This is a genomic window from Pseudomonas sp. FSL R10-1350 (assembly GCF_009600525.1).
In the GTDB taxonomy this organism is placed as follows: Bacteria; Pseudomonadota; Gammaproteobacteria; order Pseudomonadales; family Pseudomonadaceae; genus Aquipseudomonas; species Aquipseudomonas helleri.
Map to the genome: position 1 here is coordinate 1 of NZ_WIVR01000028.1, position 56,427 is coordinate 56,427.

The following is a 56,427-nucleotide window of genomic DNA, read 5'->3' on the forward strand; positions in this document are numbered from 1 at the left end:
ATTGAACTGCTCGCACAATGCAGTGATGTTAGCGCCCTCAGCCAAAGCCAAGGCAACGAATTCGAGACGAAGATCCACGGCGGACACCTCTTTCCAGGACACATCACACCTCCTAAGGGGTCAATGTGTCCTATTAAAAGTGTTCGCGATGTCTCCGAACATTGTGTTCGCTATGTCCCCGGTCCATACAGGGAGAGGGTTAGGGTGAGGGGCTTTTAACGTTTGCGCCCCACCGGATCTATATCCGCCAGTTCCGCTTCATCCAGCCCTCTGCCAGCGCCGATGTCGTCTTCATCGACCACGCTTAGCTCCCAATCCGCCGCGTCATCGTTGCCTTCAGCGGCCTCTTTTGCATCGCGGGCGCCGTCTTCACGGATAAGCATCTCCTGCTCCAGATCATCGTCGTCAAACCCGGCGTCCAGGTCTTCATCGGGCAATGCGCCGCCGCTCAGCCCGGCCTTGCGCGCAGGTTTACCGGCCACGTGCAAGGCGCGCTCTTCGTCGGTAAACAGATCGCTGATGCTCTCGTGATCATCATCATCCTCAAAGTTCAACGGCTCAACCGAGCCCGAACGGTCTTCGAGGTCATCAATCTCTGCGGGTTCTTCTGCTCCATACGGGCGACGTGAATCAGACATGGTCATTCCTCATACTGTGGCTGCTTACTACGATGGACTGTAGCCACGGTTTAAGATTCCACCCAACGGACCGGCGGATTAAAGCGCAGATTAACGTGACCCCGACCAGCGGTCCGCAGTCATAGTTTGCGCATCAACTCTCGAGGGTTTCCCGCATGAACGAACTACAAGATCTGATTGATAACAACGAGCGCTGGGCCGATGCGATCAAGCAGGAGGATCCTGATTTCTTCGCCAAGTTGGCCCGCCAGCAAACGCCGGAATACCTGTGGATTGGCTGTTCGGATGCCCGCGTACCCGCCAACGAGATCGTCGGCATGCTGCCCGGTGACCTGTTTGTGCACCGTAACGTGGCCAACGTCGTGCTGCACACCGACCTTAATTGCCTGTCAGTAATCCAGTACGCAGTGGATGTATTGAAGGTCAAACACATTCTGGTCACCGGCCACTACGGCTGTGGCGGGGTGCGTGCATCGATGCAGAACCAGCAATATGGCCTGATTGACGGCTGGTTGCGCTCGATTCGCGACCTGTACTACGAAAACCGCGAAGTGCTGGCAAAACTGCCCACTGAAGAAGAGCGTGTTGACCGTCTGTGCGAGTTGAACGTCATCCAGCAAGTGGCCAACGTCGGGCACACCAACATTGTGCAAAACGCCTGGCATCGCGGGCAAAAGCTCTCGGTTCACGGTTGCATCTACGGCATTAAAGACGGCCGCTGGAAAAGCCTCGACACCACCATCAGCGGCCTGGACCAACTGCCACCGCAATACCGCCTGCGCCCGCTAACCCCGATCTGACACCGCTCCCCTGTAGGAGCGAGCTTGCCTCGCGATCTTTTGACTTTTCTCTAAAAGATCGCGAGACAAGCTCGCGTCTACCGCTAAGGCATCACGGGCGCGACATACACCAACGTCGTGCCCAGCGCCCACAGCAGAAACAGCACCAGCGGCGTGTGCACCAGCAACTGCACAAACGAAAAGCCGATCAAGTCACGCGCCTTCAGCCCCAGCACGCCCAACAGCGGCAGCATGTAGAACGGGTTGATCAGGTTCGGCAAGGCTTCGGCCGCGTTGTAGATCTTTACCGCCCAGCCCAGGTGGTATTGCAGGTCATTGGCGACTTGCATCACGTAGGGCGCCTCAATAATCCATTTGCCGCCGCCCGACGGAATAAAGAAGCCCAAGATCGCCGAGTACACGCCCATCAGCACTGCATAGGTGTCATGGGAGGCGATTTGCACGAAGAAGGTCGAGATGTGATGCGCCAGGGTTTGCCCGTCCACGCCTTTGACCACGGTCATCAGCGCCGCAATCGAGCCATACAGCGGAAACTGGATCATCACCCCGGTGGTGGTCGGCACGGCGCTGGCCACGGCATTCAGAAAGCTGCGCGGGCGCCAGTGCAGCAAGGCGCCGAGCATCAGGAATAAAAAGTTGTAGGTGTTCAGGCCCGAAATGGCGCTGATCGCAGGTTTGGTCGAAAACTCGTGATACAACCAGCCGGCGGCCAGCAGCACCAGCAAGATCGTCAGCAGTGGGCTGTATTCCAGCCATTCGCCAGGCCGCGTACGCGGCGGCAGTTTTGGCGTGTTGAAACTTGGGTCAACCCCACACGCCGCGGCATCGCGGGCCGAGTCCGGGCCGGGCGCCGTGGCGTACGCCACGATCAACGACACCACCACCAGCGCTGCCAGCAACACGCCGGACTGCCACAAAAAGATGGTCTCCGTGAACGGGATCACCCCGGTGATCGCCAGAATCGACGGCGGCAAGCTGGCCGGATTGGCCTGCAACTGCGCCGCCGACGATGACAAGCCCAGCGCCCACACCGCGCCCAGCCCCAAGTAGGCAGCAGCCCCGGCTGCGCGATAGTCCATGCGCAAGTTGGTGCGCCGGGCCAGGGCGCGCACCAGCAGCCCGCCAAACACCAGCGACAAGCCCCAGTTGAGCAACGAGGCAACCATTGAAATCAACGCCACCCAACACACCGCCTGGCGACCGTTTTTCGGCACCTTGGCGAGTTTGTCGATCAGCTTCACCGCGGGTGGCGAGCTGGCGACCACGTAACCACCAATCACCACGAAGGCCATTTGCATGGTAAAGGGGATCAGGCTCCAGAACCCGTCACCAAACGCCATCGCGGCATCCGTGGGTTTGGCGCCCATTATCAGAGTGGCGAGCGCCACGACGATCACCGCAACGGCGGCAAACACCCAGGAGTCTGGGAACCAGCGTTCGGCAAAGTTGGAGCAGCGCAGGGCAAAGCGGGCAGAGCGACTGTCGGTCATCTCAGCGGCCATGGGGGAAACCTCGACTTTCTTATGATTATTGGGTGCCCAATCTCACTGCGAGCCCTCAGGCTCGCGGTTTACAGCTGGGCTGGTGGGTACAGTAAATGAATTTCGGCGGCTTTCCGATAGGCTGACCTTTGAACTCTGCCCCAGCGTCTACAGTCATTGCTTGTAAGCGGCACGCCTGTCGCTTGATAACGACCTGACAACATGGAGTTGAAAATGAAAGAACACACGTGTGATTGTCCGAGTTGTAACTGCAAAGTCGGTAGCCACGGCATCGAGCGCGATGGCAAGCACTACTGCTGCCAGGCGTGTGCCGACCATCACCCCAAAGGCCAGGCGTGCAGCACCTCCAGCGGCTGCCACTGCGGCGATAAAGCCAAGTAACGTGTAAAGCCTGCGCGCGCAGCCACGCGCTGCGCGCTCTTATGACAAGCGCTTGCCATCCTATGGCGGAGTAAGTGCGCGTAAGAAAAGTGCTCGCTGTGCGAGTTGAACGTCATCCAGCAAGTGGCCAACGTCGGGCACACCAACATTGTGCAAAACGCCTGGCATCGCGGGCAAAAGCTCTCGGTTCACGGTTGCATCTACGGCATTAAAGACGGCCGCTGGAAAAGCCTCGATACCACCATCAGTGGTCTGGACCAACTGCCACCGCAATACCGCCTGCTCCCGGTAAAACCTGTTTAAACCGTTACACATGCAAGTGGGAGCCGGCTTGCCAGCGATAGTATCAACTCGGTTTTTCTGAGCGATCGAGTCGCCTGAATCGCTGGTAAACCAGCTCCCACAATCGCGTTACAGTACCCATGGCAAGCAGCCGGTTTGTTCAGCTTTTTCAGCACATGACCGCTCGTCAGGAAGCCTTTAGAAACGCAGGCGAAAGCCGATGCTTCTATCACGCGCTTCCTATCCCTTGGTATCCCCCATGTTTAACAAACGCTTGAAACAGGAGCTGTCAGCTCTTCGCGAAGAACTGTCCTCAATTCAGCAAATCAAAGACAGCCTGGAGAGCGAAATGCTCTGCATGAGCCTGGACCCTGATGGTCGGGTCGAGTCGGTCAATGGCAACTTCACTCACGACATGAACTACTCGGGCAGCCAGCTCCTGGGGCGGCATATTGATGAGTTGGTGCCGGCTCATTTAAAGCATGACGAGCATCATCTGCGTTTTAAAAATGCCATGAACCGTGGTGAGCATTACAGCGGTACCGTGCGTTTGCTCCGGGGCAATGGGCAGGAAGCCTGGCTGCGCTCAATCATGCAGCCGGTGCGCAACTCCAGCGGTCAGATTATGCGCATCTCGATTTTTTCCAGCGACCTGACTCGCACCATAGAAGCCTCGCGTGACCACGAAAACCTGATGGACGCGCTGATGCGTTCAACCGCCGTTATCGAGTTCAATCTCAAGGGTGAAGTGCTCACGGCCAACGACCGTTTCCTGCGGGGCATGGGTTACTCGCTGGCGCAGATTCAGGGTCGGCATCATCGTATGTTCTGTACCTCCCAAGAGCAGAGCAGCGCTGAATATGAAGTCTTCTGGAAGCGCTTGAACGCGGGGGAGTTTGTTGCCGATCGTTTTAAGCGTATTGATAGCCAGGGGCGTGAAGTCTGGCTTGAGGCTTCCTACAACCCGGTGCGCGACGCCAATGACAACCTTTATAAAGTGGTGAAATTCGCCACCGTCATCACCGACCAAGTGCAGCAGGAACAAGCCGTGTCCGAGGCGGCGGGGATTGCCTACAGCACCTCGTTGCACACCGACAACAGCGCTCAACGCGGGACCATCGTCGTGACACAAGCGGTCGATGTGATGCGTGAGCTGGCCAAGCACATGCAGCAAGCAGGCGATGGCATCGAAGCACTGAACGATCAGTCGCAGGTCATTGGCAGCATCGTCAAAACCATCAGCGCGATTGCCGAGCAAACCAACTTGCTGGCGCTTAACGCCGCGATTGAAGCCGCCCGCGCGGGTGAGCAAGGGCGCGGCTTTGCCGTGGTGGCCGATGAAGTGCGCCAACTGGCTTCGCGCACCAGCAATGCCACCGAAGAAATCATCTCTGTGGTGCGTAAGAACCAAGACATGGCAAGCCATGCCGTGGCGTTGATTGCCGACGGCAAACGGCAAGCCGAAGAGGGCCTGTCTCTGGCCGCGGAAGCCGGCACGGTGATTGTCGAAATTCAGGATGGCGCGAAAAAGGTGGTAGATGTCGTAGGGCGATTTGCTAATCAGCTATCAGCCTAAGACTTCATCTACGTAGGGCATGGGCCAACAAAAATAACCCTTTGGTGTCCGAAAAGTCGCTGGTGAGGCGTAAACTCCAGGCTTTCCTGAAGGAGTTTCTATGAGTCTTTACCAGCCCGGCATCCTCGCCAAACCCGTGCCGCCGCAGGCGCGCTATATGTTTTTCGCCCTCAAGTCTGTAGAAGCACTGCCGGCTGCACTCGACACCTTGTCGCAGTGGGTAGACGGCAAAAGCGTGGTAGCAGGCTTGGGTTCACCGCTGGTACTGGCCTTGGGCGCAAAAGTGCCGGGGCTGCGCGTCTTCCCCGCACTCAATGCCGTGGTTGAAAACCCGTCGACCCAACACGCCCTGTGGCTGTGGTTGTGGGGTGATGATCGTGGTGAGCTGTTGCACCGCAGCCAGGCCATTGAAACGGCGCTGGCGCCTGCGTTCAACCTGTTGCAAGTGACCGAAGGCTTCCTCTACAACACCGACCGCGACCTGACCGGCTATGAAGACGGCACCGAGAACCCGGTGGACGAAGCGGCCGTAGACGCGGCCATCGTCACCAATGCAGGTCCGGGGCTGGACGGCGGCGTGTTTGTTGCCGTGCAACAGTGGCAACACGACCTCAATGGCTTTGCCGCCCGCCCGCAGGCCGAACAGGACAACATGATTGGCCGCCGTAAAAGCGACAACGAAGAACTGGACGACGCGCCGGAATCGGCCCACGTCAAACGCACTGCCCAAGAAAGCTTCTCGCCTGAGGCCTTCACCGTACGCCGCTCCATGCCCTGGATTGAAAACGGCAAATCGGGGCTGATGTTCGTCTCGTTCAGCCGCACCTTGAACGCCTTTGAAGTTCAACTGCGCCGCATGAGCGGCATGGAAGACGGCATTGTAGACGCCCTCTACAGCTTCAGCCGCCCGTTGAACGGTGGTTACTACTGGTGCCCGCCGCTTAAAGACGGCCGCCTGGACCTGAGCGCGCTTCGCCCCGCTTAAGCGAGGTATCGCTGGCGAGGGACGCAGCCCTGGGTCACTCGCCAGCGACTTGATTTTGCCGTTTCAGGAATTGTCTGATTATTTTTAACATTTTCGCGGCTTAGGCTCGCGGGATGAAATCGACTCCTCAAGCTGCCCGAAAACTACTCCACTTATTTGCCTCTGGCCTGATCATTGCGGTGATTGCTGGCTCGTTGATCTATTTGCGCGCGGTGTTTAACCAAGAGGTCTCTCAGCGCCGCAGTGTCATGAACGAAGCGGTGTTCAATGCCCAGGATTTTTTCGTCAGCCGCCAGACTTTGCTCAAGAGTCTGGTGCTGGCGGCTGTGCCTGATAAACCCGGCCACGCGCCCTTCATCAGTGTTGATCCTGAAGAAGAGACAAGCATTAGTCTGGGCAGCGAAAATGATCGTTGGAACCTATGGCTGACCCAGCGGATGGTAGAGCACCTGTCCGAGAGTAAAGTCAGTCTGTTGTATGTGTCGCAAGCGCAAGACCCAGAGGTGGTTCGCTTGTTTAACACCACAAGTCACTTGAGGCCCGTGCCCAAGGAGATCCTGCAACGTCTGGAGGATGAAGCCAGCAAATGGTATTCACTACGCGATGATCTATGGCTGACTGATAAAAAAGCCCTGGATTCGCCCTTTTATCTATTTGCCCGACTGGATAACCGCAACCTGGCATCAGGGTGGTTGGGCATTGAGGTCGAAGGCGCGGATCTTATAGACGCCTTGAGCAGTGAAAGCGCTGGCGATTTCATGCTGCTGGACGGCAATGGGCAAATTATTTTCACCAATGCGGTGCAATCCACGTTAGTGGACTCTTTGCACACGCTGGCGCCTAACAACTCTTTCGGCTTTATTGGGCGTGGATGGTTTCCAGACAGTCTGGCGATCAGAAAAAAACTTGGTTATTCGAATTGGCAAATCGTCTATGCCGTAGATATTCGTACCCTGTTGCCTGTTTTGATGTGGCCTTTACTGGGCTGTGTGTTCTTGTTGATCGCATCGTGCATCGGATTGCGCCTGCTCATTGCGCGCATCGACAAGCGGCTGATCACCCCGGGTGAAAAACGTATTCAAGCACTGATTGAAAGTGAGGCGTTCAACCGCGCCGTATTGCAAATTGCTCCGGTTGCGCTGTGCGTAATTCGCCGTACAGATGGCACGGTGGTGCTGGAAAACTCCCTGTCGCAACAGTGGCTGGGTAGCGGCCGTGAGCGAAGCAAATTGTGCCATGGTTGGATTTCTCGTGCGTTTGACCAACGTGATGCGAGCACCAGCGATGAAGTAGAGATGGAAGATGGCCGGCTTCTCTACCTCGCATTCGCGCCGACTCGTTATAACGGCCAGGACGTGCTGATTTGCGCCTTCAGCGACATCACAGCACGTAAGCAAATTGAAGTGACGCTGGAGCGCGCCCGGCAATTGGCTGATCGTGCCAATGAGGCCAAGACTCTATTTTTGGCGACCATGAGCCATGAAATTCGAACCCCGCTGTATGGCGTTTTAGGCACGCTCGAACTGCTGGCACGCACTGAGCTTAATGACCAGCAAAACAACTACCTGAAAGCCATCGAGCGCTCATCTGGCAATTTGCTGCAATTGATTTGCGACGTGCTGGATGTGTCACGCATTGAAGCGGGCCAGTTGCAGCTGGAATTGAACACCTTCAGCCCCATGGAGCTGATCGAAGAAGTTGTTCAAGGCTATAGCGGGGCTGCGCAAGCAAAGGGCTTGCAACTGTTTGCCTTGATTGATTCGACTGTGCCCGAGTGGCTCAGCGGGGATGTCACCCGTATCCGCCAGATCCTCAATAACCTGCTCAACAATGCGTTGAAATTCACCGACAACGGCAAAATTGTCCTGCGGCTCAAAATGGACAGCCGTGATGATGAGCGCGTCTTGCTGCATTGGCAGGTGTCGGACACCGGAAAAGGCATCGCCATTGAAGAACAAGCGCGGTTGTTCGAGCCTTTTTACCAAGTGGAGTCGGCAAAAAATGTGGTTGCCGGAACCGGCTTGGGTCTCTCCATCTGCAAGCGCCTTATGCACCTGATGAACGGCAGCATGCGGCTGGTGAGTGAACCCGGTTTAGGCAGTAGTTTTACCCTGTATTTGCCTTTGGAGCAGGTGCGAGACAAAGAGCACCCAAGCCCCATGGGCGATTTGGCGCCCAGTGTGGTGTACGTGGTATCACCCCTGCGTGAGCTGGCCGAGTGTTACTGCGGCTGGTTACGTCGCTGGGGCGCGCGTGCCCATATAGGCCTGCCCAAGCCTGGCGACGTACTAAAGGGCGACGTGTTACTGGAGCTGCACCCTGGGGCTTTTGCGCAACGATTGGAGCCCGAGTGGACCGGCCCTGCCGTAGTGGCCGCCAGTGATCTGTCGTCACCGATCAATCCGGGCACTCTGTGTTGGCAGGCTAATCTGAATAGCTTGCAAGACGTCTACCGTGCCTTGTCCAAGGCACAAGGCACCAGCGCTGATACGCTCCTTGACCCGGAAGCTGAAAAGCACGAGTTCAAACTTGATCTGAGAATCCTGGTCGCTGAAGACAACGTGATCAATCAGTTGATTTTGCGTGATCAATTGGAGGAACTTGGCTGTTCAGTGACCTTGGCCAGTGATGGGCTGGAGGCCTTGGGCATGTGGCAAGACGCCAAGTTCGATCTGGTACTGACTGACGTCAATATGCCGAGAATGAACGGTTATGAATTGGCAGCCCAATTGCGCTCCATGAACGTGACCCAGCCCATTATCGGTGCCACCGCCAATGCGATGCGCGATGAGGGTGAGCGCTGCCTGCGTGCGGGGATGAACCACTGTTTGATCAAGCCTTTTACGCTGCACACCTTGTACAACTGTCTTCAGCACTTCTAAAGGAGGGTCCAGTGAAACCATATCGTGTTTTGGTCGTTGAGGATCATCCTTTTCAGCATGAGTACTTGCTGAATGTGTTCAGTGAGGTGGGCGGCTTTAAGGTTGACACAGTATGGGATGGCGATGAGGCGTTGGAGCACCTGGCGCGCCATAACTATGACTTGCTCCTCACCGATTTACTGATGCCCGTCATGGATGGTGTGCAGTTGATCCAAAAAATTGCCGCATTGAAAAAGCGTCCGGCGCTGGCGCTGATGAGTGCGTCATCACGGCGTATGTTGATCAGCGCGGGGCTGGTGGCAAAAAACCTGGGTATATCGGTAGTTGGTTTAATCTCCAAGCCGGTTGAGCTCAATGCCGTCATGCGCTTAAAGGAGCAGATGGCTGCTTACTGCCTGAACGGTCTGACAGACCCTGCGCTGACCATTGAAGTCGACCCGTTCAGCATTGTGCGAGCGATGGACAACGCCGAGATCCAGGCCTGGTTCCAGCCTAAGAAGTCCTTGCTCAACGGCAATATTCTCAGTGCCGAGGCATTGGTGCGCTGGGTCCACCCGGAAGCCGGAACATTACTCCCCAAAGATTTTTTATCATTGTTGATAAAACAGGGGCTGGAAGAGCGTCTATTGTGGTTGATGATGGAGCAAACCCTGCAAGCGCAAAGAAAATGGCGCGACCAAGGGTGGGATATTCCCGTCTCCATCAACCTGCCCACGCATTTGCTGGATAACCACCAATTGGCGGACCGCTTGCGTGATTACGTGGTGGCTGAGGGCGGGGAGCCGCGCAGCATCGTGTTTGAGCTTATGGAAAGCTCAACCACCAAAGAGCTCAGTAATTATTACGCAGGGGCTTGCCGCTTAAGAATGATGGGGTTCGGCTTGGCCCAGGATGACTTCGGTCAGGGGTTTAGTTCTTATTTCAATCTGGTGTCCACGCCTTTCAGTGAACTCAAAATTGATCGTTCGCTGGTGCATGGCTGTGTCGAAAATGAAAATCTGGCTTCTGCCTTGCGCAGCCTGGTTGAGTTGAGTCGAAAGCTTGGCCTGACGGTGGTCGCCGAAGGCGTAGAAACTCAGGCAGAGCTAGCGTTTCTGCGTCGTATTGGCTGTGATCAAGCGCAGGGTTTTCTGATTTGCGGGGCTGTTTCACCGGCTGATTTTGGAACTCTTTTGTTGGAGGATAGCTCCAAGCCATCATGGGGGTAACGTTGCACAAAAAATGATGGGCAGGCCGCTCGGCCAACTTTTTTATTCTTTCAGCACAACGTATCAGCGGTTCAAGGAAGCAAGGAGTGCTGCCTTTTGCAGTCCTGCGAGGGGGATTTCAAGCAGGCTGACCTTGCCGTCCATGCACTCCAGATTGGTGATGTGTACGTCTGTGTACGCCCTGATCATTGTTCGCTCGATTGACCGGGCGAACACTGGCCTAACCTCGAATTCACTCAGCGATAAAGAGCGATGCGTCATTAATTTGGAGTCAGGGCAATGCACGAAATAAAGGCAGTAATTGCCGATGACCACCCGGTGGTTTTAGTAGGCCTGCGGGAGATGATCCAGCGCGACACGCGTTTTGAGTTGGTCGGGGAGGCCGTCAGCTCATCGCAGTTGATCAAACTGTTGGTGTCGAATCAGCTCGATCTGGTCATAACCGACTTCAACATGCCCGGTGATGACCTTTACGGTGATGGCCTGCAGTTGATCGAATACATCATTGAACAGTTTCCGGCGGTGAAAATTCTGGTGCTGACCATGGTCAGCAATCAACTGATCATCTCCCGATTATTGGAAATGGGCGTGGCGGGGGTGATTGCCAAAAACCACATCCACGAAGAAATCGGCAAGGCGCTGAACGCCTTGGCCAATGATCGGCCTTATGTCGCGCCGAGTGTCCAGCCAATGTCTGTTCTGGCCAACGCTAAAGTGATCGATGAGCGTTTCTCCAACCTTTCGCCGCGCGAGGTTGAGGTGCTACGGCTGTTTGTAACTGGAAGCACCGTGAGCGAGATTGCCAAGCTGTTAAACCGCAGCGTAAAAACCGTCAGCACACAAAAAATTTCTGCGATGCACAAGCTGGAAGTGCTCACGGATCACGCGCTGCTCACTTACTGTATCAAGGCCGATCCTTTCGAGTCATAAGCCTTCTATCCCGGCCGTTCACAGCAACCTGTCTTTCAGGACTGGAGTCATAAACGTCATGCCCAAAATGAGAGTATTACTGGCCGACGATCATCCGATTGTGTTGATGGGCGTGCGCGAAATCATAGAGCGTGATCCGCGTTTCAAGGTCGTGGGTGAAGCCATGAATTCGTCTGAGTTGATCAGCAAGGTGTCGCAACTGCGACCTGACGTGATCATTACCGACTACAACATGCCGGGCGATGAACAATATGGCGACGGCACGCGCCTGGTCGAGTATTTGCGCCGGCATTTCCCTGAGCCCCGGGTGTTGATCCTGACGGTGATTTCCAACCCGCAGATTCTGGCCTGGCTGTATGAGTTAGGGATTAGCGGTGTGATTTCCAAGAACGCCGGTCTGGAGCAGATTCTGGTGGCGCTGGATGCGTTCTATCGTGAAGGGCATTACCAGCACAACTCGCATGAGGGCGCGTCGAGCGAAGAAATGGACGGCATTTCGCACAAGCTCAGCCAGCTCTCGGTCAAGGAGTTTGAAGTCTTGCGTCTGTTTGCCTCAGGCATGAGCGTGAGTGATGTAGCGCAGAGCTTGAATCGCAGTATCAAAACCATCAGTACGCTGAAAATATCAGGCATGCGCAAGCTTGATGTCGACAGTGATCAGGCGCTGTTGATTCTGTGCATCAAGGCCAATCTGTTTGCCTGACTGGCTTGAGTTACAGGTAGATCATTTCCAGCAACAGGGTTGAGCTGTAATTGCCTATCTCGGGCAGTTCTTGCCCGGTTTTCACCGGTCTGACCGACAGTTTGAGCTTTAGCTGCGTGTCTTGAATGGGGAAGATCAGTTGGTCGCCCAGCTTCAAATCCATCACTTTCTCGGTAAGGGTCATGTTGCTCAGGCGGGTTTTTAGCCCCAGCTTGTCGAGCGAGGTGCGCAGCGTCGTACTGTCAAAAGAACCGCTGCCGGCGCTTAAGCGCAGGTGCACAAGGCTGCCTTTGGTGCACGTGAAATCGAGGTCCACATCGGTCCATTCACTGATGTCAGTGCGCAGTGAATTAAGGTTCACCTTCGGGATGTTAATACTTTGCGAGGCCGGGAAACTGGCCGTGCACGGCGGTTTTATCAGCGTGCCCTTGATATCCAGTGAAGGGGCGTCTGCGGCGCAGCTGACAGTACTCAAACCCAGCACGAGTACGACCAATAGCGCGAACCATAGAGTTATTCGAGCAATCATGGGCATATCACAAGTAGTCGATATTAATTACAGCGGAGGCCGTGAACGTGCCTTCGGACAGTGCACCTTGCGCAATCAATTTAGCCTTCATGCTCAGATCAACCGCACCATTGAGGTTGGTGACGTTGCGCTTGGTGCCTTTGATGTTGATGACTGTGCTGTCACTTTTCCAGAACAGTGAATAACCCAGGTTTGTCCTGCCTGCCGAAGCCACGGTGTCCGACAGCGCCGAAGACGCCGTGACACTGATATTCAACACTGAGTTTGGCGGGCACGTCATGATCACCGGGACATCGATTTGTGCAGCAGTGCTCACCTGGTCATAACGCAGGGTGCCGAAATCGGCGGTCAGCACCTTATTGCTGGTCAATGTGCAAGGTGGACGAATCAACGTGCCTTTAACGGTAAGTGTGCTGCTGTCGCTGTCAGCATAGGCGTTGCCACACATGACCATGCCCAGCAGTGAAAGGGCTATAAGGTGTTTATTCATGATGCGTTCCTGTTGTTGGCTATGAGGTCGGATGGATAAGCGAAGATCCATCACAAGTACTCAATGCTAAGCACTGCTGACGTGCTGAAAGCACCTTCGTTTACCGCACCGAATGTGACCAGTTTAATTTTCATGCTCAGGTCAACGGTACCGCTTTGGTTGGTCAAATTACGCTTTACGCCGCTTAGATTGAGCAAGCTGTTATCGCTTTTTAAGTACATGGAGTAGCCCAAATAATCTTTGCCTGCCCATCCTTGGGTGGTAGACCCCGAAACAAGGGCGCTGGCCTTGAGGCTGACGCTCAGTGAGGAGTTCGCGGGGCACGTCAGGGTGACCGGCAGATCAATCATGTCAGCCGCGGCAATCTGGTCGTAGCGCAAGGTGCCAAAGTTGGCGGTCAGGGTCTTGCTGCTGGTCATGGTGCAGGGCGGGCGGGTCAACGTGCCGCTGACGTTGATGGTCACGCTATCTGTTACTGCATGGGCCGATGTGCAAGCCAGCCCCCCCATCAGTGCTGCGGCCAGCGCTAAGCGTAATTTCATGGTCGAGCTCCTGTGGTTGATCAGAGATAGGTGATGTTGAGGGTGTATTGGCTACTGAAGTTGCCGGTCGGCGATACGCTGGTATTCAGGCGCGGCCGAAAGCCCACGCCGATGGTATTGGCGCCAGTTCTCAGGGTTAACGAGCGCGGGCTGTTAAAGGTTACGGCGGTATCGTTATCGGCCCAGGTAGCGGCCATCGACAGCCCGGCCAGCGTGGTGGCCGAAACGCCCGTGCTGCCGCTGATGGCGGCTTGGGTCGGCACCAGAGTGGCAGTCACTTGCGTGCCTTTGGTGCAGTTCATCGTGACATTGGCCACTTGCTGACTGGTGGCGAAATCGCTGCTGTTGAGCGTGCCAAAAGACAGGTTCATGGTTTTAGCAGAACCCAGCGAACAGGCAGGTTGAGACACGGTGTATTTGATAAGGATGGTTTGAAGATAGTCTGAGTACAGCTCCCACCCCCCAGTGGACGTAACAAAAAGACTCACGCCCACCTGATAAGAGCCCGGTGTAGACGGCGCACTAGCGGCAAAAAGCACGTCATATGAAAATGTGGTGCCTACCGCCAAGGGCACACAACTGCTTGGCACGCAGGTCGTACCGGTTGTACCCATCCCACCGTTTGTCAGGAATCGAGTGCTGTTCTTGTGAAACGCTACGAAGTCATTACTTTTACCTACTGCGTTGAGCTGCGTGAAAGAGAGATTCGCTCCCACCGGGAACCATCGCGTGACTCGGCAGTTTGCGGTCATGTTTACTTGGATAACTGCGGATGGCGCCAGGGTTCCCAAATCGACCATGCCCTGGTTACCCGTAGCCGTGCAGGTCATGTTGTTTTCGTAAAAAGCAAAAGCCTGCTGACTGGCCAGACTGAACAGCAAGCCGAGTGCTAGCACCACCAGGGTTGGCCACTTCATACGACGGGGTTTAGCGGTGGAATCATGCATCGGGAGTCCCCTTTGTGTCTGTCGGCGTGGCCAGTTGGGCATTGCAACGCAGTTGCACTTGCCCAATGCCCGCGTCAGACAGGTTATAGGTGTTCAGGTCCAGGTCTTGGGTGCACCACGGCTGGCCGCTAACGTTAATCTGCAGGCGCGCCTTTTCAGGTACGCCGGTCATAAATACCCGGCCTTTATCCGCGACCATGGCGCTGCTCAGTAGCGTGCCATCGAGGTCGAACAGTTGAGCTTCAGCAGCGAAGGGCGCCGGTTTGCCATTGCTGGAGGTAATGCTGAGCAACAGGCGGCGACCGTTGTGGGTTTCAAAATTAGCCATCACAAAAGCGCCTCGATTAGGGGTGACTTCCTGCACCAAGTTCGCGATATCCGTGTTGTCCGAGAGCGAGTCAGTGTTGAGTGACACCTTGTTTTTGCGGTACGGCTGGGCTGACGGAATAATCGTGTAGCCACTGCTGTTGGTCTTGATCCCGCTTTTGGTCAACACACCGACATTGGCGGCCCCCGGCGTGGCCACGATGATGTTGGTTTCGCCCAATGGCTGGGTGAACATCAGGGTTTCGCGAGTGGCAACGACGCCGCCTTCCACGCCGTAGTCCATCTGACGGGTGTTTTGATCCCTGTTGTATGAGCCGTGCCATATGGCATTGGCGGCGTTGTAACGGGCCGCGATCGAACTGCCCAGCACGCGATCTTCATCGCTGATCTGCTGGTTAATACCCAAGGTGTAAGACAGCGCGTCGTTCTGAAATTGATTGCCGCTGAATGTCGCGTTACGCGACGCATTACCGGCCGTGTCCTGGTTGGTACTCAGGCCGACACGGCTGCTGCTGCCGGGGTTACCCAGCGGTAGACTGACGCTCAGTGACACGCTGCGGATGTCATCGCCGGTGCCGCTGTTCTGGGCCAGGCCTACGTTGTACGAAGCACTGCCGACACTGAAGCTGTAGCCCACTTGAATGGACGTATTGCTTTGGGCCCTGTTCCAGTAATCGGTTTTGGTCAGGTTGGCGTACATGCCGCCATAGTTGCCCAGTTGTTGCGATACGTTGGCGGTAAAGCTGCTTTTCATATGGCCGCCCAAATAGGGAGAAAAAGCAGCGTTATTACTGAGCGTTTCATCTGTGTACGGCACCAGCGTATTGTTGGCGCGTGCGCTGATGGCCTCGTTAAAACTGTAATAGCCGTTGGTGGAGTAGCGATAGCCCACCAGGCTGAAGCTGGTATCGGTCAAGTCGATGGACTTGGAGTAGCGAAACCGGTACGACTGCCCTGACAGGGTCTTGGAATCCGTGCCTATGTCATCACTGATGGCATGGGTCACATCCAGCGAAATGGCGCCGAAGCCAGCGAAGTCATGGGCAAAGCCCACCAGCGCCGATTTGTATTGCTCGCTGACGATAGAGCCACCAAACAGCGTGGTGCCCTCTGTCAGCCCGCGACGGTAGGTACCCTGAACAAAGGTGGGTTTCTGCGAGTTCAGCGCACCGTCTGCCGGGCGGAATTGCCCCGCTGTGACCGAGTAGCTCTGTTGGCCTTCGCGCAACATATACGGCACCGACGAGAACGACTGGATATACACCTGGCGCTCACCATTGGGGCCTTCGACCGTCACTTCGATGTCACCGTTGCTGGACGTCGAGTACAGGCCCTTAAGGGCGAAAGGTCCGGACGGCACCCACTGTTCACTGATCACATAGCCGCGCTGGCGCAAGGTCACCAGCGAGCGACCGTTGGCCACCCCACGGATCACCGGGGCAAAGTTGCGCGCATCATCGGGCAGCATGTCCAGGTCAGACGCAATGCCCACACCGCGATACGAGATCGTGTCAAACAGGTCGCTGTCGGTTGAGCTTTCACCAACGGTGGCAATGGCCATCAGGTTGCCCAGGTCATGCTGGACATAGGTGTCTACGGACTTCCAGCTGCCTTCGACATTGGTGCTTTTTTGCCAGGTCGAAAAGTTGCGAAAGCGCCAGGCACCGCTATTAATGCCGCTGTGTACACTGCCGAACTGGGATTGGCGGTTGCCGGTCTGGGTTTCGTAGTTACTGCCGGAAAAGCTGTAATTGGCAAATGCAACCTGCTCGCCGTTGCTCCAGTTTTTGCGGCGAGTCTCGAACGGCACATCGCCGATAAAAGCCTGAGGCACTTGCAGGTTCAGGCTTTGTTTATTGAAGTCGTAGTCGTACGTGACGCCGGTCAATTCACGGTTGAAGTACACACACTTGTCAGGGCTGATCTCTGCGTCCTTCAGGCGCGCGGGGTCAATGCCCAGCTCCGTCAGGGCTTGAAGGCTAAAGCACGGGAACAGGCCGTTAGGTGTAGATACCTGGCTCGGGGTCTCGCGAATAAAGTTCATGTCGCGTTGTTCAACCACCCGGTCATCCACTGACAGGTCAACCCGGTAAATCCCGGGCAATTGCCCCTGGCTCATGGCTTTAACTTGCTCAGCCACTTCGGACGACGTGTTACCGCCACCAATTTCGAGAAAGGAAGAGTCGAAGCTGAATTCCGCATGCGCTGCAGTTGCGGTGAAGCCGAGAACACTAAGGCTTAACGTACTTAAGTTTTTTACTCGGCGCGCGAAGGCGCACATGCGCACTCGCAGCATGAGGGAATCCTTCTGTTCAACTGTTCATTCACGAATCAATGAGGGGTAACAGGTGCCGCTTTGACGGTGCTGCCGTATTCATTGATGTAGCTGAGTTCCAGCGTGTCGCTGTTTTTCAGCGCGATCGCCGTGGCGACGGTGCTGCCGGGCTTGATCACCTCGGGCATGCCTTTGCTGGCCGTGTTGTTAATCAGCAAGTCACTGACGACTACGTTGTAGCCCGACGGGTTTTGAACCGTCAGTTTTCCGCCTTCAGCACGCCATTGAAGTTTTTCAACAGCCTCAGGCAGAGAACCCTGCAAGCCGGCAGGGCGGTAGAACAGTTTGATGGTGGTCTTAAGGGCGATCTGCAGCACGTTCTGGCTGCTTTGCTCGGCACTCTTGGCCGGGATCGCTTTGACATTCAGTAAAAACAGGCTTTCTTTGTCGGTGGGCAGGCTTTTAACGTTGGTGGCGATGATTCGCAGGATGTTCTGAGCTTTGGCGTCCAGGCGGAACAGGGGCGGCGTGATGATGAATTCATCTGCACTGTCATCCTTATTGTCATAAGGGCTGACCCACGATTGCACCAGATACGGAACGCCATCTTCGCCCGAGTTTGAGAGTGATAGGTTGGCTTCCTTTTCCTTGCTTTGGTAGACGACGCGTGTGGAGCCGACATTGACGCCTGCCTGAACGTGGGGCAGCCAAAAGCCTGCTGCCAACGCCAAAAAGGCTGCAACTTTTAAACGCATGTAGAGGTCCTCTTGTTAACGCCAGAGCCCGTGATTAGTCACGAGCCCTTGCGTTAATAAACATGAGTTACTTGTAAGTAACGTCGAAGGTAGCCAGCGCGTTAACCTGACCGGTACCGATACCACGGGTACCTGGTGCACCCTCGGTGCCTGGGGTATCAGCCACAAGGCGTACGTAGGACGCTGTAAAGTCAAACGTGTTGGACTGTGGGCGCAGCACGTAATCGGTGCTGGCGGTGTTCAAAGGCAGTTTGTCGCCGGTACGGGCGTCAGCGATCTGGATACCTACGCCAGATACCTGATTAGAACCGACCATGCCCAGTACGGTGGCGTCCGATGCCGCTTGTTGGCCGCTGAACTTGATGGAAGCGTTCTTCAGGGTCGAACCGCTGCAGTTTTCCAGCGAGATCGAGAACGGTGTAGCACCCGAGGTCGCGACAGCGCCTACAGTGTTAGGGAAGTCAGCAATACGGACCTGGCCCATATCAACCGACTTTTTCACGCTTTCGCTGTTGATGGTGCAGGCGTTATCGTTGACGCTGCCAGTGAATTCAACTTGACCATCAGCTGCGTGTACGGTGGCAGCTGCCATTGCGATCAGCAGCGTGGAGCCGCACAGCGCAGTGTATTTGCCGATTGTTTGAAACATGAGAGATGCCCTCTGCAAGAAATTATGTGTGATATCCATTTTTGATCGTCCCCCCCTGTTCACGGCTCGCCGCAGCAGGTGTTGCATAGGATGCAATTTGCCGGGCTTGAGCCCCATCAGACGATTCCTGTTTTCGTAGGCACTATATTTTTGGGCCGCAATGCCCCTGATAGGCTCTCTCATGAAACAAGCAAAAGTACGCCTCGGTGCCTTGGCACTGAGTTCACTCAGACTCAATAAATTGCTGCTCCTGCTGACCGGGCTGGCCCTGCTGTTGGTGAGCATGAGTTATTGGGCGGTTAACCGGGTGTTGAAGGAGGAGGGCGAGAAGACTGATTTTCACTTTGCGCGGCTGATGGAAAGCATTCATGAACATGAAGCCTTTTTGCGCACGGCAGCCGAAAGCTATGGCCAGGATAACGAGAATCTGTTGGAAGACAGTGTGCCGCGCTCACACACCGAGTTGATGCGTCAGGCCGATGAGCGTTTGTTCCAGAGCCGCGATACCGCCAAGTCACTGCCCTTTACCGTCAGCCAGCGCGACAAGTTCAGCGCTGAACAAATGGCCGGCGTTTACTCGTTTGGCGTGCAGTTGACCGATCTGTTTGCCGCCTATTGGTCCGATTCCCATTACACGGCGCCCCAAGTGTTTGTCTTTTCACCCACCGACCTGTTCACCATTGCCGTGCCCGGTATTGATGGGGCCCGGCAGTTCCCGCTGCTGCAAAAATTCAACTTCTTTGAGGTGACCAAACGCCTGTATGACCAGCTTGTCACCTTGGGTCCCAAACTCGATGACAACCAGGTGTTATGGGTACGTGCCCCGGCCGGCCTTATCCAGAAACGCAAATACATCGTGGGCGCTATAGGTGTGGGTTTGTCTCATCGCTTTTTGCCCGGCCCAGCAGATGACGACTCCGTGATCCTCACCGCTTTGCTGGATGTCAGTGATATCAGTGACCTTGAGCGGTTGTTGATGCGCCCGAGCAAGAGTCAGCTGACGCTGATTTCGCCCGCTGGCGAGGTACTGCTGGGCGATGATCTGGATGCGTATGACTTGCCGTTTGGCATGAGTTTTCAGTCTGACGGTTTGCACTTCAAGTTGAGTTCGGGGGGCTCAGATCCTTGGGTCGGTCTGTACACCATCAGTTACCAGAACTTTTTCGGTTACGCCAAGTGGCCCTTGTTGGGAACTGTGGTGCTGGTCTTGCTGTTTGCGTTGATTGCCTGGCGCCTCAACCGCTGGTATCGCCTGCAAATCATCGAGCCTGCAAACCGCGCCAACCAGTCGCTGGCTGAAAGCGAAGAGTTCAATCGGGTCATGCTCGACAACGCACCCGTTGGTTTGTGTGTGGTGCAGCGTGGCACGGGCATCGTATTACTGGAGAATCAGCGTGCCCAGCAATGGCAGGGCACGCCTGAATTGATCGCGCTCTTGAAGCGCGACTATGCCAAGCGTGAACCGGGCGAGGTCCAGCTTGAGGTTGCCGGCCGCCACCTTCTGGTGTGTTTTGCGCTTACCCGTTACAAGGGCAAAGACGTGGTGCTGTGTGGTTTCAACGACATCACCCGGCATGTCGACGACGCCAATATGATGGAGGAGGCGCGCCGCTCCGCCGACGAGGCCAGCAAGGCTAAAACCCTGTTTCTGGCCACCATGAGTCATGAAATCCGCACGCCTCTGTATGGCGTACTCGGCAATCTCGAGTTGCTGGAAATGACCCCGCTCAATGCACGTCAGCAGGAATACCTGCGCACCATTCAGCGTTCGTCGACGGTGTTGTTTCAACTCATCAGCGATGTGCTGGACGTGTCCAAGATCGAGTCCGGGCAAATGGCGGTCGAGCCGAAACCCTTTAGCCCGCTGGATGTGTTTGAAGATGCGGTGCGCAGTTATGCCGCTTCGGCAAACAACAAAGGCCTGAAAATTTTCGCCTGCGCTGACGCCTCCTTGCCGCCTCTGGTGTGCGGTGATGCGGTGCGAATCCGTCAAATCATCAACAACTTGCTCAGCAATGCCATCAAGTTCACGGATTTTGGGCGTGTGGTCCTGCGGCTGAAAGTGACAGACATCGAGCGCGACCATGTCTCACTGCAATGGCAAGTCTCCGACACCGGTATGGGCATCAGCGAGCAGGAACTGCCGAAACTGTTCAAGCCTTTTTCTCACGTGGGGGGGAGCGAGCTGGCGGGTGGTGCGGGGCTGGGGTTGTCGATCTGCGCTCGGCTCAGTGAAATGATGGGCGCCCACTTGCGAGTAGTCAGTGAGCCTGGCTTGGGCAGCAGTTTTTCATTGCATATACGCTTGCCCATCGTGGCAGGTGCGCTGGCCAACAGTACCGACATTAATCTGCAAGGCGTGAGCGTTTATGTGCGTGCGCCGCTTAAGGATCTTGCCCAGAGCCTGACTGAATGGCTTGGCGGTTGGGGCGCGCGAGCCTTGGTCTGGTCGGATGCAGGCACTGAAGACAGTGATGCCGTGTTGCTCGACGTTGAGCCGGATCCATTGGCTGCGCAACTTTGGCAGGGCGCCCGAGTGATCGCCACGGGAACCGCGCCGAGCCTGCCGCAAAAAACAGTGCGCGGTTGGGAGGTCAATGCCTATGACATCCGCGCGATTGCCAAAACCTTGATGCAGGTGGCGCAAGGCTCTACCTGCGAACTGCCGGCCTACATCGCCGAGCCTGTTTCAGACATGGACTTGAGCGTGTTGGTTGCAGAAGACAACCCCGTCAACCGCGAGATCCTCAAGGAACAGCTTGAGGCCTTGGGCGTACGGGTGACGTTAGCCCAAGATGGCGAACAAGCCCTGTTGCGTTGGAAAGAGGCGCAATTCGATCTGGTGATCACCGACGTCAACATGCCCAAGCTCGACGGGTATCAACTCACCCAGCGCTTGCGTCAGTTGGACCCGGATGTACCGATCATAGGGGTGACAGCCAATGCGTTACGTGAAGAGGGCGAGCACTGCCTCAAGGTCGGGATGAACGCCTGGCTAGTCAAACCCTTGAACCTTGAGACCTTACGCCAGACCTTGGCAGCCTATTCTCGGCAACCCGCAGCAGTGGCTCCGCAGGCACTACAAGAACAGGCGCCCGATGAACATGCGGCTGACCTTGAAGGCTGGATAACCCTTTCGCCAGCCATGCATCGTTTGTTTGTGACAACCATGCAGGAAGACCTGGAACAGGCTGAGCAGGCTTTGCAAGCGTCTAACACCTCAAAGCTGGTCAGTTACCTGCACCGAATCAACGGTTCGCTAGCCACCGTAGGGGCTCAAGATCTGGCTGCGGCGTGCGGTGTGTGTGAAGTAACCCTGTTGCATGAGCCTTTGAATCCAGAGTCGGCCAGTGCGGTTGAGGCATTTTTGAAGCGATTGCACCGGGTTGTGCTCAAGATGATTGAGGGCGCGTTGTACCCGACTCGATAGGCATAGCCTTGTATCGACCATGACGCGCCTGCTTGCACTCAGGCGCGTGCTGCTTTAGTGCGTCGTCAAACCATCCAGCGATTTATCCACATACGCCTTGGCCAGCTCCACCAGGTGCATGCAGGACAACACCAAACTACGCGAATGCCCGCTCAAGTCATTCCCCGCCTCACTTGCCGAAGCACCCGCGCAGCGCAACAAGTCTGACGCTTGGGCCAAAGCCGCTTCTAAATTGACGCTGTCGGGTATGGCATACGTGGCCTGATCCACGTGCCGCGGAGGCTTATGGTCGTGCAGGTAATAATCGAGGGCACGATCGGTGGCGGCACGGTCTAACGACGATGCATCGCACTGAGCAGCAGTTTGCAGGGGGAGGGCGGGTGGATCAGGAACCAGCTTTTTCATTGTTACAACTCCTAGGGTGTTTAAGGAGCTGTCACTTGTCGCGACTAAACGAATGGGTGGCAGCCATGCGCAGGTTAGTCGACCGGTCACCTAGGAACCCGGCGCGCCACATGGGCGCCCTGCGCACGGCCACCATAAAACGCAGGCCAAGAAAAAGCGCCTCGCGGAGGTGGCGTCTTGCGCCTAGGGAACACGGGCGACTAAACCCGACCGCTGTTTTGCAGCGATGGGTCGAGACTATTCCCCGAAATGATCAGGCACAAGCGAACGGAAGTTTCTAGGATGTTTCAGCGGATTGAAAGGGAAGCGTCGTACGAAATGGCTGATTAGCAACCTCTGTAGTCGCTGCCGCAGGCTGCGATAAGGGCCGCAAGCCCTTCAAAAGCGGGTCGCTGCGCAACCCATCGCAGCCTTCGTTCCTCGTCAGCGACTACAGGCTATTTATCGACAGGCACAAAAAAGCCCGCACTAGGCGGGCTTTCTCGTTGGTTTCATTTCATCTTGCGATGTGGTGAAACCGGTGTTTGGTGGCTACACAGGGACTTGAACCCCGGACCCCAGCATTATGAATGCTATGCTCTAACCAACTGAGCTATGTAGCCGATGGCGCGCATTATTCCCTCGTAAGGGGGGTGTGTCAAGCAAATATCTGAAAATTTTCTCTGCGCTATCAAACGCTTAAGGTTTCTCGGGGTTCGGATGGCACTGGCTTGTTAAAAAATGGCACATTGGGGCACTTGCACGTGCATTCATCTGTTGCCTGGAAACCCTTATGGCTATTAGCGACACTCCAATAAAAACAACGCCAGACCTCCAAATGCCTCAAGCCAGCCCGTTAGTCCTGCGCATTATCGGGGCCGTGGCGCTGGCGCATTTGATCAATGACTTGATCCAGGCGGTGCTGCCGTCGATCTATCCGTTGCTCAAGGACAAATACGATCTGACCTTCACGCAGATCGGTCTGATTACCCTGACTTTTCAACTTACCGCGTCGCTGTTGCAGCCGTGGGTGGGTTATTACACAGACCGTCATCCCAACCCGCTGTTATTGCCGTGCGGCATGGCGTGTACGCTGATCGGGATTTTGATGTTGTCTCAGGTCGGCAGTTTCCCACTGATTTTGCTGGCCGCCGCGTTGGTCGGGGTGGGCTCGTCGACTTTTCACCCTGAGGCCTCGCGGGTGGCGCGGCTGGCGTCGGGCGGGCGTTACGGGTTTGCCCAGTCGACGTTTCAGGTGGGCGGTAACGCTGGGTCGGCGTTCGGGCCGTTGCTGGCCGCCGCCATCATCATCCCCTATGGTCAGGGCAACGTGGCCTGGTTCGGGTTGTTTGCGCTGTTTGCGGTAGGCCTGCTGTATGTGATCAGCCGCTGGTACCGCACGCACTTGAGCCTGTTCAAGCTCAAGGCCGGGCAGAAGGCCACGCACGGTTTGTCCAAGCGGCGTGTGCTGAGCGCACTGGTGGTGTTGGGGCTGCTGGTGTTCTCCAAATATTTCTATATGGCCAGCCTCACCAGCTATTACACCTTCTTCCTGATTCAGAAGTTCGACGTCTCCATCGCCAACTCGCAGATGTACCTGTTTTTGTTCTTGGGGGCGGTAGCCGCGGGGACGTTCTTTGGTGGCCCGATTGGCGACCGCATCGGGCGTAAGGCGGTGATCTGGTTCTCGATTCTGGGTGTCGCGCCGTTCACGTTGCTGCTGCCGTATGCGGATCTGTTCTGGACCAGCGTCCTCAGCGTGGTCATCGGTTTTATCCTGGCGTCGGCGTTCTCGGCGATTGTGGTGTATGCCCAGGAATTGGTGCCGGGCAACGTGGGCATGATTGCCGGTATCTTCTTTGGCTTGATGTTCGGCTTTGGCGGGATTGGTGCGGCGTTGCTGGGGCATCTGGCCGACATTCACGGTATCGAATACGTCTACAAGCTGTGCTCGTACCTGCCACTGTTTGGCGTGCTGGCGATCTTTTTGCCGCGCACCAAAAAGAACTGATCGGTACACGCAAAGCTCGTAGCAGTTGACGAGCTTTGCGAGGCTACGTCCGGCTGCGAAGCAGCCGTCACCCTGGCGTCTTATTTCCCATCGCTTTGCGCGCTGGCACTAAAACTCTGCAACGCGCTTTCGACGGTGCTCAAATGCTGCAGGCAGATTTGCCACGGCGCTGACACGGCTTCGACCTGTTGGTCGTCATAGGCGGCCAACACCGGCTGCTGCGTATCGCCGGCAATCGCTGCACAGCCTGAGGCGACGCTGGCCAGCCGTTCATGCAGCGCGGCGGGTGGCGAGCCCTGTTCTTTGCGCATGGCGTCAGCAAAGGCCTCAGAGAACAGCAGGGCGCTGGCGTACAAGCGCACGGCATGTCGCTCGTAACGGCTGGCTATGTCTTTGACTTCCCGCGAGGCAAACCGGCCGCGCAACGTCCAGCGTGCGGTATTGCGTGCGCTGGCAATGCCGTTCTCAAGGGTGATGAGGCTGTCGTGAGCACCCGAAAAAATAAACACCGCGTGCTGCGCGCTTTTAGCGTCGTTCTTTTCAAGGGCTGTCAGGCTTTGGCCGAAGCCTTTGGCGAGTTTTTCCAGCAAGTCCTTGGCCGAGTCATCAATGATCCCGATGGGGTTGGGTGTCAGCAAGATCTGGCTGAACATCAAACCCACCCCGGCGCCCACCACCACATCAAGCATGCGCACAACACCTGCGCTCTCCGGGCCGACCGCCAACATCAAAACGGCTGACACGCCTGCCTGAATCGGTACAACGGCGCCCAAGCCGTACAGTGCGGCGATGGCAATGGCCGAGAACGTGGCGAAGCCGATGCGCAGCAACGGGTAGCCATCGGGCAACCACAGCGCGGCTTCACCGATGATAATCCCGGTGGCCACGCCGACCATCAAGCCAACCGCTTGCTTGCCATGGCTGGGCAGGCCGGGCGCCAGGCAAACAATCGCGCTGATGGCGGCAAACACCGGGTGCTCGTGGCCGAATAAGTGCTTGGCGAGGATCCACGCCAGTGCAGCGGCGATGGCTGAGGCCAGGGCATCGCGCCAGGCCGTGGTCCAGCGAAACTGGATTCGCTCAATAAGAGGAGTGGTGAAACGGTTGAAGAACACCTTGGACAGCATTGCGACTCCCTACACAGTCAGCCTTTAGGTCTTGGGACTAACCATAGACTGTTTGCTTGTCACGGTGTTTATCGGGGTAAAACCCGGGCCAAAAAAAACCGCGCCTGGGCGCGGTTTTTTAGACGTGTGTTGGTTTACACGTTGAAACGGAAGTGCAGGACGTCGCCGTCTTTAACGATGTAGTCCTTGCCTTCCAGACGCCATTTGCCGGCTTCTTTTGCGCCCGCTTCACCCTTGTACTGGATGAAGTCTTCGTAGGCGACGACTTCGGCACGGATAAAGCCTTTTTCGAAGTCGGTGTGGATCACGCCTGCCGCTTGTGGGGCGGTCGCGCCTACTTTTACAGTCCAGGCGCGTACTTCTTGAACGCCGGCGGTGAAGTAGGTTTGCAGGTTGAGCATTTCGTAACCGGCGCGGATCACACGGTTCAGGCCTGGCTCTTCAAGGCCCAGGGCCTCAAGGAACATGTCCTTTTCTTCGCCGTCTTCAAGCTCGGCAATTTCAGCTTCGATCTTGTTGCACACCGGCACAACGGTCGCGCCTTCTTCTTCGGCAATGGCTTTCACCACGTCGAGCAGCGGGTTGTTTTCAAAACCGTCTTCGGCCACGTTGGCGATGTACATCACCGGCTTGGTGGTCAGCAGGTGGAAGCCCTTGATGATTTGCTTCTCATCGGCGTCCATGTTCTTGATCAGGCTGCGTGCTGGCTTGCCCAGGGTGAAGTGGGCAATCAGTTGTTCCAGCAGGGCTTTTTGGGCAACGGCTTCTTTATCACCGCCTTTGGCGTTACGTGCGACTTTTTGCAGTTGCTTTTCGCAGCTGTCGAGGTCGGCGAAAATCAGCTCAAGGTCGATGATCTCGATGTCGCGCTTAGGGTCGACGGTGTTGGAAACGTGGATCACGTTTTCGTCTTCAAAGCAGCGCACCACGTGAGCGATAGCGTCGGTCTCACGGATGTTGGCCAGGAACTTGTTGCCCAGGCCTTCACCTTTCGATGCACCGGCTACCAGGCCCGCGATGTCAACGAACTCCATGGTGGTCGGCAGGATGCGATTCGGCTTAACGATCTCCGCCAGTGCTGCTAGACGCGGGTCGGGCATCGGCACGATGCCGGTGTTCGGCTCGATCGTGCAGAAGGGGAAGTTCTCCGCTGCAATGCCGGATTTGGTCAGGGCGTTGAACAGGGTGGACTTGCCGACGTTAGGCAGGCCGACGATGCCGCAGTTGAATCCCATGGTGTTTCCCCTCGGAAAAAGAGTCAGGCCTTCTGGCTGTGCAGGTTTTTCATCGCGCGGTTCCATTCACCGGCGAGGATATCCGGCAGCACGCCGAGGGCAAAATCGATGCTGGCGTCCAGTTTTTCCTGCTCGGCGCGTGGCGCACGACCCAGAACAAAGTTGGACACCATGCTCGCGACGCCTGGGTGGCCAATGCCGAGCCGCAGACGGTAGAAATTATTGTTGTTTCCCAGTTGCGCAATGATGTCACGCAAGCCGTTATGACCTCCATGGCCGCCGCCCAGCTTGAGCTTGGCAACACCCGGTGGGAGATCGAGTTCGTCGTGGGCCACCAATATGGCTTCTGGCGCAATGCGGTAGAAGCCGGCAAGTGCCGCAACGGCCTGGCCGCTTCGGTTCATATAGGTGGTGGGAATCAACAGACGAACATCCTGACCCTGATGGCTAAAACGTCCGGTCAGGCCAAAATATTTACGATCGGCAACGAGATTGACCCCGTTTGCCGCCGCGAGGCGCTCAACAAAAAGGGCCCCTGCGTTATGCCGGGTCTGTTCGTATTCGGTGCCTGGATTTCCCAGGCCAACGATCAGTTTTATGGCGGTCACGACAAGGGCCCTTCTATAGAGTTATGGATCACATCGCCGCTAACGGTAGCGGCGAAAACAGACAAGAAAACGGGTTTACCTGAGTAAACTTCGCGATCTTGTCCGCTTTACTCGCTGCGTGTTAGCTCGCGATGTTTCTCAAAACTCCAACGACAGAGTAATGAATTACTCAGCGTCTGCTTCTGGTGCAACACGTGGAGCGTGAACGTTGGCTACTGCCAGGTCGTTACCGTGTGCCAGAGCTACGAACTCAACGCCTTTAGGAGCGGTGATGTCCGACAGGTGAATGATCGAGCCGATTTCGGCGTTAGCCAGATCAACTTCGATGAATTCAGGCAGGTCTTTTGGCAGGCAGGAAACTTCGATTTCCGCGATAACGTGCGAGATCTCGCCGCCTTTCTTAACCGGAGCAGCTTCACCAACAAAGTGAACTGGAACGATTGCAGTCAGCTTTTGACCAGCAACAACGCGTACGAAGTCAGCGTGCATCACGTGGCCTTTAGCCGGGTGACGTTGCAGAGCTTTGATGATCACGTTTTGCTTAACGCCACCAACGGTCAGTTCGATAACGTGGCTGTAAGCAGCTTCGTTTTCGAGCAGTTTGGCAACTTCTTTAGCCAGCATGCTGATGGATTCAGGGGCTTTGTCGCCACCGTAAACTACAGCTGGAACCAGGCTTGCGAGACGACGCAGGCGGCGGCTCGCACCTTTCCCCAGGTCGGAACGCACTTCAGCATTCAGAGTAAAATCGTTCATGTTGTATCTCCAAAATATCCACACCCGCCCTAGCGTTTGCGACCAGCGCTATGGACGGTATGGGCAAAAAAGCCCCGCCCCAACAGGCTGTTGGGGCGGGGCGCTTTTCGTCAACGGATGTCAGAGCAGGGCAGGGCCCTTATCTGAACATCGCGCTGATCGATTCTTCGTTGCTGATGCGGCGAACCGCTTCAGCCACAACCGGTGCGATATCCAGTTGACGGATACGCGAACAGGCTTGTGCGGCGGCGGACAGCGGGATGGTGTTAGTCACCACCAGCTCATCCAGCACAGAGTTCTCGATATTCTCGATTGCCCGACCCGACAGCACAGGGTGTGTGCAGTAGGCGAACACTTTGGCAGCGCCATGCTCTTTCAAGGCTTTAGCCGCGTGGCACAGAGTGCCGGCGGTATCGACCATGTCGTCAACCAAAATACAGGTACGCCCTTCGACATCACCAATGATATGCATCACTTCGGAGTGATTGGCTTTCTCACGGCGTTTGTCGATGATCCCCAGATCCACGCCCAAGGATTTGGCAACAGCACGTGCACGCACGACGCCGCCGATATCCGGGGACACAATCATGAGGTTCTCAAAGCGCTGATCTTCGATGTCATCCACCAATACTGGGGAGCCGTAGATGTTATCTACAGGAATATCGAAGAAACCCTGAATTTGGTCAGCATGCAAATCAACCGTGAGAACACGGTCGATGCCGACTACGGTAAGCATGTCAGCAACAACTTTTGCGCTGATAGCCACACGTGCGGAACGCGGACGGCGATCCTGACGGGCATAACCAAAGTAAGGAATAACAGCAGTAATACGAGTTGCTGAGGAACGGCGGAAGGCATCAGCCATCACGACGAGTTCCATCAGGTTATCGTTGGTCGGAGCACAAGTCGGCTGAATAATGAAAACGTCTTTACCGCGAACATTTTCATTGATCTCAGCGGTAATCTCGCCGTCGGAAAACTTGCCGACAGAAATGTCACCGAGAGGGATATGCAGCTGACGTACGACACGCCGAGCCAGATCGGGGTTAGCGTTCCCCGTAAAGACCATCATCTTGGACACGCGCAGTACCTGAAGGCTGAGGGTAACCTGGATGAGTATAAGAAATGGCAGGGGCGGCTGGATTCGAACCAACGCATGGCAGGATCAAAACCTGCTGCCTTACCGCTTGGCGACGCCCCTGTATCTGTTGCTACGAGTACCGTGTACCCGTTTCCGTTTACAGATCTTGTAGCGTTCGATGCAACATCGAAACGTTGCTTCCTTTTGCTACAAACCCTGTAAGGGTCTCTGTAAGAAGGTGCAGCACTTTATCAGCACTTGCTTCGTTTGGGAAGGCCCCAAATATACAACTTCCAGTTCCAGTTAATTTTGCTTCGGTATATTTACCTAACAAATTCAAAGCGTTACGTACTTCTGGATAACGCTCCTTCACCACTGCTTCGCAGTCGTTTCGGCTGTTTCCCTTGGGAACGGGGCGCACTTTAATGGGCAAAGAGTCACGTGTCAACAAAGGATCTGAAAATATTTCTGCTGTGCTGACAGAGACTTGCGGCACAAGTACGACGTACCAGGGCTCTTCCGGGTCTACAGGGGTAAGAATTTCGCCTACGCCTTCTGCGAAAGCGGCGTGCCCACGGACGAAAACCGGAACATCGGCTCCCAGGCTCAGGCCCAGTGCTGCCAACTGGTCTTCAGTCCAGTTCAATTGCCAGAGATGGTTGAGGCCCAGCAAGGTGGTGGCCGCATTTGAACTGCCGCCGCCAATGCCGCCGCCCATGGGCAATATCTTTTTGATCCAGATATCGATGCCCAGCGGGCTGTTGGACTGTTGTTGCAGTTTTTTCGCCGCTTTGACGATCAGGTTGTCGTCGTGCGCCACACCGGCAAACTCGGTGTGCAGGAAAATAACCCCGTCGTCGCGTACGGCGAAGGTCATTTCATCGCCGTAATCGAGGAATTGAAACAGGGTTTGCAGTTCGTGGTAGCCGTCTGCGCGACGACCCAAAATGTGCAGCATCAAATTCAGTTTTGCCGGGGAGGGCAAAACCAGTGCCTCTTTTTGCATCTTATTGTCCCAACTGACGCGGTTGCCAATCTTTCACGACCAGCGTGACGTCCAGATCCGTGCCGTGCAGTTTGACCCGCTCCGGCAACCAAAAACCATTTTGTTCGATGTAGCTCAGGTATTCGATCTGCCAGCCATCCTGTTCCAGGCTGGCAAGGCGGCTGTCGGCGTTCAGGGTCACGCGGCTTTTGCTGTCGGGCGCGGGCAGCCCGCGAACCCACCAGACCAAATGCGACACCGGCAAGCTCCAGCCCAACTGCTCGCCGAGCAATTGTTCCGGGGTGGTGGCTTCATAGCGGCCCTGGTTGGCGACCTCAAGGCTGACATTGCCCGGGCGGCCGGTCAGGCGGGCAGCGCCTCGGCCCAGCGGGCCCGACAGGCGAATGTCGTAGTAGTCCTGGCGTTGCAGCCAAAACAGTGTCGCGCTGCCCGAATCTTTAGGGGCACGAATGCCGACCTTGCCGTTGATTTGCCAGCCATCGAGTGCGCTCAGCTGCTGTTTATGCTGCGACCACAGGGCAGGGCTGCCGTGACCTTCGACCGATTCACGAGCGCCGAAGCCCGCGCAACCGGCGAGCAGGGCGATCAGGCCAAAGGCAATGAGATGGCGTACATGACGAAAAAACATGATTTAAGGAGTCTCGGATCCGGTCAGGCGCAAGACGGTTTTGCGCAGAATAGGGCTGTCTGGGTTGTCCTTGAGGAACTGCCCCCAGAGTTTTTTGGCTTCACGCTGCTGGCCACTCACCCACAACACTTCACCTAAATGCGCGGCCACTTCTTGATCGGGGAAGCGCTCCAGCGCCTGGCGCAGCAAACGTTCTGCTTCAGGCAAATTACCCAGGCGGAAGTTCACCCATCCCAGGCTGTCGAGCACGGCCGGGTCTTCCGGGTTCAAATCGTAAGCTTGCTGGATGTATGTTTTGGCTTCGGCGTAGCGGGTGGTGCGGTCCGCAAGGGTGTAACCCAGCGCGTTCAAGGCCATGGCGTTGTCAGGTTCACGCTGGATAATGGCGCGCAAATCGGCCTCCATTTGCGGGAGGTCGTTACGTTTTTCGGCCAGCATGGCGCGTGAGTACAGCAGGTTCAGGTCGTCGGGGTATTGCTTGACGGCTTGTTGCAAAACGGCCCAGGCGCGATCGGTCTTATTGTTCGCCGACAGGGTTTCGGCTTCGATCAGGTACAGCTGAATCGCGTAGTCCGGCTGGGCGTCACGGGCAGCCGCCAGTTTTTGCGAAGCTTCGGCGCCGCGGCCGTGATTGATCAAAATGTCTGCCTGGCGCAATTGTGCAGGCAAATAATCATTACCTGGCTCTACCAACGCGTATTGAATCAGCGCGCCTTGCGGGTCATTACGTTCTTCCGCAATACGGCCCAGGTTCAAGTGTGCCGAGTCGACATGACTGTCGCGGTCGATCAGTTCTTGCAGATAGCCTTCGGCTTCGTCCCAGGACTTAAGCTCAAGGCACACCAGCGCCAGGGAGAAACGCAGTTCGTCGTCTTCCGGGTACTGCTGAACCAGGCTGGCGAATTGCACTTTTGCCTGATCGATGCGGTTTTGCTCGACCAGCGTACGTGCATAAGTCAGGCCCAACCGTTTGTCGTCCGGGTTGTCGCGCATGGTTTTTTGCAGCAGCGGCAAGGCTTCATCGCCACGGTTAAGGCTTTGCAGCAGGCGGGCGCGCAGCAGAATCGGGGCGATTTCACCGTCTTGCGGCGGATGCTGCTCCAGCAGTTTCAAGGCGCCGGCCGCGTCATCGTCCTGTTGCATCAGCAAGGCTTTGCCGAAGATCAGTTGATCGTTGTCCGGGTGCCTGACCAGCAGCCGATCAAAGTTTTTTTGCAGCCCGGCACGAGTCTCGGGGTCTGTTTCGAGGGCCGACAAGGCTAAAAAGTCGAAGTGCGTGTCGCCTTTGGCCTGCAGGACTTTTTCCATGTAGGCCATGGAATCGTCGTAGCGACCGCTGCGTGCCAGTTGAATGGCCGCAGCGCGTTGCGCATCCAGATCATCCGGTGCGTTTCTGGCCCAGATCAGCACCGTGTCGAGGGCTGCCTGATCGGCGCCCAGGTATTCGGCGATGCGAAACGCACGCTCGGCGACGCCCGGATCCTGGGTGTTGATCGCCTGCGTCACGTAGTTATCGAGGGCGATATCCAGGCGATTGCGTTGGCCGGCCAACTCCGCGCTCAGCAGGCTGTACAGCGTGTCTTCGCTGAACGAGCCATAAACCGTGGGCTTTTCCGGGACGGTGGTAACGTCTTCTGCCGCGGACGAAGCATCCGGGGACGTGGGGGCCAGAGACTGGCAGCCACTGAGAACGACGAGAGCAAGGAGCAACGCGGAGGATCTATTCATATAAGAGAAAGGCGACTTACCTGCGGTCTGGGCATCATGACACATGCGATGGTGCAAACCATAACAGGTGCGACTATCGATAGAAGCGATATAAGGCTCTGATGATGCGAGGGAAGATGAGTTCAACAGACGTTAACTATAGAGACAATAGTCAGCAATGGTTGTTCTGAATCAGACGAAGTAGGACAATTGTCGGCTTCTCGTCACCATCAGCGATATTGAATGGCCTTCCTCGCACTCGGTATTAACCACAAGACTGCTTCAGTAGACGTCCGCGAGCGCGTGGCATTTACTCCAGAGCAGTTGGTTGAAGCCTTGCAGCAACTCTGCCGCCTCACCGACAGTCGCGAAGCTGCGATCCTCTCGACCTGCAATCGCAGTGAGCTTTATCTCGAACAAGACCAGCTCGGTGCCGAAGCCGTGCTGAAATGGCTGGCCGAATATCACGATCTGAACTACGAAGAGCTGCGGGCGTGTGCCTACATCCATGAAGATGATGCGGCCGTTCGTCACATGATGCGTGTGGCTTCGGGGCTCGATTCGCTGGTGTTGGGCGAGCCGCAAATTCTCGGCCAGATGAAATCTGCCTACGCCGTGGCGCGTGAGGCGGGTACTGTCGGGCCGCTATTGGGGCGTCTGTTCCAGGCCACGTTCAACTCGGCCAAGCAAGTGCGCACCGACACGGCGATTGGTGAAAACCCGGTGTCGGTGGCCTTTGCTGCGGTGAGCCTGGCCAAGCAGATTTTCAGCGACTTGCAGCGCAGTCAGGCACTGCTGATCGGGGCGGGCGAGACCATCACCCTGGTCGCCCGGCACCTGCATGATCTGGGGGTTAAACGCATCGTGGTGGCTAACCGTACCTTGGAGCGGGCCAGTACCCTGGCCGAGCAGTTCGGCGCACATGCCGTGTTGTTGTCGGACATTCCACAAGAGCTGGTGCACAGCGATATCGTGATCAGCTCGACCGCCAGCCAATTGCCGATTCTGGGCAAGGGTGCTGTTGAAAGTGCCTTGAAGCTGCGCAAGCACAAGCCTATTTTCATGGTCGACATTGCCGTTCCACGGGATATCGAGCCAGAAGTCGGCGAGTTGGACGACGTTTACCTCTACACCGTCGACGATTTGCACGAAGTGGTCGCAGAAAACCTTAAGAGCCGTCAGGGCGCGGCCCAGGCCGCTGAAGAGCTGGTGAGCATCGGCGCCGAAGATTTCATGGTGCGTTTGCGTGAGCTGGCGGCGGTTGATGTGCTTAAAGCCTATCGCCAGCAAGGCGAGCGCCTGCGCGATGAGGAATTGCAAAAAGCCCTGCGGATGATGGCCAATGGCAGCAATCCGCAAGACGTGTTGGTGCAACTGGCGCGTGGTTTAACCAATAAACTGCTTCACGCCCCCAGCGTGCAGCTTAAAAAGCTTTCCGCCGAAGGCCGCCTCGATGCGCTGGCCATGGCCCAAGAACTTTTTGCCCTCGGTGAGGGCTCATCGGATAGCTCTGCGGATAAAAAACTGTAATGAAAGCGTCACTGCTTAATAAGCTGGACATCCTCCGGGATCGATTTGAAGAATTGACCGCCTTGCTTGGCGATGGCGAGGTCATTTCTGATCAAACCAAGTTCCGCGCCTACTCCAAGGAGTACGCGGAGGTTGAGCCCATTGTTGCCGCCTACGTTAAGTGGCTCAAGGTGCAGGACGACCTCGAAGGTGCCCAGGCGCTGCTCAAGGACAACGACCCTGACATGCGCGAAATGGCGGTAGAAGAAGTCCGCGAAGCCAAAGAACAGCTCATCGGGCTGGAAAAAGACTTGCAACGCATGCTCTTGCCTAAAGATCCGAACGACGGGCGCAACGTCTTCCTCGAAATTCGAGCGGGCACCGGCGGTGATGAAGCGGCCATTTTTGCTGGCGACCTGTTTCGCATGTACTCGCGTTACGCCGAGCGTCGTGGCTGGCGGGTCGAGATCCTGTCGGAAAGCATTGGCGAACATGGTGGCTATAAAGAAGTCATCGCCCGGGTCGAAGGCGACAATGTCTACGGCAAGCTGAAGTTCGAGTCCGGCGCCCACCGCGTACAGCGTGTACCGGCCACCGAATCCCAGGGCCGTATCCATACGTCGGCCTGTACCGTTGCCGTTTTGCCTGAGCCCGACGAGCAAGAAGCGATCGAGATCAACCCGGCCGACTTGCGCGTCGACACCTACCGTTCCTCGGGGGCGGGTGGTCAGCACGTTAACAAAACCGACTCGGCCATTCGTATCACGCACTTGCCGACCGGCATTGTGGTCGAGTGTCAGGAAGAGCGTTCCCAGCATAAAAACCGGGCACGGGCGATGTCCTGGCTTTCAGCTAAATTGAATGACCAGCAAACCAGCGCCGCGGCCAACGCGATCGCCAGCGAGCGTAAATTGCTGGTGGGTTCGGGCGACCGTTCCGAGCGCATTCGCACCTACAACTTCGCGCAAGGCCGTGTCACAGACCATCGCGTCAACTTGACCTTGTATTCACTGGATGAAGTATTGGCCGGCGGTGTTGATGCCGTTATTGAGCCATTGTTAGCGGAATATCAGGCTGACCAACTGACAGCCCTGGGTGAATAAATGACCATTATTGCCAGTTTGTTACGTGCCGCTGAATTGCCCGACTCGCCCACCGCCCGTCTTGATGCGGAGCTGTTGCTGGCGGCCGCGCTGGGCAAACCACGCAGTTACCTGCACACGTGGCCAGAAAAAATCGTCAGCAGCGAAGCCGCGTCGACCTTTTCAGACTTCTTGCAGCGCCGTCGCCAAGGTGAACCGGTGGCCTATATTTTGGGCCAGCAAGGGTTTTGGAAGCTCGACCTGGAAGTCGCGCCGCACACCTTGATCCCGCGCCCGGACACCGAGCTGCTGGTCGAAACGGCATTGGCGTTGCTGCCCCAGACCCCGGCCAAAGTGCTGGACCTGGGCACCGGCAGCGGGGCGATTGCCCTCGCGTTGGCCAGTGAGCGTGGCGCCTGGCAGGTGACGGCGGTCGACCGCGTGCCTGAAGCCGTGGCGCTGGCCGAACGCAACCGCCAGCGTTTGCAACTGGCCAACGTCAGCGTACTGCACAGCCACTGGTTCAGCGCTCTGGCCGATCAACGCTTTGACCTGATCATCAGCAACCCGCCCTACATCGCCGCAGGTGACTCGCACCTGGCCGAAGGTGACGTGCGCTTCGAGCCTGAAAGTGCGCTGGTGGCCGGTGCTGACGGGCTGGATGACATTCGCCACATCATTGCCCAAGCTCCGTTGCATTTAAATGCCGGTGGCTGGTTGATGCTTGAGCACGGCTACGACCAAGCGGCTGCGGTTCGTGAGCTGCTGCAAGGCGCGGGCTTTGAACAGGTAGAAAGCCGCAAAGACCTGGGCGCCCACGAACGCATTACCCTGGGCCGCCTGCCGTGCTGACCGATGAGGAGCTGTTGCGCTATAGCCGACAGATCCTGTTGCAACAGGTCGACATCGACGGCCAGCTCAAGCTGAAAAACAGCCGTGCGCTGATTGTCGGTCTGGGCGGGCTGGGTTCGCCGGTGGCGCTGTACTTGGCGGCAGCGGGGGTGGGTGAGTTGCACGTGGCTGACTTCGACAGCGTCGACGTGACCAACCTGCAACGCCAGATCATCCACGACAGCGCCAATGTCGGCGAAAGCAAGGTCGACTCGGCCATGCGCCGTCTTCGTCTGCTTAACCCGCACATCAAACTGGTTGCCCATCGCTCGGCACTGGATGCCGACTCGCTGGCCGAGGCCGTGTCCGCGGTGGACGTGGTGCTCGATTGCTGTGACAACTTTGGCACCCGCGAGGCCGTCAACCGCGCCTGTGTCGCGGCGCGCAAGCCACTGGTTAGCGGTGCGGCGATTCGCCTTGAGGGGCAATTATCGGTTTTTGACCCGCGCCAGCCCGCGAGCCCGTGTTACCACTGTTTATATGGGCACGGCAGCGACGAAGAGCTGACCTGCAGCGAAGCCGGCGTCATCGGCCCACTGGTGGGGCTGGTCGGCAGCCTGCAAGCGCTGGAGGCACTCAAGCTGCTGGCCGGTTTTGGCGAGCCACTGGTGGGGCGCCTGTTATTGATTGACGCCGTGACCACGCGCTTTCGCGAGTTGCGGGTCAAGCGCGATCCGGCCTGTAGCGTGTGCGGGGCTGGCCATGAGTGAAGCGCCGATTGGTGTGTTCGATTCCGGCGTCGGCGGTTTGTCGGTGTTGCGTGAGATCAACCAATTGTTGCCCAACGAATCGCTGCTCTATGTCGGCGACTGCGGGCATATTCCCTACGGCGAAAAAAGCCCCGAGTTCATTCGTGAGCGCTGCGCAATCATGGCTGAGTTCTTTCAGCGCGAAGGGGCCAAAGCTCTGGTGCTGGCGTGCAACACAGCGACCGTGGCGGCCGTGGCGGATTTGCGTCAGCGCTACCCCGACTGGCCCATGGTCGGCATGGAGCCTGCGGTAAAACCCGCTGCGGCAGCGACCCGCAGTGGCGTGGTCGGCGTGCTCGCCACCACCGGCACCTTGCAGAGTGCCAAGTTCGCCGCCTTGCTCGACCGCTTCGCCAGCACCGTAAAGGTCATCACCCAGCCGTGCCCCGGCCTGGTGGAATTGATCGAAACCGGCGATCTGAGCAGCGAGGCCTTGCGCACGATGCTGCGCGGCTATGTCGAGCCGCTGCTGGCCGCCGGCTGCGACACCATTATTCTGGGCTGCACGCATTACCCCTTTCTCAAGCCTTTGCTCAGCCAAATGCTCCCACCGTCGATCGTCTTGATCGACACCGGCGCCGCCGTGGCCCGCCAACTGCAACGCTTATTGGACGAGCGCGGCCTGTTGGCGAGCGGTCCTGCGCGGGAAACACAGCTATGGACCAGCGAGTCCCCCGAATCTCTAAGAAATATCCTTCATGTGTTGTGGAATAAATCTGGTCTTGTGCGAAGCTTCGATCTGTAAGAAAACATGAAGAGCATTTGAGTCGTTGAACTTTCTCAGGGGCTGGAGATTCATACTCATCGGTTTGATGAGGTACATAAAAATTAAGATCGGCATACGAAAATAGGATTTTCATATGAAACGTTTGATTGGCTTGGTGGCGCTGGCAACGGCCGCTCTGGGGTATAGCTATACGGCACAAGCGGCCGGCATTGAATTCGGTGTGGGGCACACCAGTGAGTCAACGATGACCTATCGTCTGGGCTTGAATTCAAATTGGGACAAAAGCTGGCTGCAAAGTGACGTCGGTCGTTTGACCGGTTACTGGAGCGGCGCTTACACCTACTGGGAAGGCGACAAGTCTTCGGCGAACAACAGCCTGTCGTTCTCGCCTGTCTTTGTGTACGAATTTGCGGGTGAAACGGTCAAGCCTTACCTGGAAGCCGGTATCGGCGTGGCGGTGTTTGGCCACACCGAGGTCGAGCGCAACAAATTGGGCACGGCGTTCCAGTTTGAAGACCGCCTGGGCTTTGGCCTGCGCTTTGCCGGTGGGCATGAAGTCGGCATTCGCGCGACTCACTACTCCAATGCCGGGTTATCCAGCACCAACGACGGCGTAGAAAGCTACTCGCTGCACTACACCCTCCCGCTGTAACCACCCCTGTAGGAGCGAGCTCGCCTCGCGATCTTTTGATCTTAAAAAGACGCTCGCTCCTACACGTACGCCGTCGAAATCCCCTGGCGTTCATTCAGGCATTCAACGTCGCCCATCTCGAAGTCTCGACAAATCAGCGGGCGCTGTTCGTAGATCGTGCACATCATGGTGTTGCGATCCAGCGCAGCACACCAGCCATCATCGAGCCTGAGCATCACCTCACCGCCCCAGTCATCGGTGTCGATAAAACGCTCGGGCACACCGGTGTCGGTGATCAGCATCACTTCCAGTTGGCAGCAACAGGCTGCGCACGTTGAACAGGTAACGGCGGGTTCGGTAATGTCGTTCAGGGGGATGTTGGTCATAGGCGCGCAGTGTAAGGCACAGCTGCGCTCAGGTGTGAACCCGCTGACCAGTCACCCGCACAATCACTGGCTTAGAGCGAGGTCTCGCCCTGGTTGCGTGACAGGCGCTTGGCCAGTGCAACCTGCACGCGTTTTGGCAGGGTGGCCAGCAGGTTGAGCAGTTTTAGCAAGCGGGTCGGGAACACGACCTCCCGTGGCCGTTTTTGCAACTGCTGGCAGATGTACGCAGCGGCTTTAGAGGCAGGCCAGCGGCCCTGTATCGACAGCTCAGGGTTTTCTGCCCGCGACGTATCGACAAAGCCTGGGCTGACCAAGGTCACATCAATGCCTTCGTCGGCCAGATCAACCCGCAGTGATTCGAGCAAGTAACGCAGCCCCGACTTTGCCGCACCAAAAGCTTGTGCCCGGCGCTGCGGCGAGGCCGTGACCGCACTGACTACGCCCACCAGATGCGGTGAGCGTCCGGCGCGCAGCAAGGGCAGCGCGCTTTCAATGCAATAACTGCTGGCCAGCAAGTTGGTGCACACCGAGCGCTCGATCACCCGCGCATCAAATTGGCTGACATCGACATATTCACAGGTCCCGGCGCTCAGGATGACCGTGTCCAGGGCGCCCCAGCTTTGCGCGATGGTCATGCCGATTTCACGCACTTGCAGATGGTCGGTCAGGTCGCCGGGCACCAGCAACACCTGGCCGGGGAAGCGTTCAGACAACGCCACCAGCGGGCCCAGGGTACGGGCGGTCAAGGCAAGGTGAGCGCCGCGTTGCAGCAGCTCTTTTGCCATGTGCGCGCCAATACCGCTGCTGGCGCCGGTTAACCAGATGCGACGACCTTCAATCATGTTCCACCTCGAGAAGTTGTCGTGAAGGCAGGCTTTTGAAGGCGCTGAGGGCGCGTTCTCGGCTTTTCTTCAGATCGACAATGGGCGCAGGGTAATTGGCTACACCAAACAGGCCGCCAGCAGACGCCGGGTTGTGCACTTCTTTTTTATTCAGTGCAGCGAGCTCGGGCAACCAGTGCTTGATGAATTGCCCTTCAGAATCGAAGCGCTCGGACTGGCTTAACGGGTTGAAAATTCTGAAATACGGAACGGAGTCTGTACCGGTTGACGCGCTCCACTGCCAGCCGCCGTTGTTGGCCGCGAGGTCGCCATCAATCAAATGACGCATGAAAAAACGCTCGCCTTCGCGCCAGTCGATCAACAGGTTTTTGGTCAGGAACATCGCCACCACCATGCGCAGGCGGTTGTGCATCCAGCCGGTGGCCAGCAGTTGGCGGATCGCCGCGTCGACAATCGGCACGCCGGTACGGCCTTCTTGCCAGGCGGCCAGTTCGTCCGGGGCGTTACGCCAAGGCAAATATTCGGTTTCTGGTTTGAAGGCGCGGTGCCGTGAGACACGCGGGAAGCCCACCAGCACATGTTTGTAGAACTCGCGCCAGAGCAGTTCGTTAACCCAGGTGAAGACGCCAGGGCTGCCGCTTTCGAACTCACCGTTGTTGCTGCCCAGCGCCGCATGCAAGCACTGGCGAGGCGAAAGAACGCCTGCGGCCAAATAAGTGGACAGCTGGCTGGTGCCCGGCTTGGCGGGTAAATCGCGCTCGTCCTGGTAATAGTGAATTTGTTCACTGGTAAAGCGCGCCAAACGCTCATGGGCTTCATCTTCACCGGCGGGCCAGAGATCACGCAGAGCCTGGGGCGGTGTTTCAAAGCCGGAGATGGCCTGCGGCACGCTATCGCGTTTGATCAGCAGGGCCGCTTGCGCTTTGGGCGCCGCGACGGTTTTCGGCAGGGCCATGTGCAGGCGGTTGTAGCAGAGCCGACGGAACTGGGTGAACACCTTAAAATACGAGCCGGACTGCGTCAGTAGGCTGCCGGGCGCAAACAGTAGCTGGTCCAGATAGCTGTGAAAGCCGATGCCTTGGGCCTTAAGTGCGTCGGCAACAGCCTGGTCGCGACGGGTTTCGTGGATGCCGTATTCCTCGTTGACGTGCACGTCATCAATGCCCAATTGCTGGCACAACTCAAGCAGCACGGCGGGGGCCTGATCCCAGGTGTCGGCGGTGCGGATAAGCAGCGGGATGTTCAACCGTTGCAGGCTGTCGCTCAAGGTGCGCAGGTTGCGCAGCCAGAAATCGACTTTGCAGGGCGCATCGTCGTGCGCCAGCCATTGCTCAGGGCTGATCAGGTACACGGCCACGGTCGGGCCGCGCTCGGCACTGGCGCTCAGGGCGGTGTTGTCATGTTGGCGCAAATCGCTGCGTAACCACAAAAGTTGCATGTCTGTTCCTTGAAAACACTAAAAGAGGCGAAGTTGGCTCAGGCGTTGATGGGCTTCGATGGGGTCCTTTGCCAAAGACAAACCCGCGCTTTCAGCGCTGGATACCGCTAATTCGTCGTTGTGGATGGACACCGAGGGCCCGGCAATCAACACCGGGCAAGTGATCGCACTTAACAGTTTTGGCAGGTGTTGCAGGTTCAACGGTTTGCTCGAATACAGCACCACCGCGCGGGCGTTGAGCCGCTCGACCGCCACCGCCAGCTCACTGCCGGGTATCTGGGCGTCAAACACTTCAACCGGGCAATGGCTGCTGCTGACCATCAGGGCGGTAAGCCATAGATGGGGCTCGAATGGCCTGTCTGACTGGTTGATCAGCAGCACTGGCGGGCCGCTGAGGGAGCGGTTGTTGTGGTAAATCCGCGCGCCCAGTTTGCTGCGCAGCCAGGACTCAAAAAATACGCGTTCCAGTTGCGCGCCAAATTGGCCGTGCCAGTGTTGTTCCAGCTCGCTGATCAGCGGCATCAACAGGTGCTCGCACAAGGGTTGGGCCGGGTACAGCGACATGACCTGATTGAAGTTGTCATCAAGGCGGCGTTCCGCCAGTTCGCGGATCGCCAGGGTCAGCGCTTGGCGCCATGCGTGCCAATCATTGTCGGCAGGCTCATGGTAAGAGGGGGCAGAATCGAGCAGCGGTTTGATCTGGCTGACCGAAACCCCGCGGTTGAGCCAGGTCAGAATGCGCCGAATACGCAGCACATGGTCGGTAGAGAACAGGCGATGCCCTTTGGCGGTACGAAAGGGCACGATCAGGCCGTACCGGCGCTCCCAGGCACGCAGCGTGACGGCGTTGACACCGGTCATGCGGGCGACTTCGCGGATCGGTATCCAGCCTTCAGCCAGGGCTTTGCTGTAGTCCGAGTCGGGTGTGTTGGACATGATCAGGTCATCATTCATTGTCAGATAGCATTACGCAGGCTGAGGTTTTCAGGGTGCGGTTGCAGGTAGACCTGCCGCGAGATGTAAAGGTCCGGGTGCTGACGGAAGTGATGCTTGAGCAGGGTCAGCGGCACCACCAGCGGCACAATGCCCTTGAGGTACTGGCTGATCAGTTGCTGCATTTCCTGTTTGTCTTCAGGGCTGATGGAGCGCTTGAGGTAGCCGCTCAGGTGTTGCAGCACGTTGGTGTGCGTGCGCCGCGTGGCGCACTTTTTCAGCGCTTTCATCAATTCGCTGAAATAGAGCGGGGCGATGTCTCGCGGGTCTTGCTTGCCGAGATTGCCCAGCAGGTTACCCAGCGCCTTGTATTGCACCGGGCTGTTGGCCATGAGCTGATATTTGTAACGGGCGTGGTATTCGGTGAGCGAGCGGCGCGTGATGCCTTGCTTGAGCAAGGCTTGCCAGTCGCTGTAGGCGTACACCCTGGTCAGGAAGTTTTCACGCAGCACCGGGTCATTCAGGCGACCGTCTTCTTCCACGGGCAAATCCGGGTGCGCCGCGCAAAACGCTTGGGCATAAATGCCACGGCCGCTCAATTCGGCAGGGCGACCGCCGTCCTGGTACACCTTGACCCGCTCAAGCCCGCACGATGGCGACTTTTGCATAAAGATGTAGCCACAAATGTCGGTATGCGCCGCGGCCATTTCGACGCCGTAATCGTGTAACGGCCGGGTAACGTTCAGTTGGTTATCGACACTGCCGACAGCCTGTGGCTGCGCCGGGTCGCCGACCAGCCGTATGGCCTGGCGGGGAGTGCCCAGGCCAATGGCAACCTCGGGGCATAGCGGTACAAATTCAAAATGCTCGCTCAGGGTCTGACTGCACAGCCGCGATTCCTTGTGCCCACCATTGAAGCGAACCTCTGCGCCCAGCAAGCAGGCACTGATGGCAATTTTTGGTTTGTGCTGGCAAGAAGCAGTGCTGACCATGTGACGAACCTCCAAGAAATACTTGTACATCTTTTAAGCGATGTACAACTTGGTTTCATCATAAGCGCAGGCTTGTACAAGTCAAATATCTTGTACAGGTATTTGAGGTTCAGGCGGGTCAGTTACAGCCAGCCCAGCTTCCACTCATCCGCCGCTTGCAAATGTTGCCATGGCAGGCGCTGGTTGCGCTGGGTGAGCACGGCCTGAAGCTCGACTTCCAGCACGGTGCCTTCTTCGTCGCAGAACAATTGGGTGACCAGAAAGTGTTTTTCGCGGTGTTTGGGCTGGGCTGCCGTCCATTTGGACAGCAGCAGTTTGCGTGGATTAATGCGATTCACGACAAGTGCTCGATCAATCGGCGGGCGGCTTCCTGGCCGCTGAGCCAGGCCCCTTCGACCCGGCCAGACAAGCACCAGTCGCCGCAGGCATAGAGTCCTAGGTCAGCATCGGCCAGGGCGCCCCACTCATGGGCAGATGACGGCCGGGCGTAGAGCCAGCGGTGGGCCAGGGTGAAGACCGGCGCGGGCATGGTGCAGTGGATCAGCTCCGCAAAGGCGCCGTGCAAGTGTTCGATCACGGCCTCTTTGGGCAGGTCGAGGTTCTGTTTGCTCCAGGCGCTGGTCGCGTGCAAAACCCAGGTGTCCGGGGTGTCTTCGCGGCCGGGCTTGCTGCGGTTACGGGCCAGCCAGTCGAGCGGGCTGTCTTGTACAAAGCAGCCCTCCATCGGGGTGTCGAGCGGTGTCTCGAAAGCCAGGGCGACGGCCCAGGTAGGGTCCATTTTGACCCCGGCCACAGTGGTGGCCAGTTTAGGCGCTGCGGCCAGCAGGGCGATTGCCTGCGGAGCAGGGGTGGCAACAATCACATGGCTAAAGGGGCCATGGGTGTATTCGTCCGAGTCGAGCAAGTGCCAGTGTTTTTCGCCGTGGATCAAATCGGTAATCCGGCACGAAAAGTTCACCGTCAGGCGCCCGAGCATCCCGCGAGTAATGGCGCTCATGCGCGGTGCGCCGACCCAGCGGGTTTGCTCGTCGGGCGAGGGCGTCAGTTGGCCGTTTTTGTGGTTGTACAAATGCGGCGACCATTCTGCGGCCCAGCCATGGGCTTGCCACTGCTGGACTTCATCGACAAATCGACGGTCACGGGCAGTGAAATACTGTGCACCCAGATCCAGCGAGCCGGCATCGCTGCGCTTGCTCGACATGCGCCCGCCGCTGCCTCGACTTTTATCAAAAAGATGAACCGCGTAACCGGCCTTGTGCAGCGCGTTGGCGGCTGAGAGTCCGGCAATGCCGGCTCCGATGATCGCAATGGGTACAGTCATATTGGTCTCGTTCCCCTGTTTGCACAGACTTCGTTTTCTATAATACCTGTACAAATTTATTTTTTGGTATAGGTTTTAGTGCGCCTGCCGAGTCAGACTGACCTATTCTTTATAAGGTCAATGGCCCATTCATGAGCCTTCTTTTAAAAATAGACCAGTGCTCTGCATAAAACTCCTCGGGAGGTTCACCCCATGCACATATTGCTGACCGGCGGTACAGGCTTGATAGGCCGCCAACTGTGTCGTCACTGGCTGGCGCAAGGTCATCGCCTGAGTGTGTGGAGCCGCCAGCCTGAACGCGTGCAAGCACTGTGCGGGGCGGGCGTTCGGGGCATCGAGCACCTGGTTGAGTTAAGCCACGAGCCAGTAGACGTCGTGGTCAATCTGGCCGGGGCGCCGATTGCCGGCGGCCGCTGGACACGCAAGCGCAAGGCGCAGTTGTGGAGCAGTCGGGTCACGCTCACTGAAACGCTTTTAGTCTGGCTCGAAAGCCTCGAACACAAACCTTCGGTGCTGATCTCCGGGTCTGCTGTGGGCTGGTATGGCGACGGTGGTGAGCGTGAATTGACCGAGGAATCGCCGCCGGTCAATGACGATTTCGCGTCCCACTTGTGCATTGCCTGGGAAGAAACCGCTCAGCGTGCCCAAGCCTTGGGTATTCGTGTGGTGCTGGTGCGCACGGGGTTGGTGTTGGCGGCCGAAGGCGGCTTTTTGTCGCGCCTGTTGCTGCCGTTCAAGATGGGCTTGGGCGGCCCGGTGGGCAACGGTCGGCAGTGGATGTCGTGGATTCACATCAAAGACCAAATTGCCCTGATTGATTTTCTTGTGCATGAGAATGCCGCCTCGGGTCCTTATAATGCATGCGCCCCGCACCCGGTACGCAACGCTGAGTTCGCCAAAACCTTGGGCAGCGTGTTGCACCGTCCGGCGTTCATGCCAGCACCGGCGTTTGTTTTGCAGGTGGGATTGGGCGAGATGGCAACGTTATTGTTGGGTGGCCAGCGGGCAATGCCCGCCCGCTTGCTGGCTGCCGGTTTCACTTTTCAGTTCACCGATTTGCGTGCGGCGCTAGACGATCTTTCCGCCCGCCTCTGAAATAGGATGTTGCATGACCGACCACGCGCTGTTGCTGGTTAACCTGGGTTCGCCGGCGTCTACTTCGGTAGCGGATGTACGCAGCTACTTGAACCAGTTTTTGATGGACCCATATGTCATCGACTTGCCGTGGCCTGTGCGTCGACTGTTGGTGTCCTTGATTTTGATCAACCGGCCCGAGCAGTCGGCGCATGCCTACGCCTCGATCTGGTGGGATGAGGGCTCACCGCTGGTGGTGCTGAGCCGCCGTTTGCAGCAGGCCATGACCCGCGAATGGACCAAAGGCCCGGTCGAGCTGGCCATGCGCTATGGCGAGCCGTCGATTGAAACCGTGCTCACGCGTCTGGCCGCGCAAGGTATCAAGCAGGTGACGCTGGCGCCACTGTATCCACAGTTCGCGGACAGCACCGTGACCACGGTGATTGAAGAAGCCAAGCGGGTGGTCAAGGCCAAAAAACTGTCGATGCAGTTCTCGATCGTGCAGCCGTTTTACGATCAGGCTGAATACCTTGACGCCTTGGTGGCGAGCGCCCGGCCGCACCTGGAGCAAGACTACGATCACTTGTTGCTGAGCTTTCACGGCTTGCCTGAGCGGCATTTGCACAAGCTGGACCCGACCGGCAATCACTGCTTCAAAAATGCCGATTGCTGCCAAAACGCATCGACTGAAGTGCTGGCGACGTGTTATCGGGCGCAATGTTTGCGCACCGCGCAATCGTTTGCCGAGCGCATGGGCTTGCCTGAGGGCAAATGGTCGGTGGCCTTTCAGTCGCGACTGGGCCGGGCCAAGTGGATCGAACCCTACACCGAAGCGCGTCTGGATGCGTTGGCCAAAGACGGCGTGAAGAAAATTCTGGTGATGTGCCCGGCGTTTGTCGCCGATTGCATCGAGACCCTGGAAGAGATTGGCGATCGCGGACGCGAGCAGTTTATTGAGGCGGGGGGCGAGGAGCTAGTGCTGGTGCCGTGTCTCAATGACAACCCGGAGTGGGCGGCGGCGTTGAATACTATCTGTGAAAGGGCGCCGTTGGCGCTATAAAAGCTGCAAAGACTGTAGGAGCGAGCTTGCTCGCGATCTTTTGATCTTTTAAAGATCGCGAGCAAGCTCGCTCCTACAGGGGGAGGGTGAAGCCGATTTATAGAATCGGCTCATCACCTTTCTTGTTCTTCCAGCTGTCATTGCCCGGTAAAAGCAGGTTGAGTGCAATCGCTACGATCGCGCACAACGCGATGCCTTTAAGGCCGAAGTCTTCAGGGCCCATCCCTGTGCCGATCAGCACGCCGCCAATCCCGAAGACCAGGGTTACCGACACAATCACCAAATTGCGCGCTTCGCTCAGGTCAACCTGATGGCGAATCAGGGTGTTCATCCCGACCGCAGCAATCGAACCGAACAACAGGCACAAAATCCCGCCCATCACCGGTATCGGAATGCTTTGCAGCAATGCGCCGAACTTACCGATAAAGGCCAGGCTGATGGCGAAGATCGCCGCCCAGGTCATGATTTTCGGGTTGTAGTTCTTGGTCAGCATCACCGCGCCCGTCACTTCGGCGTAGGTGGTGTTAGGTGGACCACCCAGCAAACCTGCGGCAGTGGTCGCAAGACCGTCACCGAACAGGGTGCGGTGCAAGCCCGGCTTTTTCAGGTAGTCGCGACCGGTCACGCTGCCCACGGCAATCACGCCGCCAATGTGTTCAATGGCCGGGGCCAGGGCCACGGGGACGATAAACAGAATCGCCTGCCAGTTGAACTCGGGGGCCGTGAAGTGCGGCAGTGCAAACCATGGCGCCGCGGCGATTTTGGCCGTGTCGACCACGCCAAAGTAAAACGCCATCGCAAAACCCACCAGCACACCGGCAATGATCGGCACCAGGCGGAAGATGCCTTTGCCGAACACGGCCACGATCAAGGTGGTCAGCAGCGCTGGCATCGAGATCATCATGGCTGTTTGGTAGTGGATCAGCTCAGTGCCGTCTTCAGCACGGCCCATGGCCATGTGTGCAGCAATGGGCGCCATCGCCAGACCGATCGAAATAATCACCGGGCCAATCACCACCGGTGGCAGCAGGCGATCAATAAAACCGGTGCCTTTAAGCTTTACCGCGAAACCGAGAAAGGTGTACACGAAACCGGCTGCCATCACGCCGCCCATGGTCGCGGCCAGACCGAATTGGTCCTTGGCGAGAATGATCGGGGTAATGAAAGCGAAACTCGAAGCCAGAAAGACCGGTACCTGACGGCGGGTCACAATCTGGAACAGCAGAGTTCCGAGACCCGCCGTGAACAGCGCTACGTTAGGGTCGAGGCCAGTAATCAATGGCATCAATACCAAGGCGCCGAAAGCCACGAACAACATCTGCGCGCCAGAGATGATCTGGCGCCAGAGTGGGTCGTTGAACTCGTCCTGCATGTGATTAATCCTTTTGCTTGGTGCCGAAGATCTTGTCGCCAGCATCGCCCAAGCCCGGAATGATGTAGCCGTGTTCGTCCAGACGGTGATCGATGGACGCGGTGTAGATGGTCACGTCCGGGTGAGCCTTTTCAACGGCGGCAATCCCTTCTGGGGCAGCGACCAGCACCATGGCGCGGATCTCTTTGCAGCCGGCTTTTTTCAGCAGGTCGATGGTGGCAACCATGGACGAACCCGTGGCCAGCATCGGGTCGATGATCATCGCCAGACGCTCGTCGATCTCTGGAACCAGTTTTTCAAGATAGGTGTGGGCCTGCAGGGTTTCTTCGTTACGGGCAACGCCGACAGCGCTGACTTTGGCACCCGGGATCAGGGTCAGTACGCCTTCCAGCATGCCGATGCCGGCGCGCAGGATTGGCACGACGGTAATTTTCTTACCGGCAATTTTTTCAACTTGGACAGGGCCGCTCCAGCCTTCAATCTCGTAGGTTTCGAGGGTCAGGTCGCTGGTGGCTTCGTACGTTAGCAAGGCGCCGACTTCTTGGGCGAGCTCACGGAAGTTCTTCGTGCTAATGTCTGCACGGCGCATCAGGCCGAGCTTGTGACGGATCAGCGGATGGCGGATCTCACGGATGGGCATAAGTAAAGGCTCCGGTTGGGCAGGCAAAAAAAGCGGCCTAGATTAATCTAATCCGGGGTGATGTCCTACAAACATTAATGCACGTTAGTCCATAAATGCTTGATCTGAGCCATGCGTGTGCGTACCTTTGCCCGCTTTTCTGGCAAACCACCCCCCTGGAGAGCGTCATGTCTGCTGATCTCGAGCATATCCGTCAAGTCATGCGAGAGGCTGACTGCCTGTACACCGAAGCCGAGGTTGAGGCAGCGATTGCCCGCGTTGGCGCGCAGATCACAGCTGAAATGGCTGAATTCAATCCAGTGGTTTTTTGTGTGATGAACGGCGGCCTGATATTCGCCGGCAAGCTGCTCACCCACCTCAAATTCCCGCTTGAATCGTCTTACCTGCACGCGACCCGCTACCGCAACCAAACCAGCGGCGGCGACCTGTTCTGGAAAGCAAAGCCAGAAGTGTCCTTTATGGACCGTCACGTGCTGATCATCGATGACATCCTCGATGAGGGCCACACCCTGAGCGCGATCGTTGATTTCTGCAAACACGCGGGCGCCCATAAGGTGCATACCGCGGTGTTGATCGACAAAGACCACGACCGCAAGGCCAGCCCGGGCCTGAAAGCCGACTACGCCGGCCTGCCGTGCATTGACCGTTATATTTTCGGTTATGGCATGGATTACAAAGGCTACTGGCGCAACGCTGCCGGGATTTACGCCGTTAAAGGTCTGTAAGCCCGAGTGATGAAGCTTCCTTGCGGGGAAGCTTCAGCCAGTTTCTGGCACATGCATTAGTTTTTTAACGACCTCACACGAGCGTGTTTGCATGCTGGCTATCTTTTTTCTGACCCTCTCGATCACCGCTCCGGTGTTTGCCATGCTCTTTATGGGCATTGTGCTCAAGCGGGTGGGCTGGATTAACGACAACTTTATCCACACGGCGTCGGCACTGGTGTTTAACGTCACCATGCCGGCGTTGTTGTTTTTGGGGATTGTCCACGCCGACCTCAGAACCGCCATGCAGCCCAAGGTGCTGGGCTATTTCACCCTGGCGACACTGGTGTGTTTTGGCCTGGCCTGGGGTTGGGCGATCTGGCGTTGCCCGCGTGAAGATCGCGGCATCTATACCCAAGGCGCATTTCGCGGCAATAACGCGGTGATCGGCCTGGCCCTGGCGGCCAGCATGTATGGCGACTACGGCATCTCGCTGGGGGCGGTGCTCGCCGGGTTGGTGATCCTGTTGTACAACACCCTGTCGACGATTGTGCTGGCGGTGTACAGCCCGGTGATCAAGTCCGACCCGTGGAGCGTCTGCAAAAGTGTGGTGAAAAACCCGCTGATTATCAGCGTGCTGGCGGCGATCCCGTTTGCAGTGTTCAAGATCACTCTGCCAGGCTGGTTGCAGGCCTCCGGTGAATACCTGGCGTCCATGACTTTGCCGCTGGCGCTGATTTGTATTGGCGGCACCTTGTCGCTGGCGTCCTTGCGCAAAAGCGGCAATCTGGCGTTGAGTGCCAGCCTGGTCAAAATGATCAGCCTGCCGCTGGTGGCCACACTGGGGGCGTGGCTTCTGGGCTTTCGCGGGCCGGAGCTGGGGACGTTGTTCCTGTACTTCGCCAGCCCGACGGCAGCCGCCAGCTACGTCATGGCGCGCGCAGCCAACGGCAACCACGAACTGGCCGCGTCGATTATCGTGATCACCACCTTGATGGCGGCCATCACGACCAATATCGGGATCTTTGTATTGCAGTGGGGCGGCTGGATTTAGCCTTTATAGGCGTCGATCACTTCCTGAGCTGCCCGAAACGCATCAATGGCCGCCGGTACGCCGGCGTATACCGCGCAGTGCAGCAGCGCTTCGCGGATATCGTCGACGGTGCAGCCGTTATTCAGCGCGCCGCGTACGTGGCCTTTGAGTTCTTGCGGGCACTTGAGCGCGGTGAGGGTGGCGAGGGTGATCAGGCTGCGGGTTTTTAGCGACAGACCCTCGCGATTCCACACGCCGCCCCAGGCGTGTTCGTTGACGAAGTCTTGCAGTGGTTGGGTGAAGTCGGTGGCATTGCCCAGTGCACGGTCGACAAACTCATCGCCCATTACCTGGCGGCGCATTTCAAGTCCGGTCTTTTTGTTGTCCATCGCAAAACTCCTCAGTGTTGTCGTCGCCAGGCGCGCAGGGTACTGAACAGCAGAAACACCAGCAGCGCCGGCAAGATGTAAAACAGCATCAGGTGTTCGAGCCTGCCCGCCAGCGGCATGCCGGTGGTGAACGACACCACGTGCAGTGCATACGCCAGGTACAGCCCCAAAAACAGCAAGCCTTCGGCGCGGGTCACGCGGTAGCCGGTATAGAACACCGGCAGGCACAACACGGCGACGCCGAGCATCACCGGCAGGTCAAAAGCCAGGGCGTTGGGTGATACCGACAGCGGTTCGGGGCTGATCAGCGCGGTGAGGCCGAGCACGCCGAGCAGGTTGAGGACGTTGCTGCCAATCACATTGCCGACGGCAATTTCGCGTTGCCCGCGAAAGGCTGCAATCAGTGAGGTGGCCAGCTCCGGCAGCGAAGTGCTGACGGCAATGATGGTCAGGCCGATGATGCGCTCGGACAGCCCCAGTTCGGTGGCCACGCCGACGGCGGCGTCCAGTAACAAATGCCCGGCAGCGCCCAGCAAGACCAAGGCCATAAGCATCATCAGAACGTTGACCGGCCACGACGTTGGCGGTCGGTCGTGGCTGACATGATGGTGCCCGCTGTGGCGTGACTGGCGGAGCAGCAAGCCGAGGTAGATCACCAGACCGACCAGCAGAATGGCGCCATCAAGGCGATCCAGTTGTTTGCTCAGGGCCAGGCCAAATACCAGCGCGCTGGCGATGATCATCAAGGGGATATCGAGCCGCACCAGTTGGCGTGACACGCGCAGGGGGATAATCAGTGCCGACAGGCCGAGGGTGACGAGGACGTTGAAGATGTTGCTGCCAATGACGCTGCCGACGGCAATGTCCGGTGTGTCGTTTAGTGCGGCTTGCAGGCTGACGGTCATTTGCGGGGCGCTGCTGCCGAAGGCGACCACGGTCAAGCCGATCAGCAGGGGGCGAACCTTCAGGTTGGCGGCCATGCGCACCGCGCAGTGCACCAGCAGTTCGGCGCCAGCAATCAGCATGGCGAGACCGCAGAGCAGTTGCAGCAGGTTCCACGGTGATAACGCGCTTAACCCCAAAATGGTGATTCACTCCATTGATTAGTCACTTAAACCCTGAACCCGCACCTTGGCCGTGCCGCTGCTCAGCATACCCAACTGCTGGGCGGCCTGGCGCGAAAGATCAATCAGACGGCCGCGAGTATGCGGGCCCCGGTCATTGATGCGTACCACCACCGTTTTGTTGTTGCTGAGGTTGGTAACCACGACCCGTGAGCCGAAGGCCAGGCTGCGATGGGCAGCGGTGAGGGCGTTTTGGTCGAAGGGTTCGCCGCTGGCAGTCCGTTTACCGTGGTGCCGAGCGCCGTAATAAGAGGCAACGCCGGTTTCGTCATAGCCGCGTGGGTCTATGTCGTGGCTGGCGCAGCCGGTGAGCAAGCCGAGCAGGGCGCAGGCGCCGAGTAGCCGCTTCATGGGGGAGTCCTTTGTGTGCCCACTCATGCCTGCAGGAGCGAGCTTGTCTCGCGATCTTTTGATCTTTAAAAGATCGCGAGCAAGCTCGCTCCTGCAGTGAGTGTGCGATTTAGCCTTCGAGCTTGCTCTTGAGCAGTTCGTTGACTTGTTGCGGGTTGGCTTTGCCTTTGGAGGCTTTCATGGCCTGCCCGACGAAGAAGCCAAACATTTTGCCGCGTTTGGCTTCGTCAGCCGCACGGTACTGTTCAACTTGCTCGGCGTTGGCCGCCAACACTTCATCCAGCACCTTTTCAATGGCGCCGCTGTCGGTGACTTGCTTGAGGCCTTGTTTGTCGATGACTTCGTCAGCAGTGCCTTCGCCGTTGGCCATCGCTTCAAACACCACTTTGGCGATTTTGCCGGAGATGGTGTTGTCCTTGATGCGCAGCAGCATACCGCCCAGCAACTCGGCGCTGACCGGCGACTGGTCGATGTCCAGGCCTTGCTTGTTGAGCAGGCTGCCCAACTCAACCATCACCCAGTTGGCCGCCAGCTTGGCGTCGCCGCTGATGCTCACGACTTTTTCGAAGTAGTCTGCCTGTTCGCGGCTTGAGGCCAGAACGCTGGCATCGTAGGCCGACAGACCGAACTGCGACTGGAAGCGCTCGCGCTTTTGCGGTGGCAGTTCCGGCAGGGTGGCGCGCACGTCTTCGATGAACGAGTCTTCGATCACCACCGGCAGCAGGTCCGGGTCCGGGAAGTAACGGTAGTCGTTGGCTTCCTCTTTGCTGCGCATGGCGCGGGTTTCGTCTTTGTTCGGGTCATACAGGCGCGTTTGCTGGATGACTTTGCCGCCGTCTTCGATCAGTTCGATCTGGCGCTGCACTTCGCTGTTGATCGCCTTCTCGATGAAGCGGAACGAGTTGACGTTCTTGATCTCGCAGCGGGTGCCGAACTCGGCCTGGCCGACCGGGCGTACGGATACGTTGCAGTCGCAACGCAGCGAACCTTCAGCCATGTTGCCGTCGCAGATGCCCAGGTAGCGCACCAGTGCGTGCATGGCCTTGACGTAGGCAACGGCCTCTTTGGCGCTGCGCATGTCCGGCTCGGAAACGATTTCCAGCAGCGGGGTGCCTGCACGGTTGAGGTCAATGCCGGTCGAGCCGCTGAAGTCTTCGTGCAGGCTTTTGCCCGCGTCTTCTTCCAGGTGCGCACGGGTGATGCCGACGCGCTTGACGGTGCCGTCTTCCAGGGTGATGTCCAAATGGCCTTTGCCGACAATCGGCAGTTCCATCTGGCTGATCTGGTAGCCCTTTGGCAGGTCCGGGTAGAAGTAGTTTTTACGTGCGAACACGTTGTGCTGGCCGATTTCGGCGTCAACCGCGATGCCGAACATGACGGCCATGCGCACGGCTTCCTGGTTCAGCACCGGCAAAACGCCCGGCATGCCCAGATCAACCAGGCTGGCCTGGGTGTTCGGCTCAGCGCCGAACGTGGTGGCGCTGCCGGAGAAAATCTTCGATTGGGTGGCGAGCTGGGAGTGAATTTCCAGCCCGATCACAACTTCCCATTGCATATGTTTCTCCTCAGAAGCCGGCAGGTGAGCGCGTGTGCCAGTCAGTGTTCAACTGATACTGGTGAGCGACATTGAGCAAGCGGCCTTCCTGGAAGTACGGCGCAAGCAACTGCACGCCGACGGGCAAGCCATCGACAAAACCGGCTGGCATCGACAGGCCCGGCAGGCCCGCGAGGTTGGCGGTAATGGTGTACACGTCTTCCAGATAGGCAGACACCGGGTCGCTGTTTTTAGCGCCGATTTTCCAGGCCGGGTTAGGCGTGGTTGGGCCGAGGATGACGTCGACTTCGTTGAAGGCTGCGACAAAGTCGTTTTTGATCAGGCGACGGATTTTTTGCGCTTGCAGGTAGTAAGCGTCGTAGTAACCGGCCGACAGGGCGTAGGCACCGACCAGAATCCGGCGCTGGACTTCCGGGCCGAAGCCTTCGGCGCGCGAGCGCTTGTACAGGTCGGTCAGGTCTTTGGGGTCTTCACAGCGGTGGCCGAAACGCACGCCGTCAAAACGCGACAGGTTGGAAGACGCCTCAGCGGGCGCGATCACGTAGTACGCAGGAATCGCGTGCTGCATGTTGGGCAGGCTGATGGTCTTGATCACTGCGCCGAGCTTTTCGAGCTCTTTGATGCTGTTGTGCACCAGCTCGGCAATGCGCGGGTCGAGGCCTTCGCTGAAGAACTCGGCAGGCACGCCAATACGCAGGCCTTTGAGCGAGGTATTGAGGTCGGCGCTGAAGTCCGGCACCGGTTCGTCGATGCTGGTGGAGTCTTTAGGATCGAAGCCAGCCATGCCTTGTAACAAAATCGCGCAGTCTTCTGCGGTGCGCGCCAAGGGGCCGCCCTGATCAAGGCTGGAGGCGTAAGCGATCATGCCCCAGCGCGATACCCGACCGTATGTCGGTTTGAGACCGGTGAGGTTGGTCAGCGCAGCGGGCTGGCGGATCGAACCGCCGGTGTCGGTGCCGGTCGCTGCCGGCAACAGACGAGCGGCAACGGCGGCTGCCGAACCACCCGATGAACCGCCAGGTACGTGCTCAAGGTTCCACGGGTTTTTGACTGCGCCGTAGTAGCTCGATTCGTTGGCCGAGCCCATCGCGAACTCGTCCATGTTGGTTTTACCCAGGCTGACCGCGCCAGCCTCGGCGAGCTTGGCAACCACGGTGGCGTCGTAGGGTGCCTTGAAGTTGTCGAGCATCTTCGAGGCACAGCTGGTGCGTACGCCCAGGGTGCAGAACAGGTCTTTGTGCGCGATCGGCGCGCCCAGCAGGGCACCGCTTTCACCGTTGGCGCGACGTGCGTCAGCAGCCTTGGCCTGCTCGATGGCGAGGTCTTCGGTGAGGGTGATGAAGCTGTTGAGCTGCGGATCGAGCTGGGCGATACGCGCCAGCAAGGTCTTGGTCAGCTCTTCAGAAGAAAACTTTTTATCGGCGAGTCCGCGGGCGATCTCGGCCAGAGTCAATTGATGCATGCAGGCTCTTTCCCTTTACTCGATGACTTTCGGAACCAGATAGAGGCCGTTTTCGACCGCTGGTGCGATGGACTGGTAAGCCTCGCGATGATTGCTTTCAGTCACGACGTCAGCGCGCAGGCGCTGGCTGGCTTCCAGTGGGTGGGCCAGCGGCTCGATACCGGTGGTGTCGACAGCCTGCATCTGATCAATCAGCCCCAGAATGCTATTAAGGGCTTCGGTGGTGCGTGGGAGATCGGCATCATTGAGACCCAGACGGGCCAAATGTGCGATTTTTTCCACGTCGGAGCGTTCAAGCGCCATGGGATTCTCCAGTGGAAAACAGGACGGATGGTGTCCGTGTGTTAGATTGTCGGAACACTACCGCATTTCTACGGTCATATGGCCGCGATTGTGGGGGTTGGTGCACGGAAAAGCGGTCAATTTAACATATTGGCGCCTTGCCCAAAATCCCTGTCGTTGTTAGAGTTTGCCGCACTTTTTTACCCACGCGTTGCCTAGGGTCCCTTTCCCATGTTCAAGAAACTGCGTGGCATGTTTTCCAGCGATCTTTCCATCGACCTGGGCACTGCCAACACCCTTATTTACGTGCGTGAGCGCGGTATTGTCCTGAATGAGCCATCGGTTGTGGCTATTCGGACACACGGTAACCAGAAAAGTGTCGTTGCCGTCGGCACCGAGGCCAAGCGCATGCTCGGCCGTACACCTGGCAACATTGCTGCCATTCGTCCGATGAAGGATGGCGTGATTGCCGACTTCAGCGTCTGCGAGAAGATGCTGCAGTACTTCATCAACAAAGTGCATGAAAACAGCTTTTTGCAGCCAAGCCCTCGGGTTTTGATTTGCGTACCGTGCAAATCGACTCAGGTAGAGCGTCGCGCCATTCGTGAATCGGCACTGGGTGCCGGTGCCCGTGAAGTATTCCTGATCGAAGAACCGATGGCCGCGGCCATCGGTGCTGGCTTGCCGGTTGAGGAAGCACGCGGTTCGATGGTTGTCGATATCGGTGGTGGTACCACTGAAATCGCGCTGATCTCCCTGAACGGTGTGGTTTACGCTGAATCCGTACGGGTTGGCGGCGACCGCTTCGACGAAGCGATCATCACTTATGTGCGTCGTAACTACGGCAGCCTGATCGGCGAGTCGACGGCGGAGCGCATCAAGCAGGAAATCGGCACAGCCTACCCGGGCGGTGAAGTGCGTGAAGTCGACGTACGCGGCCGTAACCTGGCAGAAGGCGTTCCACGTGCATTCACCCTGAACTCCAATGAAGTTCTTGAGGCTCTGCAAGAGTCGCTGGCAACCATCGTTCAGGCCGTGAAAAGCGCACTGGAACAGTCTCCGCCAGAGCTGGCTTCGGACATCGCCGAGCGTGGCCTGGTACTGACTGGTGGTGGCGCCTTGCTGCGTGACCTCGACAAGCTGCTGGCCCAGGAAACAGGCCTGCCGGTGATCGTTGCCGAAGACCCGCTGACCTGTGTTGCCCGTGGTGGTGGCCGTGCGCTGGAAATGATGGATAAACACACAATGGACCTGCTCTCCAGCGAATAAGATCGCCGGTGCAGGCCAATGGTTATCACCAAAAGGTAGCACTTTGCAGTGCTGCCTTTTGGCGTTTATCTTTTGCCAATCTTCATCCAGGCCGCTTTAACGCCGTATGAATACATTGAACACTTGCCCGGGAGGGGCGGCTTATTAAACCGCTCTTTTCTAAAGGCCCCTCATTGGGCGTGCGCTTATTGGTGCTGGTCGTGCTATCGGTCGCGCTGATGGTGGTAGATGCCCGTT

Annotated in this window: 54 protein-coding genes, 2 tRNA genes and 3 pseudogenes (1 of these 59 only partly in view); 24 read left to right on the plus strand and 35 right to left on the minus strand. The window is 57.4% G+C overall.

Annotated elements, in window-relative coordinates; translation table 11 throughout:
- Positions 1–215: 215 nt before the first annotated feature.
- Positions 216–638: a serine kinase/phosphatase gene (locus tag GHO25_RS14055; protein WP_153391030.1), complete on the minus strand. Its 423-nt coding sequence runs from the start codon at positions 636–638 to the stop codon at positions 216–218.
- Between the two features lie 155 nt (positions 639–793).
- On the opposite strand from GHO25_RS14055, the gene can reads away from it, so the two are divergent.
- A complete protein-coding gene (gene can, locus GHO25_RS14060) occupies positions 794–1,438 on the plus strand; it encodes a carbonate dehydratase (RefSeq protein ID WP_123749575.1) in 645 nt (214 codons plus the stop codon).
- A gap of 83 nt (positions 1,439–1,521) precedes the next feature.
- Here the strand turns inward: can and GHO25_RS14065 are convergent, their stop codons facing one another.
- Positions 1,522–2,940 carry a short-chain fatty acid transporter gene (locus GHO25_RS14065; RefSeq protein ID WP_153391031.1) on the minus strand — a complete coding sequence of 473 codons (1,419 nt, stop codon included), beginning with the start codon at positions 2,938–2,940 and terminating at the stop codon, positions 1,522–1,524.
- Between the two features lie 213 nt (positions 2,941–3,153).
- On the opposite strand from GHO25_RS14065, the gene GHO25_RS14070 reads away from it, so the two are divergent.
- From GHO25_RS14070 to GHO25_RS14105, 9 genes and pseudogenes are all read left to right on the plus strand, one after another.
- Entirely contained in the window at positions 3,154–3,321 is a 168-nt protein-coding gene (locus GHO25_RS14070) for a metallothionein (RefSeq protein WP_048368434.1), read from the plus strand.
- Positions 3,322–3,417: 96 nt separating this feature from the next.
- A pseudogene (locus tag GHO25_RS14075) lies at positions 3,418–3,624 on the plus strand (carbonic anhydrase); the annotation flags it as partial.
- A 337-nt stretch (positions 3,625–3,961) separates the two neighbouring features.
- A pseudogene (locus GHO25_RS26925) lies at positions 3,962–4,639 on the plus strand (PAS domain-containing protein); the annotation flags it as partial.
- 111 nt (positions 4,640–4,750) lie between these two features.
- Positions 4,751–5,179 (plus strand): annotated as a pseudogene (locus GHO25_RS26930) (methyl-accepting chemotaxis protein); the annotation flags it as partial.
- 100 nt (positions 5,180–5,279) lie between these two features.
- The gene (locus GHO25_RS14085; RefSeq protein WP_153391033.1) at positions 5,280–6,164 is read left to right on the plus strand and encodes a Dyp-type peroxidase; all 885 of its coding nucleotides are present in this window, start codon (positions 5,280–5,282) and stop codon (positions 6,162–6,164) included.
- A 113-nt stretch (positions 6,165–6,277) separates the two neighbouring features.
- Positions 6,278–9,046, plus strand: coding sequence for an ATP-binding protein (locus GHO25_RS14090; protein ID WP_153391034.1), 2,769 nt, complete (start codon positions 6,278–6,280; stop codon positions 9,044–9,046).
- Between the two features lie 11 nt (positions 9,047–9,057).
- Entirely contained in the window at positions 9,058–10,254 is a 1,197-nt protein-coding gene (locus tag GHO25_RS14095) for an EAL domain-containing protein (protein WP_048368429.1), read from the plus strand.
- 279 nt (positions 10,255–10,533) lie between these two features.
- Positions 10,534–11,184, plus strand: a complete 651-nt coding sequence (locus GHO25_RS14100) for a response regulator (RefSeq protein WP_048368428.1) — start codon at positions 10,534–10,536, stop codon at positions 11,182–11,184.
- Positions 11,185–11,242: 58 nt separating this feature from the next.
- On the plus strand, positions 11,243–11,887 hold the full coding sequence (locus tag GHO25_RS14105) for a response regulator (protein WP_048368427.1): 645 nt from the start codon (positions 11,243–11,245) through the stop codon (positions 11,885–11,887).
- Positions 11,888–11,897: 10 nt separating this feature from the next.
- Here the strand turns inward: GHO25_RS14105 and GHO25_RS14110 are convergent, their stop codons facing one another.
- The 7 genes from GHO25_RS14110 to GHO25_RS14140 all read right to left on the minus strand — a co-directional run bounded on the left by GHO25_RS14110 (position 11,898) and on the right by GHO25_RS14140 (position 18,401).
- On the minus strand, positions 11,898–12,371 hold the full coding sequence (locus GHO25_RS14110; protein WP_227024775.1) for a fimbrial protein: 474 nt from the start codon (positions 12,369–12,371) through the stop codon (positions 11,898–11,900).
- A gap of 52 nt (positions 12,372–12,423) precedes the next feature.
- The gene (locus GHO25_RS14115) at positions 12,424–12,906 is read right to left on the minus strand and encodes a fimbrial protein (RefSeq protein WP_048368425.1); all 483 of its coding nucleotides are present in this window, start codon (positions 12,904–12,906) and stop codon (positions 12,424–12,426) included.
- Between the two features lie 50 nt (positions 12,907–12,956).
- A complete protein-coding gene (locus GHO25_RS14120; protein ID WP_153327056.1) occupies positions 12,957–13,448 on the minus strand; it encodes a fimbrial protein in 492 nt (163 codons plus the stop codon).
- Positions 13,449–13,468: 20 nt separating this feature from the next.
- Positions 13,469–14,395, minus strand: coding sequence for a fimbrial protein (locus GHO25_RS14125; protein ID WP_153327058.1), 927 nt, complete (start codon positions 14,393–14,395; stop codon positions 13,469–13,471).
- A complete protein-coding gene (locus GHO25_RS14130) occupies positions 14,388–17,018 on the minus strand; it encodes a fimbria/pilus outer membrane usher protein (protein ID WP_153327060.1) in 2,631 nt (876 codons plus the stop codon). Before GHO25_RS14130 ends, GHO25_RS14125 begins: the two co-directional genes overlap by 8 nt.
- A 35-nt stretch (positions 17,019–17,053) precedes the next feature.
- Positions 17,054–17,752, minus strand: a complete 699-nt coding sequence (locus GHO25_RS14135) for a molecular chaperone (RefSeq protein ID WP_153391035.1) — start codon at positions 17,750–17,752, stop codon at positions 17,054–17,056.
- A gap of 67 nt (positions 17,753–17,819) precedes the next feature.
- A complete protein-coding gene (locus GHO25_RS14140) occupies positions 17,820–18,401 on the minus strand; it encodes a fimbrial protein (protein ID WP_048368420.1) in 582 nt (193 codons plus the stop codon).
- A 181-nt stretch (positions 18,402–18,582) separates the two neighbouring features.
- Between GHO25_RS14140 and GHO25_RS14145 the strand changes: the two genes are divergently transcribed.
- Positions 18,583–21,831, plus strand: coding sequence for a hybrid sensor histidine kinase/response regulator (locus GHO25_RS14145; RefSeq protein ID WP_153391036.1), 3,249 nt, complete (start codon positions 18,583–18,585; stop codon positions 21,829–21,831).
- A 54-nt stretch (positions 21,832–21,885) separates the two neighbouring features.
- Here GHO25_RS14145 and GHO25_RS14150 read toward each other — a convergent pair whose 3' ends face one another.
- Together GHO25_RS14150 and GHO25_RS14155 are read right to left on the minus strand one after the other, a co-directional pair.
- On the minus strand, positions 21,886–22,236 hold the full coding sequence (locus GHO25_RS14150) for a DUF6124 family protein (RefSeq protein WP_153391037.1): 351 nt from the start codon (positions 22,234–22,236) through the stop codon (positions 21,886–21,888).
- A gap of 525 nt (positions 22,237–22,761) precedes the next feature.
- Positions 22,762–22,838 (minus strand) — tRNA-Met (locus GHO25_RS14155).
- Positions 22,839–23,053: 215 nt separating this feature from the next.
- Here GHO25_RS14155 and GHO25_RS14160 point away from each other — a divergent pair.
- On the plus strand, positions 23,054–24,226 hold the full coding sequence (locus GHO25_RS14160) for an MFS transporter (protein ID WP_153391038.1): 1,173 nt from the start codon (positions 23,054–23,056) through the stop codon (positions 24,224–24,226).
- Between the two features lie 80 nt (positions 24,227–24,306).
- Here the strand turns inward: GHO25_RS14160 and GHO25_RS14165 are convergent, their stop codons facing one another.
- The 9 genes from GHO25_RS14165 to GHO25_RS14205 form a co-directional block, all read right to left on the minus strand.
- Positions 24,307–25,353 carry an aromatic acid exporter family protein gene (locus tag GHO25_RS14165; RefSeq protein ID WP_153373673.1) on the minus strand — a complete coding sequence of 349 codons (1,047 nt, stop codon included), beginning with the start codon at positions 25,351–25,353 and terminating at the stop codon, positions 24,307–24,309.
- A 134-nt stretch (positions 25,354–25,487) separates the two neighbouring features.
- Entirely contained in the window at positions 25,488–26,588 is a 1,101-nt protein-coding gene (gene ychF / locus GHO25_RS14170) for a redox-regulated ATPase YchF (protein WP_048368415.1), read from the minus strand.
- Between the two features lie 23 nt (positions 26,589–26,611).
- Positions 26,612–27,196: an aminoacyl-tRNA hydrolase gene (gene pth / locus GHO25_RS14175; protein WP_048368414.1), complete on the minus strand. Its 585-nt coding sequence runs from the start codon at positions 27,194–27,196 to the stop codon at positions 26,612–26,614.
- 165 nt (positions 27,197–27,361) lie between these two features.
- Positions 27,362–27,952, minus strand: a complete 591-nt coding sequence (locus tag GHO25_RS14180; protein ID WP_048368413.1) for a 50S ribosomal protein L25/general stress protein Ctc — start codon at positions 27,950–27,952, stop codon at positions 27,362–27,364.
- A 139-nt stretch (positions 27,953–28,091) separates the two neighbouring features.
- Positions 28,092–29,033 carry a ribose-phosphate pyrophosphokinase gene (locus GHO25_RS14185; protein WP_016971225.1) on the minus strand — a complete coding sequence of 314 codons (942 nt, stop codon included), beginning with the start codon at positions 29,031–29,033 and terminating at the stop codon, positions 28,092–28,094.
- A gap of 45 nt (positions 29,034–29,078) precedes the next feature.
- Positions 29,079–29,153 (minus strand) — tRNA-Gln (locus GHO25_RS14190).
- 37 nt (positions 29,154–29,190) lie between these two features.
- Positions 29,191–30,039, minus strand: a complete 849-nt coding sequence (ispE, locus tag GHO25_RS14195; RefSeq protein WP_153327065.1) for a 4-(cytidine 5'-diphospho)-2-C-methyl-D-erythritol kinase — start codon at positions 30,037–30,039, stop codon at positions 29,191–29,193.
- Position 30,040: 1 nt separating this feature from the next.
- On the minus strand, positions 30,041–30,667 hold the full coding sequence (gene lolB, locus GHO25_RS14200) for a lipoprotein insertase outer membrane protein LolB (protein ID WP_048368411.1): 627 nt from the start codon (positions 30,665–30,667) through the stop codon (positions 30,041–30,043).
- A 3-nt stretch (positions 30,668–30,670) separates the two neighbouring features.
- Complete coding sequence (locus tag GHO25_RS14205; protein ID WP_153391039.1) at positions 30,671–32,395, minus strand: tetratricopeptide repeat protein; 1,725 nt, start codon at positions 32,393–32,395, stop codon at positions 30,671–30,673.
- A gap of 222 nt (positions 32,396–32,617) precedes the next feature.
- Here GHO25_RS14205 and hemA point away from each other — a divergent pair, with 222 nt between their 5' ends.
- The 6 genes from hemA (at position 32,618) to GHO25_RS14235 (ending at position 37,984) form a co-directional block, all read left to right on the plus strand.
- Complete coding sequence (gene hemA, locus GHO25_RS14210) at positions 32,618–33,904, plus strand: glutamyl-tRNA reductase (protein ID WP_048368409.1); 1,287 nt, start codon at positions 32,618–32,620, stop codon at positions 33,902–33,904.
- The gene (prfA, locus tag GHO25_RS14215) at positions 33,904–34,986 is read left to right on the plus strand and encodes a peptide chain release factor 1 (RefSeq protein WP_153327068.1); all 1,083 of its coding nucleotides are present in this window, start codon (positions 33,904–33,906) and stop codon (positions 34,984–34,986) included. The genes hemA and prfA overlap by 1 nt, the downstream gene beginning before the upstream one ends.
- On the plus strand, positions 34,987–35,817 hold the full coding sequence (prmC, locus tag GHO25_RS14220) for a peptide chain release factor N(5)-glutamine methyltransferase (protein ID WP_048368407.1): 831 nt from the start codon (positions 34,987–34,989) through the stop codon (positions 35,815–35,817).
- Entirely contained in the window at positions 35,811–36,566 is a 756-nt protein-coding gene (locus tag GHO25_RS14225; RefSeq protein WP_048368406.1) for a molybdopterin-synthase adenylyltransferase MoeB, read from the plus strand. The genes prmC and GHO25_RS14225 overlap by 7 nt, the downstream gene beginning before the upstream one ends.
- On the plus strand, positions 36,559–37,350 hold the full coding sequence (murI, locus tag GHO25_RS14230) for a glutamate racemase (protein WP_153391040.1): 792 nt from the start codon (positions 36,559–36,561) through the stop codon (positions 37,348–37,350). The genes GHO25_RS14225 and murI overlap by 8 nt, the downstream gene beginning before the upstream one ends.
- A 115-nt stretch (positions 37,351–37,465) precedes the next feature.
- On the plus strand, positions 37,466–37,984 hold the full coding sequence (locus tag GHO25_RS14235) for an acyloxyacyl hydrolase (RefSeq protein WP_048368404.1): 519 nt from the start codon (positions 37,466–37,468) through the stop codon (positions 37,982–37,984).
- A gap of 59 nt (positions 37,985–38,043) precedes the next feature.
- On the opposite strand, the gene GHO25_RS14240 is transcribed toward GHO25_RS14235, so the two are convergent.
- The 7 genes from GHO25_RS14240 to GHO25_RS14270 all read right to left on the minus strand — a co-directional run bounded on the left by GHO25_RS14240 (position 38,044) and on the right by GHO25_RS14270 (position 43,875).
- Complete coding sequence (locus tag GHO25_RS14240) at positions 38,044–38,349, minus strand: YkgJ family cysteine cluster protein (RefSeq protein ID WP_048368403.1); 306 nt, start codon at positions 38,347–38,349, stop codon at positions 38,044–38,046.
- A 71-nt stretch (positions 38,350–38,420) separates the two neighbouring features.
- Positions 38,421–39,191 (minus strand): SDR family oxidoreductase, encoded by a 771-nt coding sequence (locus GHO25_RS14245; RefSeq protein WP_048368402.1) that lies wholly within the window; start codon positions 39,189–39,191, stop codon positions 38,421–38,423.
- Entirely contained in the window at positions 39,184–40,629 is a 1,446-nt protein-coding gene (gene phrB / locus GHO25_RS14250) for a deoxyribodipyrimidine photo-lyase (protein WP_153391041.1), read from the minus strand. The genes GHO25_RS14245 and phrB overlap by 8 nt, the downstream gene beginning before the upstream one ends.
- An 18-nt stretch (positions 40,630–40,647) precedes the next feature.
- Positions 40,648–41,583 carry a MerR family transcriptional regulator gene (locus GHO25_RS14255; RefSeq protein WP_048368400.1) on the minus strand — a complete coding sequence of 312 codons (936 nt, stop codon included), beginning with the start codon at positions 41,581–41,583 and terminating at the stop codon, positions 40,648–40,650.
- 2 nt (positions 41,584–41,585) lie between these two features.
- A complete protein-coding gene (locus GHO25_RS14260) occupies positions 41,586–42,554 on the minus strand; it encodes a DUF523 and DUF1722 domain-containing protein (protein ID WP_153391042.1) in 969 nt (322 codons plus the stop codon).
- A 122-nt stretch (positions 42,555–42,676) separates the two neighbouring features.
- A complete protein-coding gene (locus GHO25_RS14265; RefSeq protein ID WP_048368398.1) occupies positions 42,677–42,892 on the minus strand; it encodes a TIGR02450 family Trp-rich protein in 216 nt (71 codons plus the stop codon).
- Complete coding sequence (locus GHO25_RS14270; protein WP_153391043.1) at positions 42,889–43,875, minus strand: NAD(P)/FAD-dependent oxidoreductase; 987 nt, start codon at positions 43,873–43,875, stop codon at positions 42,889–42,891. Before GHO25_RS14270 ends, GHO25_RS14265 begins: the two co-directional genes overlap by 4 nt.
- A gap of 192 nt (positions 43,876–44,067) precedes the next feature.
- On the opposite strand from GHO25_RS14270, the gene GHO25_RS14275 reads away from it, so the two are divergent.
- Both GHO25_RS14275 and hemH read left to right on the plus strand, forming a co-directional pair.
- Positions 44,068–44,970, plus strand: coding sequence for a TIGR01777 family oxidoreductase (locus tag GHO25_RS14275; protein WP_123749599.1), 903 nt, complete (start codon positions 44,068–44,070; stop codon positions 44,968–44,970).
- Positions 44,971–44,983: 13 nt separating this feature from the next.
- A complete protein-coding gene (gene hemH, locus GHO25_RS14280; protein ID WP_153391044.1) occupies positions 44,984–46,009 on the plus strand; it encodes a ferrochelatase in 1,026 nt (341 codons plus the stop codon).
- A gap of 97 nt (positions 46,010–46,106) precedes the next feature.
- Here hemH and GHO25_RS14285 read toward each other — a convergent pair whose 3' ends face one another.
- The gene (locus GHO25_RS14285; protein WP_048368394.1) at positions 46,107–47,381 is read right to left on the minus strand and encodes a uracil-xanthine permease family protein; all 1,275 of its coding nucleotides are present in this window, start codon (positions 47,379–47,381) and stop codon (positions 46,107–46,109) included.
- A 4-nt stretch (positions 47,382–47,385) separates the two neighbouring features.
- Complete coding sequence (gene upp / locus GHO25_RS14290; RefSeq protein WP_048368393.1) at positions 47,386–48,021, minus strand: uracil phosphoribosyltransferase; 636 nt, start codon at positions 48,019–48,021, stop codon at positions 47,386–47,388.
- A gap of 167 nt (positions 48,022–48,188) precedes the next feature.
- Here upp and GHO25_RS14295 point away from each other — a divergent pair, with 167 nt between their 5' ends.
- On the plus strand, positions 48,189–48,746 hold the full coding sequence (locus GHO25_RS14295) for a hypoxanthine-guanine phosphoribosyltransferase (RefSeq protein ID WP_048368392.1): 558 nt from the start codon (positions 48,189–48,191) through the stop codon (positions 48,744–48,746).
- 91 nt (positions 48,747–48,837) lie between these two features.
- On the plus strand, positions 48,838–49,779 hold the full coding sequence (locus GHO25_RS14300; RefSeq protein ID WP_048368391.1) for an AEC family transporter: 942 nt from the start codon (positions 48,838–48,840) through the stop codon (positions 49,777–49,779).
- Here GHO25_RS14300 and GHO25_RS14305 read toward each other — a convergent pair.
- From GHO25_RS14305 to gatC, 6 genes are all read right to left on the minus strand, one after another.
- Positions 49,776–50,147 (minus strand): carboxymuconolactone decarboxylase family protein, encoded by a 372-nt coding sequence (locus GHO25_RS14305; protein WP_153391045.1) that lies wholly within the window; start codon positions 50,145–50,147, stop codon positions 49,776–49,778. The genes GHO25_RS14300 and GHO25_RS14305 overlap by 4 nt on opposite strands.
- 11 nt (positions 50,148–50,158) lie before the next feature.
- On the minus strand, positions 50,159–51,199 hold the full coding sequence (locus GHO25_RS14310; RefSeq protein ID WP_048368475.1) for a calcium/sodium antiporter: 1,041 nt from the start codon (positions 51,197–51,199) through the stop codon (positions 50,159–50,161).
- 51 nt (positions 51,200–51,250) lie between these two features.
- Positions 51,251–51,622, minus strand: a complete 372-nt coding sequence (locus tag GHO25_RS14315; protein ID WP_048368389.1) for a septal ring lytic transglycosylase RlpA family protein — start codon at positions 51,620–51,622, stop codon at positions 51,251–51,253.
- 109 nt (positions 51,623–51,731) lie between these two features.
- Positions 51,732–53,177 carry an Asp-tRNA(Asn)/Glu-tRNA(Gln) amidotransferase subunit GatB gene (gene gatB / locus GHO25_RS14320; protein ID WP_048368388.1) on the minus strand — a complete coding sequence of 482 codons (1,446 nt, stop codon included), beginning with the start codon at positions 53,175–53,177 and terminating at the stop codon, positions 51,732–51,734.
- A 10-nt stretch (positions 53,178–53,187) separates the two neighbouring features.
- Entirely contained in the window at positions 53,188–54,639 is a 1,452-nt protein-coding gene (gene gatA / locus GHO25_RS14325; RefSeq protein WP_048368387.1) for an Asp-tRNA(Asn)/Glu-tRNA(Gln) amidotransferase subunit GatA, read from the minus strand.
- A gap of 15 nt (positions 54,640–54,654) precedes the next feature.
- Entirely contained in the window at positions 54,655–54,942 is a 288-nt protein-coding gene (gene gatC, locus GHO25_RS14330) for an Asp-tRNA(Asn)/Glu-tRNA(Gln) amidotransferase subunit GatC (RefSeq protein WP_048368386.1), read from the minus strand.
- A 210-nt stretch (positions 54,943–55,152) separates the two neighbouring features.
- On the opposite strand from gatC, the gene mreB reads away from it, so the two are divergent.
- Both mreB and mreC read left to right on the plus strand, forming a co-directional pair.
- Positions 55,153–56,190 (plus strand): rod shape-determining protein MreB, encoded by a 1,038-nt coding sequence (gene mreB, locus GHO25_RS14335; protein WP_002555108.1) that lies wholly within the window; start codon positions 55,153–55,155, stop codon positions 56,188–56,190.
- A 143-nt stretch (positions 56,191–56,333) separates the two neighbouring features.
- On the plus strand, positions 56,334–56,427 hold part of the coding region annotated (mreC, locus tag GHO25_RS14340; RefSeq protein WP_178110091.1) for a rod shape-determining protein MreC (this coding region is incomplete at its 3' end). Its footprint extends 845 nt past the window's final position; 94 of 939 annotated nt are visible.

What these genes read in the sequence shown, in the direction of transcription:
- GHO25_RS14055 (WP_153391030.1), bottom strand. Translation starts at nt 638, where the DNA reads ATGTCTGATTCACGTCGCCCGTATGGAGCAGAAGAACCCGCAGAGATT.
- can (WP_123749575.1), top strand. Translation starts at nt 794, where the DNA reads ATGAACGAACTACAAGATCTGATTGATAACAACGAGCGCTGGGCCGAT.
- GHO25_RS14065 (WP_153391031.1), bottom strand. Translation starts at nt 2,940, where the DNA reads ATGGCCGCTGAGATGACCGACAGTCGCTCTGCCCGCTTTGCCCTGCGC.
- GHO25_RS14070 (WP_048368434.1), top strand. Translation starts at nt 3,154, where the DNA reads ATGAAAGAACACACGTGTGATTGTCCGAGTTGTAACTGCAAAGTCGGT.
- GHO25_RS14085 (WP_153391033.1), top strand. Translation starts at nt 5,280, where the DNA reads ATGAGTCTTTACCAGCCCGGCATCCTCGCCAAACCCGTGCCGCCGCAG.
- GHO25_RS14090 (WP_153391034.1), top strand. Translation starts at nt 6,278, where the DNA reads ATGAAATCGACTCCTCAAGCTGCCCGAAAACTACTCCACTTATTTGCC.
- GHO25_RS14100 (WP_048368428.1), top strand. Translation starts at nt 10,534, where the DNA reads ATGCACGAAATAAAGGCAGTAATTGCCGATGACCACCCGGTGGTTTTA.
- GHO25_RS14105 (WP_048368427.1), top strand. Translation starts at nt 11,243, where the DNA reads ATGCCCAAAATGAGAGTATTACTGGCCGACGATCATCCGATTGTGTTG.
- GHO25_RS14115 (WP_048368425.1), bottom strand. Translation starts at nt 12,906, where the DNA reads ATGAATAAACACCTTATAGCCCTTTCACTGCTGGGCATGGTCATGTGT.
- GHO25_RS14120 (WP_153327056.1), bottom strand. Translation starts at nt 13,448, where the DNA reads ATGAAATTACGCTTAGCGCTGGCCGCAGCACTGATGGGGGGGCTGGCT.
- GHO25_RS14125 (WP_153327058.1), bottom strand. Translation starts at nt 14,395, where the DNA reads ATGCATGATTCCACCGCTAAACCCCGTCGTATGAAGTGGCCAACCCTG.
- GHO25_RS14130 (WP_153327060.1), bottom strand. Translation starts at nt 17,018, where the DNA reads ATGCTGCGAGTGCGCATGTGCGCCTTCGCGCGCCGAGTAAAAAACTTA.
- GHO25_RS14135 (WP_153391035.1), bottom strand. Translation starts at nt 17,752, where the DNA reads ATGCGTTTAAAAGTTGCAGCCTTTTTGGCGTTGGCAGCAGGCTTTTGG.
- GHO25_RS14140 (WP_048368420.1), bottom strand. Translation starts at nt 18,401, where the DNA reads ATGTTTCAAACAATCGGCAAATACACTGCGCTGTGCGGCTCCACGCTG.
- GHO25_RS14145 (WP_153391036.1), top strand. Translation starts at nt 18,583, where the DNA reads ATGAAACAAGCAAAAGTACGCCTCGGTGCCTTGGCACTGAGTTCACTC.
- GHO25_RS14150 (WP_153391037.1), bottom strand. Translation starts at nt 22,236, where the DNA reads ATGAAAAAGCTGGTTCCTGATCCACCCGCCCTCCCCCTGCAAACTGCT.
- GHO25_RS14160 (WP_153391038.1), top strand. Translation starts at nt 23,054, where the DNA reads ATGCCTCAAGCCAGCCCGTTAGTCCTGCGCATTATCGGGGCCGTGGCG.
- GHO25_RS14165 (WP_153373673.1), bottom strand. Translation starts at nt 25,353, where the DNA reads ATGCTGTCCAAGGTGTTCTTCAACCGTTTCACCACTCCTCTTATTGAG.
- ychF (WP_048368415.1), bottom strand. Translation starts at nt 26,588, where the DNA reads ATGGGATTCAACTGCGGCATCGTCGGCCTGCCTAACGTCGGCAAGTCC.
- GHO25_RS14180 (WP_048368413.1), bottom strand. Translation starts at nt 27,952, where the DNA reads ATGAACGATTTTACTCTGAATGCTGAAGTGCGTTCCGACCTGGGGAAA.
- ispE (WP_153327065.1), bottom strand. Translation starts at nt 30,039, where the DNA reads ATGCAAAAAGAGGCACTGGTTTTGCCCTCCCCGGCAAAACTGAATTTG.
- lolB (WP_048368411.1), bottom strand. Translation starts at nt 30,667, where the DNA reads ATGTTTTTTCGTCATGTACGCCATCTCATTGCCTTTGGCCTGATCGCC.
- GHO25_RS14205 (WP_153391039.1), bottom strand. Translation starts at nt 32,395, where the DNA reads ATGAATAGATCCTCCGCGTTGCTCCTTGCTCTCGTCGTTCTCAGTGGC.
- hemA (WP_048368409.1), top strand. Translation starts at nt 32,618, where the DNA reads ATGGCCTTCCTCGCACTCGGTATTAACCACAAGACTGCTTCAGTAGAC.
- prfA (WP_153327068.1), top strand. Translation starts at nt 33,904, where the DNA reads ATGAAAGCGTCACTGCTTAATAAGCTGGACATCCTCCGGGATCGATTT.
- prmC (WP_048368407.1), top strand. Translation starts at nt 34,987, where the DNA reads ATGACCATTATTGCCAGTTTGTTACGTGCCGCTGAATTGCCCGACTCG.
- murI (WP_153391040.1), top strand. Translation starts at nt 36,559, where the DNA reads ATGAGTGAAGCGCCGATTGGTGTGTTCGATTCCGGCGTCGGCGGTTTG.
- GHO25_RS14235 (WP_048368404.1), top strand. Translation starts at nt 37,466, where the DNA reads ATGAAACGTTTGATTGGCTTGGTGGCGCTGGCAACGGCCGCTCTGGGG.
- GHO25_RS14240 (WP_048368403.1), bottom strand. Translation starts at nt 38,349, where the DNA reads ATGACCAACATCCCCCTGAACGACATTACCGAACCCGCCGTTACCTGT.
- GHO25_RS14245 (WP_048368402.1), bottom strand. Translation starts at nt 39,191, where the DNA reads ATGATTGAAGGTCGTCGCATCTGGTTAACCGGCGCCAGCAGCGGTATT.
- phrB (WP_153391041.1), bottom strand. Translation starts at nt 40,629, where the DNA reads ATGCAACTTTTGTGGTTACGCAGCGATTTGCGCCAACATGACAACACC.
- GHO25_RS14255 (WP_048368400.1), bottom strand. Translation starts at nt 41,583, where the DNA reads ATGAATGATGACCTGATCATGTCCAACACACCCGACTCGGACTACAGC.
- GHO25_RS14260 (WP_153391042.1), bottom strand. Translation starts at nt 42,554, where the DNA reads ATGGTCAGCACTGCTTCTTGCCAGCACAAACCAAAAATTGCCATCAGT.
- GHO25_RS14270 (WP_153391043.1), bottom strand. Translation starts at nt 43,875, where the DNA reads ATGACTGTACCCATTGCGATCATCGGAGCCGGCATTGCCGGACTCTCA.
- GHO25_RS14275 (WP_123749599.1), top strand. Translation starts at nt 44,068, where the DNA reads ATGCACATATTGCTGACCGGCGGTACAGGCTTGATAGGCCGCCAACTG.
- hemH (WP_153391044.1), top strand. Translation starts at nt 44,984, where the DNA reads ATGACCGACCACGCGCTGTTGCTGGTTAACCTGGGTTCGCCGGCGTCT.
- GHO25_RS14285 (WP_048368394.1), bottom strand. Translation starts at nt 47,381, where the DNA reads ATGCAGGACGAGTTCAACGACCCACTCTGGCGCCAGATCATCTCTGGC.
- upp (WP_048368393.1), bottom strand. Translation starts at nt 48,021, where the DNA reads ATGCCCATCCGTGAGATCCGCCATCCGCTGATCCGTCACAAGCTCGGC.
- GHO25_RS14295 (WP_048368392.1), top strand. Translation starts at nt 48,189, where the DNA reads ATGTCTGCTGATCTCGAGCATATCCGTCAAGTCATGCGAGAGGCTGAC.
- GHO25_RS14300 (WP_048368391.1), top strand. Translation starts at nt 48,838, where the DNA reads ATGCTGGCTATCTTTTTTCTGACCCTCTCGATCACCGCTCCGGTGTTT.
- GHO25_RS14305 (WP_153391045.1), bottom strand. Translation starts at nt 50,147, where the DNA reads ATGGACAACAAAAAGACCGGACTTGAAATGCGCCGCCAGGTAATGGGC.
- GHO25_RS14315 (WP_048368389.1), bottom strand. Translation starts at nt 51,622, where the DNA reads ATGAAGCGGCTACTCGGCGCCTGCGCCCTGCTCGGCTTGCTCACCGGC.
- gatB (WP_048368388.1), bottom strand. Translation starts at nt 53,177, where the DNA reads ATGCAATGGGAAGTTGTGATCGGGCTGGAAATTCACTCCCAGCTCGCC.
- gatA (WP_048368387.1), bottom strand. Translation starts at nt 54,639, where the DNA reads ATGCATCAATTGACTCTGGCCGAGATCGCCCGCGGACTCGCCGATAAA.
- gatC (WP_048368386.1), bottom strand. Translation starts at nt 54,942, where the DNA reads ATGGCGCTTGAACGCTCCGACGTGGAAAAAATCGCACATTTGGCCCGT.
- mreB (WP_002555108.1), top strand. Translation starts at nt 55,153, where the DNA reads ATGTTCAAGAAACTGCGTGGCATGTTTTCCAGCGATCTTTCCATCGAC.